The organism is Streptomyces sp. NPDC017529 (assembly GCF_044329785.1).
Lineage (GTDB): Bacteria > Actinomycetota > Actinomycetes > Streptomycetales > Streptomycetaceae > Streptomyces.
In genome coordinates, this window is sequence record NZ_JBIRJY010000001.1 from 621,097 (window position 1) to 675,797 (window position 54,701).

A 54,701-nucleotide genomic window follows, 5' to 3' on the forward strand; every position below is an offset into this window, starting at 1 on the left:
CGTGGGGGGGGGGGGGGGGGGGGGGGGGGGGGGGGGGGGGGGGGGGGGGGGGGGGGTGTGGGGGGGGGGGGGGGGGGGCGGGGGGGGGGGGGGGGGGGGGGGCCCCCCCCCCCCCCCCCGCCGTCACCGCTACCGGCCGTCGCGCGGTCCCGGAACGACCGCCGTGCCCTGCTCGCGTTCGGCCGCGATCCGGTTCACCCGGCCGCGTACCGCGAACCAGCCGACCCACAGCGCGGCGGCGATGACCGGTACCAGCATCACCGTCTGCCGTCCGACGCCCTCGCTGTCGAAGGCCATCAGGACGACGACACCGAGCAGGAAGACGATGGTCGCGATGTCGGTGACGGGCGTGCCCGGCAGCCGGAAGCGGGGGCGCTCGACCAGGCCCGCCTTGGAGCGCCGGACGAACACCATGTGGCAGACCATGATCGTGCACCAGGTGCTGATGATGCCGAGCGCCGCGATGTTCAGCACGATCTCGAACGCGTCCTCGGGCAGCAGGAAGTTGAGCCCCACGCCCAGTACGCACACCGCCGAGGTGAGCATGATGCCGCCGTACGGCACCTGGTTGCGGTTCATCAGGCCCGCGAACTTCGGCGCCGAGCCCGCCATCGACATCGAGCGCAGGATGCGGCCGGTCGAGTAGAGGCCGGAGTTGAGGCTGGACATGGCGGCGGTGAGCACGACGAGGTTCATCACGTCGCCGGCGGCCGGCACGCCGACGTTGGAGAGCACGGTCACGAAGGGGCTCTCGGAGCCGGTGTACTTGTTCCACGGCATCAGCAGCGCGAGGAGGACGACCGAGCCGACGTAGAAGATGCCCACCCGCCACATGATCGAGTTCACGGCCTTGGGGACGACCTTCTCCGGCTCGCTGGTCTCGCCGGCCGTGACACCGACCAGCTCGACGGCCGAGTAGGCGAAGACGACGCCCTGCAGCACGATCACCACGGGCAGCAGGCCGCTCGGGAAGAAGCCGCCGTGGTCGGTGATCAGGCTCAGGCCCGGGGTGTCGCCGCCCACCGGGTGCTGGGTGGCCAGCAGGAAGATCCCGATGAACATGAAGACGACCAGCGCCACGACCTTGATGATCGCGAACCAGAACTCCATCTCACCGAAGATCTTCACCGAGATGAGGTTGATCGACAGCACCACCGCGAGCGCGATCAGCGCCATCACCCACTGCGGGATGGCGGTGAACAGGCTCCAGTAGTGGGTGTAGAGCGCGATGGCGGTGATGTCGGCGATGCCGGTCGTCGACCAGTTGACGACGTACATCCAGCCCGCGACGTACGCGCCCTTCTCCCCCAGGAACTCCCGCGCGTAGGAGACGAAGGAGCCCGACGACGGGCGGTGCAGCACCAGTTCGCCCAGGGCCCGGACGACGAAGAACGCGAACAGGCCGCAGACCGCGTACGCGACGGCGAGCGCGGGCCCGGCGGAGGCGAGCCGGCCGCCGGCGCCCAGGAACAGGCCGGTGCCGATCGCCCCGCCGATCGCGATCATGTTGATGTGCCGGCCCTTGAGGCCCTTGCTGTATCCGGCGTCCCCCGCGTCCTGGGCGGTCGGCGCCTTCCCCCCGCCCGGTGGCCTGTTGGCTTCTTCCTGGACGGTTTCCGTGCTCACAGCTGGTTCATCTCGCTTTCGGGCAGGCGATGGAGCCGTCACCGGCCCCACGGGTCACGCGAGTCCGGCCGACGGCACACCTTCCCCCAGAGCCGCCCCCGCGTCTGTGTTCTGGATCACAGCGTGTATGAGCCATCAATAATCGGTCCGCATATGTCCCGAATGACCTGTCGACGGGGTGCGCGCATGCCTTGCAATTCGCCACGCTCCGGTCATCACCGCTCACGCAGAAGAGCGGAAGCGGGAGAGGATTCCGGCCGGGCGTGGCCGGAAACCGACAGGACGGTGAAGCACGGGTGTCCTGTCGGGAGGTTTCACAAGGCTGGTGAGACAGCAATACTGTTGAACACGGACCGCGCCTCAGGGAGCGCGGCGGGCACCGGGGGCGCGGCGGACGCGCGGACGCGGCGAGGGAAGTGAGGCGCGGCATGGCCACCGAGACCGGGGAAGAGACGCTCACCGTCGACGAGTTGGCCGCCCGCGCGGGCGTGACCGTGCGCACCGTCCGCTTCTACAGCACCCGCGGCCTGCTGCCCCCGCCCGCGATCGGCCCGCGACGCGTCGGCCGGTACGGCGCCGCCCACCTCTCCCGGCTCGCGCTGATCGAGGAGCTCCAGCACCACGGCATGACGCTGGCCGCCATCGAGCGCTACCTCGCCCAGCTCCCCGCCGACCTCAGCGAACACGACCTCGCCCTGCACCGGGCGCTGGTCGCCTCCTGGTCGCCGGACTCCTCCCAGGAGGCGACCCTGGCCCAGCTGGAGCGCCGCGCGGGCCGGGCGCTGAGCGAGGACGACATCGACCGGCTGGCCGCCATGGACGTCCTGGAGCGCACCGGCGTCCCCGGCGCGTTCCGGGTCGATCCGGCCGTCCTCCACCTGGGCGTCCGGCTGCTGGACGTGCCGATCTCGCTGGAGACGCTGCTCGCCGCCCGCCGTGTCGTCCTGGACCACACGCGGTCGGCGGCGCGCGAGCTGACCCGGCTCTTCCACGACGAGGTGTGGGGCCCTTACCGGGCGCGCGAGTCGGACCCGGAACAGGTGGAGTCGATGAAGTCGCTCTCCGCCCATATGCAGCCGATGGTGGTGCAGGCGCTGGTGACGGCCTTCCAGCGGTCGATGCGGGAAGAGTTGCGGGCGACGTACACCGAGGAGTGAGCGCGCCCCGGGCGGGCATGACCTGGGTGCCGGTCCCCCGTATGCGGCCGGCGGTGCGGGAACAGCCCTACGAGCGAGACGAGGCCGCGGGTGGAGGGGCGGAGCATCTCCCGGGCCGAGGCGGCGGACATCCTCGGCCGGCAGGAGGACCACTTCTGGGAGTTCAAGAGCGCCCGCAGCGGCGGCGCGGTCGTCCAGGTGATCGCCGCCGCGCTGGCCAACGCCGAGGGCGGCGAGTTCATCGTCGGCATCGAGGACCCGCGCAGCGGGCGGGGCCTGGCGCGGTGGCGGGGCTTCGCCTCCCTGGAGGACGCCAACTTCGTGCAGCAGGCCATGGTCGACCAGGTCGAGCCGCCGGTGCCGTACGACATCGAGTTCCTGCGCGTCGAGGGGCGTGCGGAGCTGGGCTGGGCCTGCCTGGTCACGGTCCACAAGAGCCCGGACGTGCACAAGACGGCCAGGGGCGAGGTGCCGCAGCGCCGCGGCGCGCAGTCGCGGCGGCTGAAGGGGACGCAGATCACCGACCTCTCGCTGTCCAAGGGCGCCCGTTCCTACGAGGACCAGCTGCTGCGCGACTACGGCTCCGAGGAGCTGCGCGACGAGGACGAGCTGCACGTCTTCCTCGGCCGGTACAGCCCGCGGTCCTCCCCCGAGCGGTTCGTGCGCCGGCAGCGCCTGGTGGACCGCGGCGGCGCGCTGGCCACCGTCGCGGGCGCCGTCCTGTTCGCCGCCGAGCCGCCCGCCGTGGTCCCGAAGAAGTGCTCGGTGAAGATCGCCCGGTACGAGACCGGGGAGCAGGTCCCCGACCGCCGGCACCTGAAGTCGGCGCCGACGACGGTCGACGGCCCGGCCAGGGTGCTGATCGACCGGACGCTGGCGGCGGCCACCCGGATCATCCAGTCGGTGCCGGTGCTCGGCGCGGACGGCTCCCTTTCGCCGATGGCCTATCCCCCGGAGGCGCTGAAGGAGATCATCGTCAACGCGGTGATCCACCGGGACTACAACCTCTCCGACGACATCCTCATCTCGATCTTCGACAACCGGGTGGAGGTGCGCAGTCCGGGCCGGCTGCCCGGCCACATGACGCCGGACAACCTGCTCACGGACCGCTTCGCGCGCAACCCCACGATCGTGCGGCTGCTGAACAAGTACCCGGACCCGCCCAACAAGGACATCGGCGAGGGCCTGGACACCGTACTGAGCACGATGAAGGCCGCGAAGCTCAAGGAGCCGCGGTTCTACGTGGAGGCGAACGCGTTCGTCGTGGTCCTGGAGCACACCCCGCTCGCCCGCCCGGAGGAGCTGGTCCTGCGGTACCTGCGGTCGAATCCGGAGATACCCAACCGGATCGCCCGCCGGATCACCGGTATCGCCTCCGAGAACCGGATGAAGCGGGTCTTCCACCGGCTGCGGGACGCCGGGAAGATCGAGCCCGTGCCGGACCGGGCCGGTTCGCGGGCGGCGTGGCGCCTCAAGCAGGAGTGACCGGCCGACAGGAGTGACCGGCAGGCAGGAGTGATCTGCGGTGTGCGGACCGGCCGCGGCGGGCCGGTCCGCGTCACCCGTGCGTCACGCGTCGCCGAACGTCTCTCCCCGTTCTGCCTTGTCCACCAGCAGCGCCGGGGGCGCGAACCGGTCGCCGTACGCGGCCTGGAGTTCGCGGGCGCGGGCCACGAAGCCGGGCAGCCCGCCTTCGTAGCCGTTGATGTACTGGATGACCCCGCCGGTCCAGCCGGGGAAGCCGATGCCCAGGATGGAGCCGATGTTGGCGTCCGCGACGGAGGTCAGCACGCCCTCCTCGAAGCAGCGGACGGTGTCCAGGGCCTCGGCGAACAGCATCCGCTCCTGCATGTCCCGGAAGGGGATCGCGGCGTCGGCCTTCGTGAAGTGCTCGCGCAGGCCCGGCCACAGGCCGGTGCGCCCGCCGTCCTCGCCGTACTCGTAGAAGCCACCGCCGCCGCTGCGGCCCGGCCGCCCGAACTCGTCCACCATGCGGTCGACGACGGTGTCGGCCGGGTGCTCCGTCCAGGTGCCGCCGGCCGCCTCGACCGCCCGCCGCGTCTCGTCGCGGATCTTGCGCGGGAGGGTGAGGGTCAGCTCGTCCATCAGGGAGAGGACCTTGGCCGGGTAGCCGGCCTGGGCGGCGGCCTGTTCCACGGACGCGGGCTCGATGCCCTCGCCGACCATCGCCACGCCCTCGTTGATGAAGTGGCCGATGACGCGGGAGGTGAAGAAGCCGCGCGAGTCGTTGACGACGATGGGGGTCTTGCGGATCTGGCGTACCAGGTCGAAGGCGCGGGCCAGCGCCTCGTCGCCGGTCCGCTCCCCCTTGATGATCTCCACCAGCGGCATCTTGTCGACGGGCGAGAAGAAGTGCAGGCCGATGAAGTCGGTGTCGCGCTCGACGCCTTCGGCGAGGCCGGTGATGGGCAGGGTGGAGGTGTTGGAGCACAGCAGCGCGTCGGGGGCGACGATGTGCTGGATCTCCTGGAACACCTTGTGCTTGAGGGAGGTGTCCTCGAAGACCGCCTCGATGACGGCGTCGCAGCCGGCCAGGTCCCGCGGGTCGGCGGTGGGGGTGATGCGGGCGAGCAGTTCGTCCCGCTTGGCCTCGGTCGTCCGGCCGCGGCTCAGCGCCTTGGCGAGCAGCCCTTCGGAGTACGCCTTGCCCTTCTCGGCCGCCTCCCGGGAGACGTCCTTGAGGACGACCTCGATACCGGCCTTGGCACAGGCGTACGCGATGCCGGCGCCCATCATGCCGGCGCCGAGCACCGCGACCTTCTCGACGGTGCGCGGCGCGATGTCCTGGGGGCGGCTGGCACCGGAGTTGACCGCCTGGAGGTCGAAGAAGAACGCCTGGATCATGTTCTTGGAGGTCTGGCCGGTGACCAGCTCCACGAAGTAGCGCGCCTCGATGGCCTGCGCGGTCTCGAAGTCGACCTGGGAACCTTCGACGGCCGCCGCGAGGATGTTGCGCGGTGCCGGGTAGGGGGCGCCGTTCAGCTGCTTCTTCAGGTTGGCCGGGAAGGCCGGGAGGTTGGCGGCGAACTTCGGGTGCGCCGGCGTGCCGCCGGGGATCTTGTAGCCCTTGACGTCCCAGGGCTGCTGGGACTCGGGGTGTGCGTCGATGAACGCGCGTGCCTTTTCGAGCAGTTCCCCAGGGGTGGCCGCGACGTCGTGGATCAGGCCGTTGTCCTTGGCGCGCGTGGCGTTGTACTGGGTGCCCTGGAGCAGCACCTTCAGGAGCGCATCGGCGATGCCCAGCAGCCGGACCGTGCGGACCACGCCGCCGGCCGCCGGGAGCAGGCCGAGGGTGACCTCGGGCAGGCCGATCTTGGTGGCGGGGGTGTCGAGGGCGACGCGGTGGTGGCAGGCGAGCGCCAGCTCGTAACCGCCGCCGAGGGCCGCGCCGTTGATGGCGGCGACGACCGGCTTGCCGAGGGTCTCGATGCGGCGCAGGTCGCGCTTGATGCCCTGGCCGGTCTCGAACGCCCGGCCGGCGTGCTCGGGGGTGACGGCGATCAGGTCGCGCAGGTCGCCGCCGGCGAAGAAGGTCTTCTTGGCGGAGGTGAAGATGACGCCGCGTACGGTGTCCCGCTCGGCCTCCAGGCGGTCGGCGACGGCCGTCAGCGAGGTCTTGAATGCCGCGTTCATGGTGTTGGCCGACTGGTCCGGGTCGTCGAGGACGAGGGTGACGACGCCGGTCTCGTCCTGTTCCCAGCGGATGGTGGTGGACTCGGTCATGATGCGTGCTCCGTAGTGGGTGCGGACGAGGGTCAGACGCGCTCGATGACGGTGGCGATGCCCATGCCGCCGCCGACGCAGAGGGTGGCCAGGCCGTAGCGCTTGTCCTGGCGCTCCAGTTCGTCGACGAGGGTGCCCAGGATCATCGCGCCGGTGGCGCCGAGCGGGTGGCCCAGGGCGATGGCGCCACCGTTGACGTTGACCTTGTCCAGGCTCAGGCCCATGTCCTTGACGAAGCGCAGCACCACCGCGGCGAACGCCTCGTTGATCTCGACCAGGTCGATGTCGTCGATGGTCAGCCCCGCCTTGGCCAGCGCCTTGCGGGAGGCGGGCGCGGGACCGGTGAGCATGATCGTCGGTTCGGAGCCGGAGACCGCGGCGGAGACGATACGGGCGCGCGGGGTCAGACCGTAGCGCTCGCCGACCTCGCGGGAGCCGATGGCGACCAGCGCCGCGCCGTCCACGATGCCGGAGGCGTTGCCCGCGTGGTGGACGTGGTCGATCTTCTCGATCCAGTGGTACTTCTGCAGGGCCACCGCGTCGAAGCCGCCCATGTCGCCGATGGCGGCGAACGACGGCTTGAGGCCGGCCAGCGAGTCGGCGGTGGTGCCGGGCCGCATGTGCTCGTCGTGGTCGAGGACGACCAGGCCGTTGCGGTCGGTGACGGGCACGACGGAGCGCGCGAAGCGGCCGTCTTTCCAGGCCGCGGCGGCGCGCTCCTGGGACAGCGCGGCGTATTCGTCCACGTCACGGCGGGAGTAGCCCTCGACGGTGGCGATGAGGTCGGCGCCGATGCCCTGCGGGACGAAGCCGGTGTCGAAGTTGGTCATCGGGTCGGCGAACCAGGCGCCGCCGTCGGAGGCCATCGGGACCCGCGACATCGACTCGACGCCGCCCGCGAGCACCAGGTCCTCCCAGCCGGAACGGATCTTCGCCGCGGCCATGTTGACCGCTTCGAGCCCCGAGGCACAGAAGCGGTTCTCCTGGACGCCCGCGACGGTGTCCGGCAGCCCGGCGGCGATGGCCGCGATGCGGGCGATGTCCGAGCCCTGGTCGCCGACCGGTCCGACGACGCCGAGCACGATGTCGTCGACGGCGGCCGGGTCGAGGCCGGGGAAGCGGCGGCGCACCTCGTGGACGAGGCCGACGACGAGGTCGATCGGCTTGGTGCCGTGCAGCGCGCCGTTGGCCTTGCCGCGGCCGCGCGGGGTGCGGATCGCATCGTATACGTACGCTTCGGAAGTCAAGGGGAGCAGCCTTTCCAGCTCTTGGTTCGGTGCGGCGGGGGTGGGAGTACGGGAGGTACGGGACGCCACGGGCCCGTGGGCCGGCCGGTCAGCCGAGCAGGGAGCGGCCGATGATCTCCTTCATGATCTCGGTGGTGCCTCCGTAGATGGTCTGGATGCGGCCGTCGGTGAAGGCCCTGGCGACCGGGTACTCGCTCATGTAGCCGTAGCCGCCGTGCAGTTGCAGGCAGCGGTCGGCGACGCGCTTTTGCAGTTCGGTGGCCCACCACTTGGCCATCGAAGCATGCACGGCGGCCAGCTGCCCGTCCGAGTGGTCCACGATGCAGCGGTCGAGGAACTCCCGCGTCACGGCGCACTCGGTGGCCATCTCGGCTATCTCGAAACGGACGTGCTGGAGCTTGGCGAGCGGCCGGCCGAACGCCTCGCGCTCCTTCACGTACCGCGTGGTGATCTCCACGAGGTGCTCGGCGGCGGCGATGCCGGCGACCGCGATGCCCATCCGTTCCTGCGCGAGGTTGGTCATCAGGTGGACGAACGCGCCGTTCAGCTCGCCGAGCAGGTTCTCCTTGGGCACCCGTACGCCGGTGAAGAACAGCTCGGCGGTGTCCTGCGCCTTCTGGCCGATCTTGTCCAGGTTGCGGCCGCGTTCGAAGCCCGCCGCCCCGCGCTCGACGACCAGCAGGCTCAGGCCGTGGGCGCCGCCCTCGGGCGTGGTCCTGGCGACGACGATCACCAGGTCGGCGAGGATGCCGTTGGAGATGAAGGTCTTGGAGCCGTTCAGGATCCAGTGGTCGCCGTGGTCCTCCGCCGTGGTGCGGATGCCCTGGAGGTCGGAGCCCGCGCCGGGCTCGGTCATGGCGATGGCGGTGATGGTCTCGCCGCTGCAGAATCCGGGCAGCCAGCGGCGCTTCTGCTCCTCGGTGGCGAGCTGGGTCAGGTACGGGCCGACGATGTCGTTGTGCAGGCCGACGGCGAGCCCGGCGGCGCCGGCCCGGGTGAACTCCTCGGCCAGCACGGCGGCGTACCGGAAGTCGGTGTTGCCGCCGCCTCCGTACTCCTCGGGCACGGCCAGGCCCAGCAGGCCCTGCTTGCCCGCCGCGCGCCAGGCGTCGCGGCTGACGATGCCGTCCTTCTCCCACTGTGCGTAGTGCGGGGTCACCTCCCTGTCCAGGAAGGTCCGTACGGTCCGGCGGAACGCTTCGTGGTCCTCGGTGAAGATCTGGCGCTTGAGCTGCGCGGTCATCGTTACGGGCCTCCTCGGGACGGCGGTGGGTCGGCGGCGGGTCGGTGGCCGTCAGCCGGCCGTAGGCCCCGGTCCGGCGCGGCCGTCCGACGCACGGGTGCCGTCGCGCCAGGCCGTGCCGGCGGACGCGCCGCGGGCCGGTTCCCTGCGGTCGGTCAGTGCCGGGACGCCCCAGTCGCGGGCGACGTCCGCCGTGTCGGCGCCGGGCCGGGCCGGCGGTCTGCGGACCGCGCCGGGGGTGGCGGAGAAGCGCGGGGCGGGGGCGGGCTGGGTGATGCCGCCGTGGTCGACGAAGGTGCCGCGGGCGGCGAGGTGCGGGTGGTCCGGTGCCTCGCGCAGCGAGAGCACGGGCGCCACGCAGGCGTCGGACGCCGCGAAGACGGCGGTCCACTCCTCGCGCGTACGGGTCCTGAAACGGGCGGCGATGGCGGCCCGCAGCTCCTCCCAGGCGGCCGGGTCGTCGCGCGGGGGCACCTCGTCCCCGATGCCGAGCAGCCTGCCGAACTCGCCGTAGAACCGCTGCTCCAGGGCGCCGACCGCCATGTGGCCGCCGTCGGCGGTCTCGTACGTACCGTAGAACGGCGCCGCCCCGTCGAGGAGGTTGGCGCCGCGCCGGTCCTGCCAGCCGCCGGCGGCCAGCATGCCGTGGATCATCGCGGTGAGGTGGGCCGTGCCGTCGACGATGGCCGCGTCCACGACCTGGCCCCGGCCGTCCTCGGTACGGGCGTGCTGGAGCGCGGCCAGGACGCCGACGACCAGGTAGAGGGAGCCGCCCGCGTAGTCGCCGAGGAGGTTGGCGGGGACGGCGGGCGGCCCGCCGGGCGGCCCGATCATGCCGAGCGCGCCGGTGACGGCGATATAGCCGATGTCGTGGCCCGCGGTGCCGGCCAGCGGCCCCTGCTGGCCCCAGCCGGTCATCCGCCCGTACACCAGCCGGGAGTTGCGGGCCAGGCAGGCGTCCGGGCCGACGCCGAGGCGCTCGGCGACGCCGGGGCGGTAGCCCTCGATCAGGATGTCGGCGCGCTCGGCCAGGTCCAGCACCTGCCCCGGCCCCTCGGCGGACTTCAGGTCCACGAGCACGGAGCGCTTGTTGCGGTTGGTGACGTCGTACGCCGGGTCGATGCCGAGGCCGGCCCCGCCCGGCCGGTCGACGCGTACGACGTCGGCGCCGAGGTCGGCCAGGAGCATCGCGGCGAACGGGCCGGGGCCGATCCCGGCCAGCTCCACCACGCGCACCCCGTCCAGCGGGCCGTTGCCTGTCCCTGCCATCGGGCCCCCTGAGCTCCGCAGCACTGTGACACATCTGATGTAACACTCGCGATGTTAAGAACGTGTTCCACTTTCCACAAGCCCCCACGGCGCGGGTCCGCCGGGAAAAGCCCCGTGGCGGCGGTGGTCAACTCCCACCGCCGCCAGGGGCCTTCACCCGTCACCTCACCGGCGGCGCGCTCGGCCGCGGGCAACGGCCCGCGCGGCGGCCGCGGAGGGACAATGGCCGAATGCCTCATACGCACCTCGCATCCCAGCTGTTCGACGTCAGCCACGGTCAGGGCCTCCGCCAGTTCGCCGAACTGGCCCTGGCACTGCTGCTCTCCTCCCTCATCGGGCTCGAACGGCAGGTGCAGCAGAAGAGCGCGGGGCTGCGCACCCACACCCTCGTCGGCGTGGGCAGCGCGCTGTTCATGGAGGTCTCGGTCCACGGCTTCTACGCGCTCCTGGGCACGGACGGCGTCGCGCTGGACCCGTCCCGGGTGGCCGCGCAGATCGTCTCGGGCATCGGCTTCATCGGCGGTGGCCTGATCTTCGTGAAGAAGGACGCCGTACGGGGGCTGACGACCGCCGCGACGATCTGGCTGACCTGCGCCATCGGCATGGCCTGCGGCGGCGGCCTGCCGCTGCTGGCCGTCGGCGCGACCCTGGTCCACTTCCTCGTCGTCCGCGGCTTTCCCAAGCTGTTCTCCGGCCGGAAGAGTTCGCCGTCCGTCGAACGCTTCGAACTGCGCCTGAGCTACCGTGCCCAGCACGGCCTGCTGGGGCGGATGCTGGAGATGTGCACCAGCAGCGGCTTCCTGGTGACCGACGTCCAGGTGGAGACGGCCTCGGACGACCGGGTGCCCGCCGAGGTGCTGCTGCGCCTGGAGGGCACGGCCTCGGCGCACCCGCTCGTGGAGCGGCTGTCCGAGCTGGACGGGGTGCGCGGGGTGTCGATGGGGCAGGAAACGGATCGTACGGAGTGACGGGTGGGGACGGAATGACGACTTCGCTGTGGCAGGACACCGGCACCGGCGTGCTGCGGCTGCCGTCCGGGCGGCTGGTCAGAGGCCGCGGGCTGCGCCACCCGCTGCCGCAGGGGCCGGCGCCCGGGTTCGCGGTGTACCTGCTCGGCAAGGAGCCGCCCGAGGTGCCCTGGGAGGCCCGCTGGCTGCGCTGGCCCGACTTCCGGCTGCCCGCCGACCGCGCCCTGGCCCGCGACGTCCTCGGCGAGGTCTGGGAACGCGCGGCGGCCGAACGCGTCGAGGTGGCCTGCGGCGGCGGCCGCGGCCGGACCGGCACGGCCCTGGCCTGCCTCGCCGTCCTGGACGGTGTGCCGGCCGCCGAGGCGGTGGACTTCGTACGCCGCGGCTACGACCGCCGGGCCGTCGAAACGCCCTGGCAGCGGCGCTATGTACGCCGCTTCGGACACTGACGGGCCGGGTACCCCGGCCCCGCTGCCACCAGGTGGTCGCCGACGGCCCCGCGGTCCAGCAGGCGGGCGAGCCGCACCGGGACGTCGCCGCCGACCAGGGCGGCGACCAGCAGCGTCAGCCCGAAGGTGAGCAGGGCCAGCGCCCGGCCCAGCGGCATGCTCTCGGCGAGCCGGGCGCCGAGCACCGGGGCGACGGCTCCGCCGAGCGCGCCGACGTTGTAGACGAAGCCCAGCGACGCCGCGCGGGTCGCGGTCGGGAAGTGCCCGGCGAGATACTTCGGCAGAATGCCCGAGATGCCCTGGCCGAGGGCGAGCAGGACGAAGAGCAGCATGCCCAGCGCGACCAGGCTGTCCCGGACGGCGAACACCGGGAAGACGAACGCCAGGGACGCCAGCAGGGCGCCCGCGTACGCGCGGCGGGTGCCGAACCGGTCGCCCGCGAAGCCGGCCAGCCAGCAGCCCGCCATGGTGCCGAACCCGGCGTAGAACATCACGTCGGCGACCTCGGCGGGCGCGTACCCCAGCTCGGTCTTGAGGTAGGTGGGCAGCAGCGCCTGGACGGGCCAGCTGTAGAGGAACGCGCAGAACACGGTGATCGTCAGGGACACGTACAGCACCCAGCCGCGCCGACCGCCGAGCTGTACGGCGAACGCCGTCAGGCAGAGCGCGGCGAGCGCCGCCAACCACGGCACGTGGCCGGTCCCGGCCGGGGTGAAAACGCAGGTGAGCGCGGCGAACGCGACGACTGCCAGCACGCAGTTGAGGCGGCGCCGCGCGCGCCCGGCGAACAGCGGCCGGAACGGATTGGGGCGCTCTTCGGCGGCCCCCACCTCGGCGCTCCAGTCGTCGGCCTCCGGCAGGGACCTGCGGACCCAGAGCGCGACCAGCACCGGCAGCACCCCGATCCAGAACATCCACCGCCAGCCCCAGTTGGGCACCACCCACTGGTACAGCTGGGCCGCGAGGATCGTGCCGCCCGCGTAGCCGGATATGAGGAAGCCGGAGGCCCGGTTGCGCAGGGGGGCCGGCCAGGTCTCCAGGACGTACGTGGCGCTGGCGCTGTACTCCCCCGCCATGCCCAGGCCGATGACCAGCCTGGCGGCGAACAGGCTGGTGTAATTCCAGGCGAAGCCGCTGGCGAAGGTGCCCAGCGAGTAGAGCAGGATGCTGGCGATCATCGCGGGCCTGCGCCCGTACCGGTCGCCCAGCGCGCCGAGGAGCGCCCCGCCGAGCCAGCGGGTGACGAACGCGCCGGAGACCAGGGAGGCCGCGCCGGCCGTGCTCAGGCCGAACGTGCCGGCGATCTCGGTCAGGACGAGGGTGATCAGGACGAAGTCGAAGCCGTCCAGGAGGTAGCCGACCCAGGCGGCGGCCATCGCCTTCCACTGGCGGGGCGTCACCTGCCGGTACCAGGGCGTCCGCCCACCGCCCTTCGAGGAGCGCCTCCTCATAGCAGCCCGGCTTCCTCCAGGCAGCGCCGGACCCGGCCGACCGCGGCCTCGTCCAGCGGCAGCTGCGGCGGCGCGGTGGCCGGGCAGTCGATGACGCCCTGGAGGTGCAGGGCCGCCTTGAAGGCGCCCAGCGCGGAGGAGTTGCGGCCCATCACCGCCGGGTCGCCCGCGTCGGTCAGCGCGAAGAGCGCGGCGAGCCGGTCCTGCTCGGCGGCGGCTTCGCGCCAGCGGCCCGCCGCCGCGTGCTCGTAGAGGCGTACGTAGCCGTCCGGATCGACGTTGCCCAGGCCGGGGACGACGCCGTGCGCGCCCGCCAGCAGGGCGCCGTCCACGGTGAGTTCCGACCCGGTGAGCACGGAGAAGCCCGGGTTGCGGGCGGGCATGCCGACGAGCAGGCGGCGCAGCGCGCCGTCCTCGCCGCTGCTGTCCTTCAGGCCGGCCAGCACGCCGTCGCCGGCGAGCGTGCGCACCGTGTCGAGGGGCAGCTTGGTGTGCACGGCCATCGGGATGTCGTACGCGAACAGCGGCAGGTCCGCTCCTTCGCGTACCCGGGTGAAATGGCCGGCGATCTCGGCGGGGTGGGTGCGGGTGTAGAAGGGGGCGGTGGCCACGATCGCGTCGGCGCCCAGATCCCGGGCCGTACGGGCGTGTTCCAGCACCCGGGCGGTCGTCATGTCGATGGCCCCGGCCAGTACGGGCAGCCGGCCGGCGGCCGCCTCGACCACCGTCTCGACGACGGTGCGGCGCTGCGCGTCGGTCAGGTAGGCGGCCTCCCCGCTGGAGCCGAGGACGAACAGCCCGCTCACCCCGGCGCCCGCGAGCCGGGCGGCGAGCGCGGCCAGCGAACGGGTGTCGACCCGCCCGTCGGGGGTGAACGGGGTACACAGCGGCGGGACGACACCGGTGAGCGGCGCGGGGAGGGACATCGGTGACCAGCTTTCTGCACACTCGCATTCCGGACATCAAACGTCCCATGTTGGCGGACCTGCGGGTGAATCTGGACCAGCCGCCCAGGCGTGTCAATACCGCGCACCACGCCCTCCGGCAGAGCGTTCGTTGACGGCGGATCGGCCCCTGCCTAGCGTTGCGCCCTACCGGCCGGTACGGCCGTGATCCCATGCGGAGGCGAACATGGCTCGACGGCAGGACACCGCAGAACGACCCCACGACCTGGTGCTGTTCGGCGCCACCGGCTTCGTGGGGCGGCTCACCGCCGCCTACCTGGCCCGGCACGCGCCCGCCGGCTGCCGCTGGGCGCTGGCCGGCCGTGACCGCGCGAAGCTGGAGCGGCTGCGGGAGGAACTGGCCGGCATCGACCCGGCCTGCGCGGAACTGCCCCTGCTGTGCGCCGACGCCGACCACCCCGGCTCGCTGCGCGCGCTCGCGGCGGGCACCCGCGTGCTCGCCACGACCGTCGGGCCGTACCTCGCCTACGGGGACCCGCTGGTCGCCGCCTGCGCGGAGGCCGGTACGGACTACGCCGACCTGACCGGCGAGGCCGAGTTCGTCGACCGGACGTACGTGCGCTACGACGCGGCGGCGCGCGACTCGGGCGCCCGGCTCGTGCACGCCTGCGGCTTCGACTGCATACCGGCGGACCTCGGCGCGCGGTTCACGGTCGGGCAGCTGCCGTCCGGTGTGCCGCTGCGCGTCGACGGCTTCGTGCACACCACCGGGGCCATGTCGGGCGGCACGCTGGCTTCCGCGCTGGCGGCGGTCTCGCGTCCGCTGGGCATGCTGCGCGCCGCCCGCGACCGGCAGCGCCTGGAACCGTGGCCCGCGGACCGTACGGTGCGGGCCCCGCTCGGCCGCCCGTACCGCAACGGCGCCGTGCGGGCGTGGGCCCTGCCGCTGCCGACGCTCGACCCGCAGATGGTCGCGCGCTCGGCGGCCGGACTGGCGGAGTACGGTCCCGACTTCCGCTACCGCCACTTCGCCGCCGTGAAACGGCTGCCGGTCGCGGTGGGCGGCGCGCTGGGCGCGGGCGCCGCCTGCGCGGTGGCGCAGCTGCCGCCCGCGCGCCGCTGGCTGTCCGCACGCCTGGAGCCGGGCACCGGGCCGAGCGACGAGCGGCGGGCCCGCAGCGCGTTCAGCGTGCGCTTCGTCGGCGAGGGCGGCGGGCGGCGCGTCCTGACGGAGGTCTCGGGCGGCGACCCGGGCTACGACGAGACGGCGAAGATGCTCGCCGAGTCGGCGCTGAGCCTGGCCTTCGACGACCTGCCGGAGACGTCCGGGCAGGTGACCCCGGCGGTGGCGATGGGGGACGCGCTGACCGGGCGGCTCCAGCGGGCGGGCATGACGTTCCGGGTGGCCGCCAAGGCGGCGTCCCGGACGGCCTGACCGGGCGGCCGCCGGCGGTAGGTCAATCGGCGCGCGCCTGCGACAGGGCGCGCCGGCACAGCGCGTCGGCGGCCCTGGTCGTCTCCGGGATGCGGTACTTGGGCGTGAGGTGGAGGGTGTGCGCGCAGGCCCGGTCGAGGTCGATGCGGTGGCCCACGGACACGAACACCGGCTTCACGCCCTTCTGCGTCCGCAGCACCCGCCCGACCACCTCCTCCTCGCCGGGGCCGCCGGCACCGCCGCCGGGATCGCGGCTGTCCCAGAGCGGCGAGGACGCGCCCCGCTCCACGCCGGGCAGCTCGTAGCAGGACGTGAAGGGGTTCTTGGCGACGCCGATGGCGGGCAGGCCGGTGAGCACGCCGAGGTGGCTGGCCAGGCCGAAGCGGCGCGGGTGCGCGAGCCCGTACCCGTCACAGACCACCAGGTCCGGCGTGCGGCCGAGGCGGCCGAGGGCGTCCAGCACGGTGGGGATCTCCCGGAAGGCCAGCAGCCCCGGCACGTACGGGAAGGCGACCCGGCCGACGGCGGTGGCCTCCTCGACGACCTCCAGTGTGACGGCGTCCAGGGCGACGGCCGCCGCGGCCACCAGGTCGCGTTCGTCGTCGTAGGCGACGTCCACGCCGACGAACGTTCCCGCGAAGCCGGGTTCCGGGCCGGACTGCTCGTGCCGTACGTGCGCGCGCAGCCGGTCCTGCACGGCGCGGGCCTCGGCTTCGCCGGTGGGCCAGTGGGCCAGCTCGTCTTCGGGGGAGATCGTGCCGTCGTTCGTCATGGTGGGATCACGGTACCGAACAGGCGGTAACGGCCGGTTGCCCGAGGTACACATGTGCGACGATGCGCCACGGTGCACGGAGCGAGGAACGGGGAGCGGGAATGTTTGCGATATCGCTGGGCGACGACGGTGCCGAACTGCGGCCCCTGGAGCCGTACCACGCCGAGGAGTACCTCGCGCACGTGGACCGCGGCCGGGAGCACATCGGCCGCTTCACCGGGCTGGCGGACGCCTGCTCCGACCTCGGCTCGGCGCGGGCCTTCCTGAAGTCGTACGCGGACAAGGCGGCGGCCGACAGCGGCCGGCTGTACGGCATCTGGGTGGACGGCAAGCTCGTCGGCGGCGTGCTGTTCCGCACCTTCGACGCCGCCGCGGGCACCTGCGAGGTCGGCTGCTGGCTGGAGGAGACCGCCGTCGGCCGCGGGCTGGTCACCCGCGCGATCCGGGTGATCGTCGACTGGGCGGTCGAGGAGCGCGGGATCCACCGCGTGGAGTGGGTGGCGGCCGCGGGCAACACCGCGAGCACCAAGCTCGCCGAGCGGCTGGGCCTGGTGCGCGACGGGGTCCTGCGGCAGAGCTACGCGCACGGCGGGGTACGCCACGACATGGAGGTCTGGTCGGTGCTCGCCCCGGAGTGGCGCGAACTGCGGGCGCGCTGAGGCGCTTACGCGGTGGGCGGCGCGGACGGCGGCAGGTCCTCCAGGAGGGTGCCGAGCGCGCCGGTGACCAGCGCGCACACGGTGTCCGGGTCGGCGTCGGCCAGCGGCTGCTTGCCGACGACCACCCGCATCAGGCCGATCCCGAGCATCCAGGAGAGGGCGAGGTCCGCGCGCAGCCCGCGGTCGTCGGCGGTGCTCAGTGTGGCGAGCACCCGCGCGTAGTCGTCGCCCATCTCGCGTACCGCGGTGGTGATCTCGTCGCTGTCGCCGATGGACCGGAGGAACGTCTCCAGGGCCCGGTCCCCCGGCTCCTCGCCGCGGTGGCCGAGCATGTCGCGCAGGGCCGCTTCGAACAGCCCCTCGGGCGGCGTGCTGTGCAGCTGTTCCTGGCCGCCGAGCGCCACCACCTCGCCGAAGAGCGCCTTCTTGGAGCCGAAGTAGCGGAAGAGCAGGGCTTGGTTCACCCCGGCCCGCTCGGCGATGTCGCGTACGGTCGCCCGCTCGTAGCCCCGCTCGGCGAACAGCGCGGCCGCCGCCTCTAGGAGCAGCAACCGGGTGCCCCGCGCCCCGCGGCGACGCGTTCCGCCCCCGGTTCCCGGCGGCTCCGCCGGTCCGGCCTCCGGCTCGTTCCCGGCCATGCGCGTACTCCTCTCCAGCGCTGGTGCAGGGCCGTTGACCGTACCAAGAACACCCCTCTACTTTGTAAGCAGCTGCTTACACGTAGGAGGCCCTGGTGACCACAGCCGGCACGACGCCCCTTTCCTACCCCTTCAACGAACCCGGCGGACTGACCCTGTCCGACGCCTACGAAGAGGCCCGCAACCAGCCGGGGTTACTCCGGGTACAGATGACATACGGCGAACCGGCCTGGCTCGCCACCCGTTACGCCGACGCCCGGCTGGTCCTCGGCGACCGGCGCTTCAGCCGCGCCGAGGGGCTCAACCGCGACGAGCCGCGGCAGTCCGAGGGGCGGCAGGACAGCGGCATCCTGAGCATGGACCCGCCGGACCACACCCGGCTGCGCACGCTCGTCGCCAAGGCGTTCACCGTCCACCAGGTGGAGAAACTCCGGCCGTGGGTACGCGAGCTGACGCACGGCCTGATCGACGAGCTGGAGGCCGCCGGGCCCCCCGTGGACCTCGTGGACCGCTACGCCCTGCCCATCCCGGTCGCGGTCATCTGCCGCATGCTCGGCGTGCCCGAGGAGGACCGGCCCAAGTTCCGCGAATGGAGCGACGCGGCGCTGTCCACCAGCTCGCTGACGGCCGAGGAGTTCGAGGCCAACCGCGAGGAACTGCGCGCCTACATGGCGAAGCTGATCGCCGAACACCGGGCGGAGCCCCGGGACGACATCATGACGGCGCTCATCGAGGCCCGGGACGTCAACGACCGGCTGTCCGAGCTGGAGCTGACCGACCTGTGCGTCGGCATCCTGGTCGCCGGCCACGAGACGACGGCCACCCAGATCCCCAACTTCGTGCTCTCCCTGCTGGACCACCCCGGCGAGCTGGCGCGGCTGCGCGCGGACCCCGCGCTCGTGAAAAGCGCCGTCGAGGAGCTGCTGCGCTTCGTCCCGCTGGGCAGCGGCGCCGGCTTCCCCCGCTACGCCACCGAGGACATCGAGGTGGGCGGCACGCTCGTACGCGCGGGGGAACCCGTACTGGTCGCCGTGGGCGCGGCCAACCGCGACGCGCTCCGCTTCGACGCGCCGGGCACCCTGAACATCGCCCGCGACGGCAACCAGCACCTCGGCTTCGGCCACGGAGTGCACCACTGCCTCGGCGCGCCGCTGGCCCGGCTGGAGCTCCAGGAGGCACTGATCGCCCTGATCACCCGCTTCCCCGGGCTGCACGTGGCGGGCGACGTGGTGTGGAAGGACCAGATGCTGGTCCGCGGCCCGCGCGTGCTGCCGGTGGGGTGGTGAGCCCGATGACCTGGAAGGCCGGCATCGACGGGCGGCAGTGCATGGCGTCCGGCATGTGCGCCGCCATCGCCCCCGACCTCTTCGTCCTGGACGGGCCGCACGCCCGGCCGCTGGACGAGGAGATCCCCGAGGACGAGCGCGCACTGGACGCGGCCGACTCCTGCCCGGCCGTGGCGATCCTCGTCCGGGACGGCGACACGGTCGTCGGGCCGCGTCCCTGAAGTGCGGTACGGGGGCCGGGCGGCGGCTCCCGTACCGTGCGGCGCGCGCCCGGCACCGAACGGCCTACCCGGCGCGGCCGCCCCTCACCCGTCTGCCCCCGCCGCACACGGACAGCTCGCCGGCCGCGGAGCGGCGCAGTGACCTGCCGCGACGCCGTCCGGCGGGGGGCGACACGCCGGGGGGGCGGCACCATACCTGACGCGTCCTCACCGGGCGGGGGCGGCGCGCCGAGGCTTATCTCGGATGCGTCAGCGCGGATCCCTCCGATCCTGCCGCGGCGCACCCGCGCCGCCTCCGCGCTGCCGGAGGATCAACCATGCGTTCCACTCGCGTCATCGCCGCTTCCGGCCTCACCGTCGCCGCCCTGGGCCTCTCGGCCGGCGCCGCGTTCGCCAAGCCCGTCGCCTCGGCCAGCCCGCACCTGGTGGGTCCCGGCGGCTCCGTCACGATCACCGTCACCTGCGACCCGTGCAAGGGCCGGAGCATCGCCGCCACCTCTCAGGGCTTCGCCAGCGGGACGATCCACCTCAAGCGGGTCGCGGGCCAGCACCCGGGGGCGCGCTCCACGTTCCGGGGCACCGCCCGGGTGGCGTCCCAGGTCTCCGGTGGCCCCCACCACGTCGGCCGCTACGCGACGTGGGGCGTGGACGGCAAGTGCCCCGACGGGAAGGCATGGCACACCAGCTTCAAGACCGACGCCAAGCTGCCGCACGGCAAGGTGCGCACGGGCGCCGGCGGCACCAGCGAGGACTCCAACACGACGGAGATCGTCGCGGGCGCCGCGGTACTGGCCACGGCCGCGATCGGCGGCACCTACTTCCTGCGCCGCCGCCAGAACAACGAGTCCTGACGGCCCTGCGGCCGCACCTACGAGGACGCCACGGGCCGCCGCCCCCTCGCCGGTTCCCCACCATCTCCCGGACCGGCCGGGGCGCGGCGGCCGCCGCCGGGCGGCACCGCGGACGCCGCATAACATGGCACGCATGTTCGTACTTGAGCTGACCTACACCGCCCCACTGGAGCGCGTCGACGCCGCCCTGCCCGACCACGTGGAGTGGCTGAAGCGGAACTACGCCGCCGGGCACTTCCTCGCCGCCGGGCGCAAGGTGCCGCGCGACGGCGGCCTCATCATCGCGTCCGTCGCGGACCGGGCGACCGTGGAGGCGATCGTCGCGGAGGACCCGTTCACGCTCGCGGGCGTGTGCGACTACCGGATCACCGAGTTCGTCGCGACGACCACGGCACCCGCGCTGGAGGCGTACAAGGAGCAGCTGCCTTCCTGAGGCGGCGGCAGTCGCCTTCCCGGGGCGGCGCCGGGCCGCTCAGCCGCGCTCCAGGAGCACTCCGATCTCCTCGTGCAGAGCGGCCGGCAGCCGGGTGCCCCAGCGTGCCGCCGCCTCGGTGGCCAGCTCCCGGCTCCACTGCCAGCTGCGCCGCGCCGCGGTCCGTACGGCCGGGAGGACGGCGGGAGCGGTGGTCGCGGTGTAGCGGTCGCGGTCGGCGGCCGGCAGGTCCTGTTCCAGGGCGCGGCTGGGAGTCAGCCAGTGTGTGGTGGAGCCGCGCAGCAACCGGCACAGCTGGAGCTGCTGCGGGGCGACGACCGTGTGCAGCAGTGCGTGTGCGCGGGCCGTCTCGCCGCGGCCCAGGACGTGGGCGAGCATCAACGTCCAGTTGGCGAGTTCGTCGGCGAGCTGCTGGGCGGTCGGGCCCGGCTCGGGCGGGCACGGGTCGGCGAGCCGGGCGGCCGCGGCGGTCAGCCGGCCACCGCGGTCGAGCAGGACGGCGGCGCCGGGGTCGGGCAGATGCACCGTGCCGCGCCAGGACGGGACCTCCTCGATGCCGGGCCCGGCGGCCACGAGGTGGAATTCGCCGCGCATCAGATCGTCGAAGACGACGGCCAGGATGCCGTACATGTTCGTGTACGCCAGCTTCAGCGGGGCCAGCCGGCCGAGGAACTCCCGGCCGTCGAAGTCCTCGGCGTGCGCGTCCCGTACGTACAGGTACGCCTCGATGTCCGAGTGGGCGTCGGCCTCGCCGAGGGTCCACGAGCCGTAGAGCAGTACGCCCTCCAGCCGGGGTTCGGCCTCGGCCAGCTCGCGCAGGCGGGCGATACGGCGGTCGAGGGCAGGGGAATGCGAAGCGGTGGAGCGCTGCATGGGCGGAATCTCCTGAACGGGTGAAAGGCATACGGACACAGGGCACGGGCCCGGCGGCAACACGCCGGGCGGCACCCGCGAACCACGTCCGTCTGCTCAGGAAACGCCCATGGGCGGCAGCGTACGCGACCGGCCCGGCCCTACGGGGCGGGGGTCGGCCAGCTGCCGCCGTTGAGCCAGTAGCCCTGGATCTCCTCCAGGTGGCGGCCCTTGGTCTCGGGGGCCGTGGCCGCGGCGAAGGCGAGCGCGCCGAGCGCGAGGAGGCCGAGGCACGCGAAGGTCGTGGCGGCGCCCGCCCAGGACATCAGGGACGGGAAGAACTGCGCGATCAGGAGGTTCGCGACCAGGTCGGCCGTCAGCATCGCCGACGCGCCGGTGGAGCGCAGCCGGGCGGGGAACGCCTCGCTGGCGTACACCCAGATCAGCGAGCCGAAGCCGAAGTTGAAGGCGGCGGTGAAGAGCAGGATGGCGCCGAAGCCGATCCAGATGGTGCTGCCTTCCGGGTCGCCGAAGCCGAACACGGCGGTCAGGACGGCGAGCATGGCCACCATCGTGGTGATGCCCGAGAGCAGCACGACGCGGCGGCCCAGCCGGTCGATGATGAGGATGGCGAGGACCGTCGCGGCCAGTGAGGCCAGCTGGACGAAGGACGGCAGCAGGAAGTTCTGCCCGTCGCCGGTGAAGCCCATCTCCTCGAAGATCTGCGGGCTGTAGTACGTCACGGCGTTGATGCCGGTGATCTGGCAGAAGAAACCGAGCCCGACGACGAAGAGCGCGGCGCGGGCGTACGGCTTGCGCAGCAGCGAGCGCACCGAGCCGCCGCTCTCGGCCGCGAGGGCGGCCCGTACCGCTTCGGTCTCGGCGCGCGGGTCGACGTCGGGGTCGGTCAGCTCCATGACCTCGACGGCCTTTTCCGTCCGGCCCTTGAGGACGTACCAGCGGGGCGTGTCCGGGAGCCGGAACAGCGGGATCAGCACGAGCGCTGCCGGGATCGCGGACAGGCCGAGCATCAGCCGCCAGTGGCCGCCCGCGGAGAGCCCCCAGTTCACGAAGTACGTGAGGGCGATGCCCGCGACCGTGGCGACCTGGTAGGCGGCCACGGACGCGCCGCGGATGCGCGCCGGGGTCGACTCGGCGATGTAGAGCGGGGCCGCGACGATGGAGATGCCGATGGCGACGCCGAGCAGGAACCGGACCGCGTCCAGGACGACGACGTTCGGCGCGAGGGCGGAGAGTACGACGAACACCGTGTACGAGCCCGCGACGATCAGCATGGCGGCCTTGCGGCCGAGCGCGTCGGCCAGCTTCCCGCCGATCAGCGCGCCCAGGATCGAGCCGAACACCAGGATGCTGTTGACCAGGCCCTTCTCGGTGTCGCTGAGGTGGAAGTCCTTGCTCAGGAACACCAGGGCGCCGGAGATGCTGCCGGTGTCGTAGCCGTAGATGACGCCGACGACGGCGCCGGTGAGGGCGAAGAGCCGGCCGGTGCGGCGGGGTGCCCGGGCGGGCGGCGGTGACTGCTTGGAGCGCGTTGCGATGGACATGGGCAGTCCTTTGTGACGACTGGCGGCGGAACGGCCTTGTGGTGCTACGCGCACTGCCCGGCGGCCGCCGCCTCGTTGCGGCTGCTTGAGTGATCCTGCGAGTATTCGACTCCTTTCACGCATGTGTCAACAGTCACCAGAGACGACCGCGTCTTCTGTATACCTCCTGCATACCCCCTGTAGAGAGCGCGCGTTGACGGCTCATCCCTTCCCACGCAAGGGACACTCCCACCCGTACGAGGGATGGATTACGCCGCAGGGCGTGCGTAGAGTTGCATGCAAGCGAGCAACTTATTGCAAGTTCACGCAGGAACTCTGGAGGCGTCGTGAGCGAGACCTCGTACATGGAGCAGGAGCTGCGCAGCCAGCCGGACACCTGGCGGGAGGCGGCGCGGATCGGCGGCGGCGCCGACGGGCCGCTGCCCCGTGCCGGACAGCGGGTCGCCGTGGTGGGCTGCGGCACCTCGTGGTTCATGGCGCAGGCGTACGCGGCGCTGCGCGAGGGCGCCGGGCGGGGGGTGACGGACGCCTTCGCGGCCTCCGAGGCGTTCCTCGGCGCCGGCCGCGCGTACGACGCCGTCGTGGCGATCACCCGCTCCGGGACCACGACCGAGGTGCTGCGCCTCCTGGAGCAGGTCAAGGGCCGCATCCCGACCGTGACGGTGCTCGGCGACCCCGGCACCCCGGCCACCGGCCTGTCGGACGCGACCGTCACGCTGCCGTTCGCCGACGAGAAGTCCGTGGTCCAGACGCGGTTCGCGACGACGGCGCTGGCCCTGCTGCGGGCCCACCTCGGCGAGGACCTGTCCGGCGCGGTGCGCGACGCGGAGGAGGCGCTGACCGCGCCGGTGGACAAGGAGTGGGTGGACGCCGAGCAGTTCTCGTTCCTCGGCACGGGCTGGACGTTCGGGCTGGCCAACGAGGCGGCGCTGAAGATGCGGGAGGCGTCGCAGAGCTGGACGGAGTCCTACCCGGCGATGGAGTACCGCCACGGCCCGATCTCGATAGCGACCCCCGGCCGCGTCACCTGGGTGTTCGGCCCGGTCCCCGAGGGGCTGGAGGCGGATGTCGCGCGGACCGGCGCGCAGTTCGTGCACCACGACCGCGACCCGCTGGCCGACCTGGTGCTGGTGCAGCGGATCGCACTGGAGCGGGCCCGCGCCCGCGGCCTGGACCCCGACAACCCGCGCAGCCTGACCCGCTCGGTCATGCTCGCGGCGCCGGAGCCCGCGGCGGGGTAGCGCGCCGGCCCCGCCGCCCCGCTCACCCACCGGCCGACGTGCACCCACCCGCCGACGTCCGGCAACTGCCGGCTTTCACCCACCCGCCGACGTCCAGCACCTGCCGGCTTTCACCCACCCGCCGGCGACCACCACGGCCCGCAAGGGAGTCAGGACCCCATGCCCCTCGTTCCCACCTCGTCGATCGTCACCGCCGCCCGTGAGGCGCGGGCCGGCGCCGCGGCGTTCAACGTCATCCACCTGGAGACCGCCGAAGCGCTCGTCGCGGCCGCCGAGCGCACCGGCTCCCCGGTCATCCTGGGCATCAGCGAGAACTGCGTCCGCTACCACGGCAGCCTGCTGCCCATCGCCCGCGCCACCCTCGCGCTCGCCGAGGCGTCCACCGCCCGGATCGCCGTGCACCTGGACCACATCACCGACGCGGAGCTGGTGCGCGAGGGCGTCGGCGCCGGAGTGAAGTCGGTGATGGTGGACGCCTCGGCCCTCCCCTACGAGGAGAACGTCGCGGCGACGGCGGAGCTGACCGCCTGGTGCCACGAGCGCGGGGCCTACGTGGAGGCCGAGCTCGGCGAGGTCGGCGGGAAGGACGGTGTGCACGCGCCGGGCGCCCGTACCGACCCCGACGAGGCGCTGGCGTTCGTCCGGGCGACCAAGGTGGACGCGCTGGCCGTCGCCGTCGGCTCGTCCCACGCGATGCACGAGCGCACAGCCGTACTGGACAAGCAGCTGATCGCGGCCTTGTACGAGAAGCTGCCGGTGCCGCTGGTGCTACACGGCTCCTCGGGGGTGCCCGACGACGAACTGCGCCGGGCCATCGCCGCCGGCATGACGAAGATCAATATCTCCACCCATCTGGTCTCCGTCTTCACCCGCACCGTCCGCGACACCCTCGGCGCGGACCCCGCCCTCGTCGACTCCCGCAAGTATGTGAAGCCGGCGCGGGAGGCGGTGGCCCGGGAAGCCGCGCGGCTCCTCGGCGTGCTGGGCGCCCCGACGACGGTCCCCGGCCAGCAGGCTGCCGCGGAGACGACCGTGCAAGGGTGAGGGCCGCGGGCGGCGGCGGGTCAGAGGGGGAGCTTGTACGCCTGCCAGAGCGTGGTGACCTCGGCGCCGGTGCCGGCGAGGGCCTCGGCGGTCGCCGGGTCGTCCAGCTCCTGGACGACGAGGCCGGTCACGGCAGGGTGCTCGGCCCGCAGGCAGGTGACCAGGTGGTCGAGCAGGGCGAGGAGGTGCCGCGGCCCGGAGCCGAGATGGACGGGTTCGTCGGCGTACGCCAGGTGTCCTTCGACGACCGCGCCGAGCTGGGCGGTCACCGTGCCGTCCGCGGTCTGCGCGTGGACGAGCAGGGTGTCGTCCCCGCTGCCCGCGAGGTGGTCCGCCAGCTCGTCGGCGACCCAGTACGCCTCCGGGTTGGTCGCGGTGTAGAGGCCGAGGTACCGCTCCACGACGTCGGCCGGCAGCGGGTGCGGGGCGCGGCGGACGTCCAGCGGCGGCAGGTCGCGCGGCGGCTGCCAGGAGTCGAGCGGCACGGTCCAGTACCGGCCGAGTACGGCGACCACCTCCGCGCCCACGGCGGCCGCGGCCCGGCCCGCCGTGCCGGTGTCCAGCCCGCTCCACTCCAGCGAGGTGAAGCCGAGCGCGCGGGCCTGCGGAGCGGCGGCGGACAGCAGCCGCGCCATCAACACGGCGTCTCCCGGCAAGCCGGGGCCGGTGAGGTCGGCCGGGTAGCGTCCGGTGGCCAGCCGGCGGCGTTCCAGCTCCACGAAGGTGGCGTCCAGGCAGGCGATCGGCTCGTCGTCGACGGGCTGTACGAGGTTGCCCAAGCCGACCAGTACGCCGTCCCGCCGGACGGCGACCGCGCCGACCGACTTCGGCCACTCCCCGTCCTCGTCGTCTGCCCCGTCCGCCTCCGGCGCCACGCCCTGCTCCGCCCCTCCCGGCCCTGCTACCTCTTCCGCCTCTTCCGCCTCTTCCGTTTCGGTGATTCCGAGGAGGGCGAGCATTTCGTCGGAGAGCCGGTCGGCGGCGTCGGGGCCCGCCTCGAACTCGGTCAGCAGTCCGTCGTGGGTGTCGTGCATGCGCGGTTCCTCGGTATCGGGGGCGGTATCGGGCTCGGTGGCGGACAGGGGCCGGGTTCCGGGGCCGTGCCGGTCCCGGCCGGGGCGCGGGCGGCCCCGGTGCGCGGTGGGTACGCGGTGTCGGCGTTCCGTACCGCCGGGGAGGAGGATGCACGGGCGCCGTACGAGGTTGCCTCGGTGCGGCACCTGGTGCGCAAACGTTTGCGCGCCATCCCCGGGCAGGATGTGCGCAGCACCCGGCCGATCGCGCTCCCGTGCGGTCCGGGGGCCCACCGGATATCACGTAAGCCGCCGGAAAGGACTTAGGCTCGCGCCATGAACCGCCATGAACGGATGAACGCCCTCTTGGAGCTGCTCGGCGAGCGCGGCCGGGTGGAGGTCGAGGAGGCCGCGACCAAGCTGGAGGTATCGGCCGCGACGATGCGGCGCGACATGGACGCCCTCGCCGACCAGCAGCTGCTGACCCGCACCCGGGGCGGGGCCGTGCTCAGCTCGGTGGCGTACGACCTGCCCATCCGTTACAAGCGGGCGCACCGCGCCGACGAGAAGGAAGCGGTGGCGCAGGCCGCCGCGAAGCTGGTCGAGCGCGGGGACGTGGTCGGGCTGAGCGGCGGCACCACGACCACGGAGATCGCGCGGGTGCTGGCCACCCGCCCGGAGTTCGCCGAGGCGGGCCCGCAGCCGCATCTGACCATCGTCACCAACTCCCTGAACATCGCCAACGAACTCGCGGTGCGGCCGCAGATCAAGATCGTGCTGACCGGCGGGGTGGCGCACTCCAGGTCGTTCGAACTGGTCGGCCCGTTCAGCGAGCTGGTGCTCCAGCAGATCTCCGTGGACATCGCCTTCATCGGCGCCAACGGGATAGACCCGGTGATGGGCGCCACCGTGCACGACGAGGCGGAGGCCCGGGTCAACCGGCTGATGGCCGAGCGGGCGCGGCGCGCGGTCGTCGTCGCCGACTCCTCGAAGATCGGCGAGCGCTGCTTCGCGCGGGTCGGCGACGCCGACGTGTTCGACACCCTCATCACGGACAGCGGCGCGAAGGAGGCCATGCGGCGGGAGTTCGGCGAACGGGGCCTGCGGGTGGTGGCCGCCCGGCCCGTCCCGCACGACTGAGCCGGGGCGGGAGGCGAAGGACGGCGGTACGCGCCCGCCCGCCCCCGTCCGCTCTCGGCGGACACCCCCGCGCGGCGTGGGGCGCTGCCTCACGATGGCCGGATGGCTATCGGGAACGCAGCACGGAGGACATCTGCCGCGGACGCTCCGGTGCGAGGGGTTCGCAGGCTCGATCTCGGCTACTTCGTACGTCCCCCGTCCGAGACGGGCGGTCCGGAGCCCCGGGTGGAACCGGTGCTCGCCTACCTGGTGCGGCACGACGCCGGGCTGCTGCTCTTCGACACGGGAATCGGCGCCGCCGACCCCGGTACCGAGGCGCACTACCGGCCGCGGCGCCGGTCACTGGAAGCGGCGCTGGCCGCGGCCGGGCACCGGCTCGCGGACATCTCCCTGGTGGCCAACTGCCACCTCCACTTCGACCACTGCGGCGGCAACCCGCTGCTGAGCGGCCGGACCGTCCTGGTGCAGGCGACGGAATTGGCCCTGGCCCGCCAGGGTGGCTACACCATCGACGCGCTCGTCGACTTTCCCGGTGCCGTCTACGAGGAGCTCCACGGCGAGGCCGAGGTGTGGCCCGGCGTCCGCGTCGTACCGACGCCGGGCCACACCGAGGGGCACCAGTCGCTCGTCGTCGAGCGGCCCGACGGCACCGTCGTCCTCGCCGGGCAGGCCCACGACCGAGCCTCGGACTTCGCGTCGGACCACCTGGCCCGCCAGGCCGCCCTGGACGGCGTGGCCGCCCCGCTCCCCTCCTACCGGCCGTGGCTGGAGCGGCTGGCCGCCTTCGGTCCGCGCCGGGTGCTGTTCGCCCACGACTGTTCGGTGTGGGAACCGTCCGGGTGCCGGTAGCGGCCGCGCGGCTACCAGGTGCCGTCGCCGCGCAGGACGGCGTCGGCGCCGCCGTCGATGAAGACGATCTGGCCGGTGACGTGCGAGTTCTCGGGCGACGCCAGCCATGTCAACAGCGGGGCGGTCTGTTCGGGACGGGCATGGCCGTGCAGCGGCATCGGGACGCCGGCGTCGACGATCCGGCGCGTCTCGGGGTCGGCGAGCATGGGCGCGGTCATGGGCGTGACGACGGTGCCCGGCGCGACGCCGTTGAGCGGGATGCCGGCGCCCGCCCAGCCGCCGGTGGGCGCGGTGCGGCGGACCCACCGCGCGAGGGCGGCCTTCGAGGAACCGTAGACGAGGTACCCCTCGCCGCGGTCGACGGCGGCCTGGGCCGCGGCGACCGCCGCCGGCTCGTCCCCGGCCAGCGCGGCGTCGACGATGGCGGGGTCGCACGGGTGCACGGAGGCCACCGAGGAGACGACGACCGCGCGCGGGTCGGTACCCGCGGCGAGCAGCGGGCGCAGACCCTCCAGGGTGGCCACCGCGCCGAAGTGGTTGACCTTGACGGTGAGCGGTTCGAAGGCGGCGGTCCCGGCGCAGGCGATCACCGCGTCGAGCCGGCCGCCCGTCAGCTCCCCGGCCCGTGCGACCAGTTCGGCGCGGCCCTCGGCGGTGGCGAGGTCGGCGCGGATGTCGGCGTCCTCCAGGTCGGCGCCGAGCACGGTGTGCCCGGCCGAGCGCAGGCGGGCGGCGGTGGCCCGGCCTATGCCGGAGGCCGCTCCGGTGACGAGGCAGGTACGGGGCATGGTCGGCTCCTCGGCGTGGTCTGTCGATCGGTACGGGGCGCGGGCCGCGTGCAGTGCGTGGCCCGGGCCTCGTCCGGTACGGACGCGGGCCTGGTCAACCTACCTCTGTGCTCCGTACACCGGTTCGGGCGGAGTGGCCGCCGAGAGGAGTTCGCGGGCGGTTTCGCCTGCTTCGGCCGGGGTCCGGCGGGTTCGCTGGTCGTCGGTGGGGCCCGGGCGCCAGCCGTCCATGACGGTGATGCGTCCCCCTTCGGCTTCGAAGACGCGGCCGGTGACGCCGTGTGAGGCGGCGGAGCCGAGCCAGACGACGAGCGGGGAGACGTTGTCCGGGGCCATCGCGTCGAAGGAGCCGTCCGCCGGCGCCGCCATGCTCTCGGCGAAGGCCTGCTCGGTCATGCGGGTACGGGCGGCCGGCGCGACGGCGTTGACCTGGATTGCGTACCGGCCCAGTTCGGCGGCGGCCACGAGGGTGAGGCCGAGGATGCCCGCCTTGGCGGCGGAGTAGTTGCCCTGGCCGACGCTGCCCAGCAGGCCCGCTCCGGAAGTGGTGTTGACGACGCGGGCGCGCGGCGGGCGGCCCGCCTTCGCCTCCGCGCGCCAGTGCGCCGCGGCGTGCCGGAGCGGCAGGAAGTGGCCCTTGAGGTGGACGCGTACGACGGCGTCCCACTCGTCCTCCGTCAGGTTCACCAGCATCCGGTCGCGTACGAAGCCCGCGTTGTTGACCAGGGTGTCCAGGCGTCCGTACGTGTCGAGGGCGGTGGTGACGAGCGAGGCGGCGCCGGGTGCCGTGGCGATGTCCCCGCCGTCGGCGACCGCCTCGCCGCCCGCCGCGCGGATCTCCGCGACGACCTCGTCGGCGGGGCCGCCCGCCGCTTCGCCCGCGGTACCGTCCGGCCGGACGCCGAGGTCGTTGACGACGACGCGGGCGCCCTCGGCCGCGAAGGCCAGGGCGTGCGCCCGGCCCAGGCCGCGGCCGGCGCCGGTGACGGCGACCACGCGCCCGGCGCAGAGGCCGGCGGAGGTGCCCGCGGTCGGGTGGTCAGCGTTCATCTGCGTCCTCCGGGTCGGCTGTTCGGGGTGGGACCTGGGCATCGGGTGGCGGCCCTGCCGCCTCCAGGAAGGCCGGGCGTTCGCCGCCGCCGTGCACCGCGAGGCTCGCGCCGCTCACGTAGGCGCACCGGTCGCTCGCCAGGAAGGCGCACAGCTCGCCGACTTCGCCGGGCGTGGCGAGCCGGCCGAGCGGGACGGTGCGGCCGACGGCGGCGAGTCCGTCCGCGTCGCCGTAGTGCAGGTGGGAGAGTTCGGTGCGGACCATGCCGAGGACGAGGGTGTTGACGCGGATGCGCGGGGCCCATTCGACGGCCATGGTGCGGGCGAGGTTCTCCAGGCCCGCCTTCGCGGCTCCGTAGGCGGCGGTGCCGGGCGAGGGGCGGGTGCCGCTGACGCTGCCGATCATGATGATCGAACCGCCGGTCTCCTGCCGCGCCATGACGGCACGCGCCGCGAGGGAGACGGTCAGCGGCGCGGTCAGGTTGAGTTCCAGGACTCTGGCGGCCTGCCGGGGCGACGAGTCGCCGAGCAGGCGGTACGGCGTGCCGCCCGCGTTGTTGACGAGGACGTCGAGGCGTCCGTGGCGGGTCCGTACGCGATCGAGGCAGGCGGTGACCGCGTCCGGGTCGCGGACGTCCACCGGTTCGAAGGCGGCGGTGCGCCCGTCCGCCGCCGCGATCGGCCGTTCCGGCGGGCGGCGGGCGCAGGCGACGACCCGCGCGCCGGCCGCGAGCAGGGCCCGGGTGATGCCCGCGCCGACGCCTCGCGTGCCGCCGGTGACGACGGCGACGCGCCCCGACAGGTCGATGCTGAGCGCCAATCGACACCTCCGGCCTCCCGCGGGGCCCGCCGCGCTGCTACCTTCTCAGGCAGCCGGCACCTAACAAACGTTTGGTGGAAAGGTAGCTGATCCGCCCATGGGTGTCTCCACCGCACGCCCCGAAGACGGCATCGCACTCGTCACCGTCGACCGGCCGCCGGTCAACGCCCTGCCCGTACAGGAGTGGTTCGACCTCGCCGACGCGCTACGGGCGGCCGGCCGCGACCCCGGCATCCGGTGCGTGGTGCTCGCCGCCGCCGGGCGGGGGTTCAACGCGGGCGTGGACCTCAAGGAGATGCAGCGGACGCCGGGCCACAGCGCGCTGATCGGCGCCAACCGCGGCTGCTACGAGGCGTTCGCGGCCGTCTACGACTGCGAGGTCCCGGTCGTCGCCGCCGTGCAGGGCTACTGCCTGGGCGGCGGTATCGGGCTGGTCGGCAACGCGGACGCGATCGTGGCGAGCGACGACGCGACGTTCGGGCTGCCCGAGCTGGACCGCGGCGCGCTCGGCGCGGCCACCCACCTCGCCCGCCTCGTCCCGCCGCACCTGATGCGCACCCTCTACTTCACCTCGCGCACCGTGACCGCCCGCGAGCTCCGGCGGCACGGCGCGGTGTGGGACGTGGTGCCGCGCGGCCAGGTCCTGGCCGCGGCGCTCGCACTGGCCGGTGAGATCGCCGCGAAGGACGGCTACCTGCTGCGGCTGGCCAAGGCCGCCCTCAACGGCATCGACCCGGTCGACGTACGCCGCAGCTACCGCTTCGAGCAGGGCTTCACCTTCGAGGCCAACCTCAGCGGCGTCGCCGACCGGCACCGCGACGCCTTCACGTCCGGAGGTGAACCCGGTTGAGCGACAAGACGATGACCGCCGACGACGTGGCGGACCGGCTGGCGAGCGGCATGACGGTCGGCATCGGCGGCTGGGGCTCGCGCCGCAAGCCGATGGCGCTCGTGCGGGCCCTGCTCCGCTCCGGTCTGACCGACCTCACGGTCGTCTCGTGCGGCGGCCCCGACGTGGGCCTGCTGGCGGCCGCCGGGAAGATCCGCCGCCTGGTCACGCCCTTCGTCACGCTGGACTCGGTCCCCCTGGAGCCCCACTACCGCGCCGCACGGCAGCGCGGCGCCTTCGAACTGACCGAACTGGACGAGGCGATGTTCATGTGGGGACTGGTGGCGGCGGGCCAGCGGCTGCCCTTCATGCCGGTGCGGGCCGGGCTGGGGTCCGACGTGCTGCGGGTCAACCCCCACCTCCGTACGGTCACGTCGCCGTACCCGGACGGGGAGGAGCTGGCCGCCGTACCGGCGCTGCGGCTGGACGCGGCGCTGGTGCACCTCAACCGTGCCGACGCGCGGGGCAACGGGCAGTACCTGGGGCCCGACCCGTACTTCGACGACCTGTTCTGCGAGGCGGCGGACGCGGCGTACGTGTCGTGCGAGCGCGTCGTGGCGGACGGGGAGCTGGCCCGGGCGGGCGGCCCGCAGACGCTGCTGGTCAGCCGGATGTTCGTCAGCGGCGTCGTCGAGGCGCCGTGCGGTGCGCACTTCACCTCGTGCGCGCCGGACTACGGCCGGGACGAGGCGTTCCAGCGGGCGTACGTCCGGGCGGCAGCGGATCCGGACGCCTGGGCCGCGTTCGCCGAACGCTTCCTGTCCGGCGACGAGGACGGCTACCGGGCCGCGGTCGCGGCCTTCGCCGGCGAGACCGCGGAGGAGCGCCCGTGAACGCCGGTACCGGGCCGGGAGCCGTCACCCGCGCCGAATACTGCGTGCTCGCGTGCGCCGAGGCGTGGCGCGGCGCCGGCGAGGTCCTCGCCGCGCCCATGGGCACCGTACCCACCATCGGCGCGCGGCTGGCCAGGCTCACCTTCTCCCCCGACCTCCTGCTGACCGACGGCGAGGCGCTGCTCGTCGGCGACGTGCCGGCGGCCGGTGCGCGGCCGGCGGTGACGGAGGGCTGGCTGCCCTACCGCAGGCATCTGGCGCTGGTCGCCACCGGGCGCCGGCACGTCATGATGGGCGCGAGCCAGATCGACCGGTACGGCAACCAGAACATCTCCTGCATCGGGGACTGGGCGCGCCCCGACCGGCAGCTGCTCGGCGTGCGCGGCGCTCCCGTCAACACGCTCAACAACCCGGTCAGTTACTGGGTGCCGAAGCACTCGCCGCGGACGTTCGTCGCGCGGGTCGACATGGTGTGCGGCGTCGGGTACGACCGGGCCGCCGCGGCCGGCCCGTCCGCCACCCGCTACCACCGCGTCCCGGAGGTCGTCAGCGACCTCGGCGTGTTCGACTTCGAGACGCCGGACCGCACCATGCGCATCCGGTCGCTGCACCCCGGCGTCAGGATCGGCGACGTGCGGGCGGCCACCGGGTTCACACTGCGCGAGCCGGACGGCGGCGTGCCGTACACCCGCGAACCCACCGCCGCCGAGCTGCGGCTGATCCGCGAGACCGTGGACCCGGACGGGCTGCGCGACCGCGAGGTGCCGCCGTGCCGCCCCTGACCACCGCGCTCACCGGCCTCGTCGGCGTCCGGTACCCGGTCGTCCAGACGGGCATGGGGTGGGTGGCGGGACCGCGGCTGGTCTCGGCCACCGCCGAGGCGGGCGCGCTGGGCATCCTGGCGTCGGCCACCATGTCCCCGGGGCAGCTGCGCGCCGCGGTCCGCGAGGTCGCCGCCCGTACGGACCGGCCCTTCGGCGTCAACCTGCGCGCGGACGCCGCGGACGCCGCGGAACGCGTGCGGATCATCGTCGAGGAGGGCGTACGGGTCGCCTCGTTCGCGCTGGCGCCCTCGCGGGAGCTGATCGGCCGGCTCAAGGACGCCGGGGTCGTCGTCATGCCGACGGTGGGCGCGCGGCGGCACGCGGAGAAGGTCGCCGCGTGGGGCGCCGACGCGGTGGTCGTCCAGGGCGGCGAGGGCGGCGGGCACACCGGCGACGTGGCCACCACCGTCCTGCTGCCGCAGGTCGTGGACGCGGTGGACATCCCGGTCGTCGCGGCCGGCGGGTTCTGCGACGGGCGCGGCCTGGTCGCGGCCCTCGCCTACGGCGCGGCGGGCGTGGCCATGGGCACCCGCTTCCTGCTCACGTCCGACAGCACGGTCCCCGCCGCGGTCAAGGCGCGCTACCTGGCGGCGTCGGTCCGGGACGTCACCGTGACGCGGGCGGTGGACGGGCTGCCGCACCGGATGCTGCGCACGGACCTGGTCGACGCGCTCGAACGCTCCGGGCGCCCGGCGGCGCTGCTGCGGGCCGTGCGGCACGCGGCGGCGTTCCGTAGGCAGACCGGTACGGGCTGGGCCCGGCTGGTGCGCGACGGCCTGGCCGCCAAGCGCGGCCGGGACCTGACCTGGAGCCAGGTGCTGCTGGCCGCGAACACGCCGATGATGCTGCGGGCCGCCATGGTGGAAGGCCGTACGGATGCCGGGGTGATGGCGTCGGGGCAGGTGGCCGGCCTCATCGACGACCTGCCGACGTGCGCGGAACTGGTCGGCCGGATCATGGCCGAGGCGGCGGCGACGCTGGACCGGCTGGGACCACAGGGGCCGGGCCGACCGGGCCGGCCGGCCGGACATCCGACCCGAACACCGGTCTGGATTCCGCCGGACTACGGTGGAGAATGACCACTGAAAGCCGCCTGTGGACCTGCCGCGGGCGGAGGTTTCCAACGGGGGAGATCAGATGCGCAAGTTTCTCGCCACGGCCGTCGCGGTGACGACGCTCGGCACCACGCTCGGTCTGGCGACGGCGTCGCAGGCGGCGGCCGCGCCGCGGGCACCGCAGTGCGCCAAGGTCATGAAGTACTTCACCAAGGACCACCAGCGGTTCGTCCGCCTGAAGAACCTGTGCGCGCAGCGCACGGCCTGCTACACGATCGTCGTACCGGCCAGGCCCGCCGTGAACGGCCGCCTCCCCAAGGCCGCGACGAAGGACGTCCGGTACGGCACGGACCGGGGCCCGCGCGCCCTGTACGTGAAGAACCGGGCCTGCTGACCCGCGGCCGGCCGGACGGTCACAGCCGTTCGATCACGGTCACGTTCGCCTGGCCGCCGCCCTCGCACATCGTCTGGAGACCGTACCGCCCGCCGGTGCGCTCCAGCTCGTGCAGCAGCGTCGCCATGAGCCTGCAGCCGGTCGCGCCGAGCGGGTGGCCGAGCGCGATGGCGCCGCCGTTGACGTTGACCCGGGCGGGGTCGGCGCCGGTCTCCTCCAGCCAGGCCAGCACCACCGGCGCGAACGCCTCGTTGATCTCCACCACGTCGATGGCGTCGATGCCCAGCCCGGTCTTCCGCAACGCGTGCGCGGTGGCCGGGACGGGCGCGGAGAGCATCCGGATCGGATCTTCACCGCGTACGGACAGGTGGTGGACGCGGGCGCGCGGGGTGAGCCCGTGGTCCTGTACCGCCTGCTCGCTCGCCAGCAGCAAGGCTGCGGCGCCGTCGGAGACCTGGGAGGAGACGGCGGCCGTGAGCCGCCCGCCGGGCACCACCGGCGCGAGGGCCGCCATCCTCGCCGCCGACGTGTCGCGCCGCGGGCCCTCGTCGGCCGTCACGTCCCCGTACGGGACCAGCTCGCGCGCGAAGCGCCCCTCGTCGGCGGCGCGTACGGCCCGCCGGTGCGAGCGCAGCGCGTACGCCTCCATGTCCGCGCGGGAGATGCCCCACTTGTCCGCGATCAGTTCGGCGCCGTGGAACTGGTCGACCGGCCGGTCGCCGTAGCGAGCGCGCCAGCCCGCGCTGCCCGCGAACGGGCCTTCGGTGAGCCCGAGCGGTTCGGCGGCCCAGCGGCTCGCGAAGGCGATGGGGATCATCGACATGTTCTGGGTGCCGCCCGCGACGACCAGGTCCTGGGTGCCGGAGAGCACGCCCTGCGCGGCGAAGTGGACGGCCTGCTGCGAGGAGCCGCACTGCCGGTCGACGGTGACGCCCGGCACCTCCTCGGGCAGCCCGGCCGCCAGCCAGCTGGTGCGGGCGATGTCGCCGGCCTGCGGGCCGACGGCGTCCAGGCAGCCGAAGACCACGTCGTCGACGGCGGCCGGGTCCACGCCCGTGCGGTCCATCAGCGCCTTCAGCACGTGCGCGCCGAGGTCGGCCGGGTGCGCGGCGGCGAGTCCGCCGCCGCGCCGGCCGACGGGGGTGCGCAGCGCGTCGATGATGTAGGCCTCGGCCATGCCGGCTCCTCGATCGTGGGGGCGTGCGCGGTGTGGTCAGTCCCGTACGGCGATGCCGTCCAGCACCATCGAGAGGTACTGGCGGGCGATCTCCTCCGGGCCGTGGTGGCCGCCCGGCCGGTACCAGCTCGCGGCGACCCAGACGGTGTCGCGGACGAACCGGTAGGTGAGCCGGACGTCGAGGTCGGTGCGGAAGACGCCGTCGGCGACGCCGCGTTCCAGCGTGCCGAGCCATGCCTTTTCGAACCTCTGCCGGGAGTCGGCGAGATAGCCGAAGCGGGGGCGGCCGGCGAGCTGCTTGGACTCGTTCTGGTAGATGGCGACGGCGGCGCGGTGCCGGTCGATCTCCCGGAAGGACTCGGTGACCAGGGCCTCGATGGTCTGCCTGGGGCCGAGCCCGGCGGCGAGCACGGCGTCGTAGCCGGCCCACAGCTCGTCCAGGAAGGTGCGCAGGATCTCGTCCAGCATCGCTTCCTTGGAGTCGAAGTGGTAGTAGAGGCTGCCCGCGAGCAGGCCGGCCTCGTCGGCGATCCGGCGTACGGTCGTGGCGTTGTAGCCGTGCTCGGCGAACACCTCGGCGGCGGTGGCGAGGAGTTCGCGGCGGCGGGCGGGCGACGGCGGGTTCACGGCGGCCGGTTTCCCGGGCTTCTTTGCGGTGGGCACCGGCCCATTGTCGCCTCCCCGCTCACGCGTGCTGGCTGCTGACCGGCACCACCTCGCCGGTCATGTACGAGGCGTAGTCGCTGGCCAGGAAGACGATGACGTTGGCGACCTCCCAGGGCTCGGCGGAGCGCCCGAACGCCTCCCGGGCCGTCAGCCCGGTCAGCAGTTCCTCGCCGGCGACCTTCGCCAGGTGCGGGTGGACGGCCAGGCTGGGCGAGACGGCGTTGACCCGGACCCCGTACGCGGCGGCCTCGGCGGCGGCGCAGCGGGTCAGCGCCATCACGCCGGCCTTGGCGGCGGCGTAGTGCGCCTGGCCGCGCTGGGCCCGCCAGCCGACGACCGAGGCGTTGTTGACGACGACGCCGCCCGTGCCGGCGGCCCGCATCCGGCGCAGGGCGGCGCGGGTGCAGCGGAAGGTCCCGTTCAGGGTGACGTCCAGGACGGCGGCCCACTGCTCGTCGGTCATCTCCACCAGGTCGGCGGTGCCGCCGAGTCCGGCGTTGTTGACGACGACGTCCAGCCGCCGGTGCCGCTGTTCGGCGTAGTCGAAGAGGGCGGTGACCTGTGCCTCGTCCGTGACGTCGCAGGGCCGCGCGGCGACCCGACGGACGCCGAACTCCGCGGCGAGCGCCGTCTCGGCCTCCTTCAGGCGCCGGGCGTGCGCGTCGGAGAGGACCACGTCCGCGCCCTCCTCCAGCAGCCTGCGGGCGGTGGCGCCGCCGATGCCCGTGCCCGCGGCGGCGGTGACGACGGCCGTCCGGCCGGCGAGCAGGCCGTGCCCGGGGACGTACGGGGGTGGCGGGTGCGCCGCCGGAGGCTTCTCGGGCGTCATGGCCGTACGCTAACCTACCAAACACTTGTTAGGGAACGGTCCCGGAGGAGCCCGCCGCCACCGCAGGGAGGCCGCTCGATGGATCTCGAACTCACCGCGGAGGACGAGGAGTTCCGGCGGGAAGCGCGGGACTGGCTGGCCGCCCACGTGCCCGCCGTACCACTGCCCTCCCTGGAGACGGCGGAGGGATTCGCCGCCCACCGGGAGTGGGAGCGCGAACTCCACTCAGGACGCTGGTCGGTGGTGTCCTGGCCGGAGGCGTACGGCGGGCGCGGCGCGTCACTGATCCGCCGGCTCCTCTTCGAGGAGGAGTACTACGCGGCGCAGGCCCCGGGCCGCGTCTCGCAGAACGGCATCAGCCTGCTCGCCCCCACGCTCTTCGAGCACGGCACGGCCGGCCAACTGGAGCGCGTACTGCCGGACATGGCGGACGGGCGCACCGTATGGGCGCAGGCATGGTCCGAGCCCGGCGCCGGTTCCGACCTCGCCGCGCTGCGGTCGTCCGCCGTACGGACCGAGGGCGGCTGGCTGCTGCGCGGGCACAAGACGTGGTCTTCCAGGGCGGCCTTCGCGGACCGCGCCTTCGGGCTGTTCCGCAGCCACCCCGGCGCGGACCGGCCGCACCGCGGCCTCACGTACCTGATGTTCGACCTGGCGGCGCCGGAGGTGACGGTGCGGCCGATCGGCCGCCTCGACGGCAAGCCGGCCTTCGCCGAACTCGTCCTCGACGACGTCTTCGTGCCGGACGAGGACGTGATCGGCGAGCCGGGACAGGGCTGGCGGGTCGCCATGAGCACGGCGGGCAACGAGCGCGGACTGACGCTGCGCGGCCCCGGCCGCTTCACGGCCGCCGCCGACCGGCTCGCCGCCCTGTGGCGGGACACCGCCGACCCGGCGGACACCGCGCTGCGCGACCGCGTGGCCGACGCGCTCATCGGCGCCCGCGCCTACCGACTGTCCGCCTACGCCGCGGCCGCGCGGCTCGCGGCGGGCGGCGCACCGGGCGCCGAGGCCAGCCTCACCAAGGTCTTCTGGTCGGAACTCGACATCGCCCTGCACGAGACCGCGCTCGACCTCCTCGGCCCGCGCGGCGAACTCGCCGACCGCGCCGGCGAGGCACCGGCCCACGGCAGCTGGGCCGACGGCTGGCTCTTCGCGCTGGCCGGCCCGGTCTACGCGGGCACGAACGAGATCCAGCGCGACATCATCGCCGAGCGGCTGCTGGGCCTGCCGAAGGGCCGGCGCTGAGGCGGCGCGGACCCGTGAGGGAGTTGAGGGATGCGGTTCCTGCTGGACGCGGAGCAGGCGGAGTTCGGGCGGACGCTCGGCCGGACGCTGGCAGCGGCGGACACCCCGGCCGCCATACGGGCCTGGAGCACCGGGGACGGCGGCCCCGGGCGCGCGGTGTGGCGCCGGCTCGCGGAGGCCGGGGTGTTCGGGCTGGCCGTGCCGGAGAGGTACGGCGGTGCCGGGTTCCTGCCGGTCGAGCTGGTCGTGGGCCTGGTGGAGTCGGGGCGGCACGCCGTACCGGGCCCGGTGGTGGAGACCGCCGCCGCGGCCGTACTGCTGGACCGGCTCGGCGACGCGGACCTGGCCGCGACCTGGCTGCCCGCCGTCGCGGCCGGGAGCGCGGTGGTGTCGTACGCGGACCTGGCGCGCGGGCCGTACGCGCTCGACGCGGCGGCCGCCGACGCCACCTTCGTCGCCGACGGCGGCGCGCTGCGGCGCCCCGGCGGGCACGGGCCGGTCCAGCCTTCGGTCGATCCGGCCCGGCGACTGGTCCGGTGCGCGGAAGACGGAGGGGCCGTCCTGGCGAGCGGCCCGGCCGTGCGGGCCGCCGCCGCGTACGCCGCGGACGTCGCGCGGCTGCTCACCGCGGCACAGGCGCTCGGGCTCGGCCGCCGGCTGCTGGACGACACCGTGGCGTACGTGAAACAGCGCACCCAGTTCGGTGTCGCCATCGGCTCGTTCCAGGCGGTGAAACACCGGCTGGCGGACGTGCTGCTGGGGCTGGAGTTCGCCGAGCCGCTGGTGTACGGCGCCGCGGTGGAACTCGCGGGCGGCCGGGAGGCGGGTGTCGGCATCGCGATGGCGAAGGCGGCGGCAGGCGAGGCCGCCTATGCGGCGGCGCGGGCCGCACTCCAGTTGCACGGCGCCCTGGGCTACACCGACGAGCTGGACCTCTCCCTGTGGATCCGTAAGGCGCGCGCACTGCGCGGCGCCTGGGGCACCCCGGCGGAGTGCCGGGCCCGGGTGCTCCCCTGCCCCACGCAGGACGGGTGACCACACGAGCGCAAATCTTTTACCAGTAAAACACCTGTTAAGGTTTTGGGTATGGGGAAACACGCCAGACCTACGGGAAAGAGAGCGGCGGCCACGACCGGGAGCACGAGCGCGGTACGCGCCCGCCCCCTGCCCGTCCGGAGCACGGTGCTGCTGCGCCGCCCCGTCGACATCTGGCACAAGCCCGCGCTGAGCGCGGTCGTCGCCCTCGGCATCCCCGAATTCCTGCTGCTCGCACTGGGACGCCTGGACCTGGTCCTCTACACCTCGGCCGGAGCGATGTGCGCCCTGTACGCGCACGGCCTGCCGTACGCCGCCCGCGCCCGCACCCTGGCGTGGGTCGTGCTCGGCATGGTCGCGAGCCTGGGCGCCGCCCTGACCGCGGCGTCCCTGACCACCTCGGTGCCCCTGCTCGTCCTCCTCGCCTCGCTGGTCGCCGCCGTACACAAGACGGCCTGCGACGCGACGCGCATCGGACCGCCGGGAAACCTGATCTTCACGTTCATCTCGGCGTCCGCGTTCTTCGTGCCGCAGCGGATCGGCCAGGTGCCCTTCCACCTGTCCCTGGCACTCGGCGCCGGGGCACTGGCCTGGCTGGTGTGCATGGCGCCCGCGCTGGTCCGGCCGCGCGGGCCGGAGCGGATCGCCACGGCGCGCGCGCTGGAGGCGGCAGCCGCTCTGCTGCGCAGCGACCCGGTGGACGAGGCCACCGGCGCCCGGCACGCCGCCGCGGCCGCGGTGCACGCCGCCTGGCAGACACTGTTCCAGGTCCCGGCCCGGACACCCGCCGCACTGGCCGCGCGCTCGGGGCTGGAGCGGCTGCTCGTACGCGCCGAGTCGGCTCTCGCGGCCCCTGAGACGGACACGGCGGAGGCCGAGCGATACGCGGTGTGGGCCCGTGACCTGCGCCGGGGCAGGCCGCTGCCGGACGTCGCGCTGACCGGCGCGCAAGCCGGCGAGCTGGCCGGGATCGCCGCCGACCACGCGGCGCAGGCCGCGCGCCCGCACGGGCACGCCGGCCCGGAACCGCGCCGGCCGGCGCCCGGCCGTCCGCGCGGCCTGCGCGCCGTCCTCCGCCGCCTCGCTCCCGGCTCACCGCTGCTGCCCATCGGCGCGCGGGTCGCCGCGGGCTGCACGCTGGCGGGCTGGGCGTCGATGGCGGTCGGCGTCGGCCACCCGTACTGGGCCGTGGTGACCGCTGCCTCGATCTTCCAGGCGAACACCACCCTGTCGTGGCAGCGGGCCCTTCAGCGCACCATCGGCAACCTCCTCGGGCTGCTGCTCTTCACGGCCCTGCTGCCGCTGATCCACACCGGCCACCTGGCGATGGTCCTGCTGGCGCTGACCTTCCAGTTCTGCGCGGAGGCGAGCATCACCCGCAACTACTGGCTCGGGTCGGTCTGGGTCACCCCGATGGCCCTGCTGCTCACCGAGTTCGGCCGGCAGCTGCCCGCGCACACACTGGTCACCGACCGCTGGACCGACACCGTCGTGGGCGCGGCCGTGGGACTGGCCTGCTGCGTCCTGGTCACCAACCGCCGCGCCGCCGACCGCATCGAGGCGGCACTCGACCGGGTGGCCGCGGCCGAGGCCGCGGCGCTGCGGCTGCTGGACGCCGACGACGCGCGCGAGGCGGGCTGGGCCCGCGACCGGCTCGCCGCGAGCCTGGTCGAGCTGCGGGAGGCGGTGGAGGTGTCGGCCGGCGAGTGGTGGCAGCGCGCCGTACCCGAAGAGCGCGTCGTGCCCGCCGAGCAGCGGGGGCACCGCACCCTGGCCCGGGTCGTGCGCCGGCTGTCCGCTCCCGCGCCGGCCGCGTGAGCCCGTGCCCCGGCCCCGGCCGGACGCCTGCCGTCCGGCACGCCCCGCGCCGTGCCCGTACCGCCCCGGTCGGCTCCCGCGCCCGGCACCAGGCAGAATTGTCGGGCGCGACGCGGCGCGGGGCCCGTACGGCCGCCCGGGGAACCGCCGTGCGCGACACGACGACGCCGACGGGGGCCGGGAGAGCCCGGAAAGATGAGGTGCGTGTGACCGAGGACATCGTCGCGGGGGTGCTGCGCCAGTGGCAGCGGGTCAACCCGGGGCTCGACACCGGTCCGATGGCGGTGATCGGACGGCTCAACCGCTGTTCCGCGCTGTTGCAGCAGGCCGCCGACGCGCCGCTGCGCCGGGAGGGCCTGACCCGCCCCGAGTTCGACATCCTCGGGACGCTGCGGCGGATGGACCGCGAGCTGACGCCCGGCCGGATCGCCCGCGAGACCTTCGCGTCGGGGGCCGCGGTCACCAAGCGGGTACGGCAGTTGGAGACGCGCGGGCTGGTCGCGCGGCGCCCCGACGAGCGGGACCGGCGGGTCTCGCACCTCTCGCTCACCGACGAGGGCCTCGCGGTCATCGACCGGCTGCTGCCGGAGCAACTGCGTTACGAAGCCGGCCTGCTGGAGGGCATCGACGCGCGCCGGCAGGACGAACTGGCCGATGGGCTGAGCGAGTTGCTGGTCCTCCTGGAGGGGCGGCTCGGGAGCCTGCTGGACTGAGGTACGGCCCGCCCCGTACGCCGGACGGGCTACGCCGCCGGCCCGGCAGCCGACGCGCGCGAGCGCCCCTTGAGACGGTGGCGCCTGGGCAGGGCGAGTGGCGCACCGGCCGTTCGGCCGGCACCTCCCGGAGACCGCGAGCGGACTGCGGAATGATGCGTTCCGCAACCGGCTCCGCGGGTGGGTGCCCGCCCACCGGCCGGGGGCACGGCCGACCCTCCGCCCACGCACTGCCCGCCCACCGTCCTCCCCGTCGCCCGGCGACCCGTCTCCCGAGGCAGCCCCATGACTTCCCAATTCGACGGATTGGCCGCACTGCACGAGCACAGCATCGACGAGCTGCCCTTCAGACGGCACATCGAGATGCCGTCCGTCCTCGCCGCGGCGGGCGGCGTCGACCGCCGCCGGGTCCTGGACCTCGGCTGCGGCTCGGGGCACTACGCCCGCTTCTTCGCCCGCAGCGGCGCGGGCAGCGTGCTCGGCGTCGACCGGTCCCCCGGGATGATCGCGCACGCCCGGCACCGCGAGGAGGTCGAGCCCCTCGGCGTGCGCTACCTCGTCCAGGACGCGGACACCACGGCTGCCCTCTCCGGGGCGTTCGACCTGGCCGTGGCCGTCTACGCGCTGTCGTACGCCGCCACCCCGAAAGCACTCACCCGGCTGTGCGCCGCCGCCCGCGACACCCTCGCCCCCGGCGGCCGCTTCGTCGCCGCCACGCTCAACCCGGACTTCGCGACGGTGCCCCACTACTACCGGCCCTACGGATTCGACCTCACCGTGGCGGACCCGCACCTGCGGGACGGCGACCCCGTCGGCGTGCACAGCAGGGCGGGCGAGGAGAACTTCCAGGTGACCGCCTACTACTGGTCGCGCGAGGCGTACGAGCGCGCGCTCGTCGAGGCCGGATTCACCGATGTCTCCTGGCAGCAGCCGCGTACCGCGGCCGACGGCAGCGCGTCACTGTTCGCACGGTACCTGGCGGCGCCGCACGCCCTGGCGCTGTCCGCGCGGGCCCGCTGACGGAGCGGGCCCGCGAACCCCGCATCACGGCTCCAGTCTGGCGATGCGCCCGTCCTCCCCCGCCGCCCAGCAGCCGGAGTCCGCCGAGCAGTCCACGGTGTCGTACGAACCGCCGTCGAAGCCGTACCAGGTGCGGCCGCCGTCGAGGGTGACGTCGCTGCCGGTCGGGCCGACGGCGAGGGCGACGCGCGTGGTGCGCGGGAACCAGGCCACGCCCGACCGGTAGCGCTTCGGGGGCCTGGCGGAGGCCTGCCAGGTCGCGCCGCCGTCGGCGCTCACCGCCGCGGCCTGAGGGGACGGCTTGCCGGTACGGTGATCGCCGCCGACCGCCAGACCGTGCTCGCGGTCGCGGAAGGCCAGACCGAAGACCCCGCGCGCCGGGTCGCCGGCCGGGACCGGCGTCTCGGCGACGGTCCAGCTGCGGCCGCGGTCCGGGGAGTACAGGACGCGGCTCTTCGCCGCGCCGCCGGTGGCGAACCACGCGTCGTACGCGCCGGAGCTGACCAGGCACTGGCCGCTCGCGGCGAACGACGCCTCGCCCGGCTGGGCCGCGGGCATGCCGCGTGTGGGCAGCACCCGCCAGTTCCGGCCGCCGTCGACGGTGGACAGGATGCGGTACGTGCCGTCGACCGGGTCGGCGAGCGCGATGCCGTGACTGCTGTCGAAGAACGTCATGCAGTCGTAGAAGGCGCGCGGGTCGGTGTTGCGGAAGCTCTCGGTCCAGGTGGCGCCGCCGTCGTCCGTACGGAAGACGCGGGACGCCTCGCCCTCGCCGACCGCCAGGACCACGGCGTGCCGCGCGTCGAACGCCTCCACGTCGCGGAACTCCAGGGCCCCGGCGCCCGGCGGGGAGACGTCGCGCCAGTGGTCGCCGCCGTCGCTGGTGCGCAGCACGGTGCCGCCGGTGCCCGCGACCCAGGCGGTGCTGCGGCTGACGGCGGCCAGGCCGCGGAAACGGGCGTCGGTGCCGCTGTCCTTGAGGTCCCAGCCGCCGCGCAGGGCGACCGCGGCCGGTCGCGCGGCGGCCTGCGCGGCAGCTGCCGCCTGTGCCGCGGTGCGCTGCGGCTGTGCGGAGACGGGAGCGGTGCTCGCGGCACCGAGCGCCACGGCACAGGCCACCGCCCACAGCACGCGCCTATGTCTCGTCCGCCCCGGCTGTCCTGACTGTCCCGACTTCCCCTTGGCCCTCATGAAGCTGGAAGCTAACCCAGCCCGGGCGCCTCGTCCAGAGACACCAGGCAACGGCTGCCCGAACTCTCGCCTCGCGTGCTCCGCCCGGCCCTCCTACTGTTCTGCACAGGGGGTGCGGAACGCCCGCGGGCGACGTACGAGGAGGTCGCGATGGACCGGCAGGAGACGCCCTCATGAACGCGCCGGCTCCGGTGACGGTGACCGACGACCGCGACGCCCACCGCTACGAGGCCCGGCTCGGCGGGGAGCTGGCGGGTGTGGCGGCCTATCTGCGCGCGGCCGGGCTCATCGCCCTCGTCCACACCGAGGTCGACCCGGTGTACGAGGGCAACGGCGTCGGTTCGGCGCTGACCCGGCACGCGCTGGACGCGGCACGGGCGGAGGGGCTGCGGGTGCTGGCCGTGTGCCCGTTCGTGGCGGGCTGGATGGACCGGCACCCCGAGTACCGGGACCTGGTCTACGAGAACCGCAGCCAGGTCACGGACTGACCGCCCGCGCCCCGGCCCGCGGATCAGCCAACGGACCAGCCGGTGTGGCAGGTCCAGACCGGGACCGGCCCCCACCAGACCCAGCCGCAGTGTGCGGGCGGGGACGGGGACGGGGAAGTGGTCGGCGTGGGCGTGGGGACGGGGGTCGGGGTGGGCCGTGCCGTGGGGCTGCCGGTCGGCGCGGGCGTCGGTACGGCGGTGGGCCGTGTCGGTGCGGCGGTCGGAGCGGCGGTCGGTCCGGATTCCGTCGGTGCCGGGCCGGCGGTCGGCCGGCCGGACGCGGACGGCACGGGCGCCCCCGGGGCGGACGGCGTCGCAGCCGGTGCCCTCGACCGGCTCGAAGGAGACGCGGGCGGCACGTCCGGGGAGCGGGGCAGGGCGGGCGGGGAGGACGGCGAGCGCTCCGCCGTGGGACTCGGCGCCGCCCGCCCGGCCCCGCTCCCCGGCTTCGCGGCACCGCCACCGGGCGGCTCCCCCGGCGCGGCGACGGCCCGGTTCCCCGCCGCTGCCGGTGCGTCGTGGCCGGTCAGCGCGATGCCCGCGGCGACCGCCGCACCGGCGACCGCCGCCACGCCGACCCCCGCCACGGTCGCCGCCACCGGCCCGGCCTGGCCGATCTGCCCGCGCAGCAGATGCCCCACGGATTTCTGCACGGACGCGAGAGCCTTCTGTACGGACGTGAGCGCCCCGGTCCCCGCCGGGTGCCCGCCGGCGGCCGCCGCGGCCCCGGCGCCCGCCAGTGGCAGCAGGAACTTCGCCGAACCGCCCGCGAGGAGCACCAGCAGCGCGGGCCCGGTGAGCGCGGGCAGCCGGTGGTTGGCCCGGGTCAGCAGCGCCATCCGGGCGCGGCAGTCGGCGCAGCCCGCGGCGTGGTCCGTGACCCCGTCGGCCTGCTTCGCGGTGGCCTCGCCCCGTACGAACGCGGGCATCCGGTCCCAGTGCCGCTCGCAGGCCGGGTTGTCCGGCGTGCCCGGCACCGCGCTCAGGAACGCCTGCCGCATGCCTTCCCTGGCGCGGTGCAGCAGGACGGCCGTCGCGCCCTTGCCCGCCCCGATGGCCTTGCCGACCGCGTCCAGCGGCTGGTCCTCGACCTCCGCCAGCCACAGGGCCGTGACCCAGCGCTGCGGGAGCTGCCCCATGATGCGGGACAGAAGATCGGTGTAGGCGACACGCTGCGCCGGGTCCGCGCTCTCGGCCGCCGGGCCGGCCTCCGGCCACGCCTGGCCGCCCGCCGGGTCCCGCGGTATCTCGCGGGCGGCGGCCGCGCCGACGGCCGAGGCCAGGTGCCGGATGGTGGTGCGCAGGTAGGCGGGGACGTTGTCGATGCGGTGACCGGCCCGGATGCGGCGCCAGACGCGGAAGTGCGCCTCGGCGACGAGGTCCTCCGCGAGCCAGGAGTTCGTCGTCAGGGAGCGCGCGTACCCGACCAGCCGGGGGTGCTCGCGCTCGTACAGCCTGGCGTACGCGTCCGCCGCCGACGCCTCGGATACCGCGGATGCATCGGACATGAACGAACAACCCCTGACGGCATTGGGTGGAATTCGTAAGCGTAAGGAGCACATATCCCCGCAATCAAAAGTTCGTGACACACGTCACGCGGCAATTCGGTGCACTGCCGTAATGCACCACGCGTCTTACGGGTCGTAGAGGCAGAGACCCGCACACGAGCAAGAGGGAGCCGGCGATGCCCCACGTCATCGACCAAGCCGTCCAGGCCCGTCTCATCGGGACCGCGCCCCGGTCCCGGGAGGTCCCCGCGCGGCTGCGCTACGACAGCGGCGACCCGCTCGCCGTGCGGGTCGTCTTCCCGCCGGCCGCGTCGCTGGACGGGGCGGAGGTGGCCTGGACGTTCGCCCGCGACCTGCTGGCGGCGGGCCTGCGGGAGCCGTCCGGCAAGGGTGACGTGCACATCTGGCCGTGCGGCCCGGACAGCACGATGCTGGAGTTCCACACCGCCGACGGCCTGGCCATGGTGCGGTTCGAGGCCCGTGACCTGCGCAGGTTCCTGATGCGGTCGTACGGCGTGGTGGCACTGGGCCACGAGGCCCGCTACCTGGACATCGAGGGCGACCTCGCGGCCCTGCTACGGGAGGCGTAGGCCGCGGGGCGCGCGACTCCCGGCACGAAGATCCCGTCCGCTCCTGCCTCTCCACAGACGGACGCCCGCTCCAGCGCTTGACTTCGAGTGCGCTCCAACAGGAAGAGTGAACGCCGTACCCGAACACGGCACTCTCTTCGAGGAGCATCAGCATGCGTACCACCACGCTCGGCAGCCAGGGCCCCCAGGTCGGCGTCATCGGCCTCGGCTGCATGGGCATGACCCACGCCTACGACCCGGAAGGCCGGGACGACGCCACCTCCGTGGCGGTGATCCGGCAGGCGGTCGACCTCGGTGCGACGCTGATCGACACGGCCGACGTCTACGGCCCGTACACCAACGAGGAGTTGGTGGGCCGCGCGCTGGCGGGCGGCCACCGGGACCGGGTCGTCCTGGCGACGAAGGTCGGGCTGGAGTCCGCCGCGGACAAGCCGGGCGACCACACCGCACTGGTACGCAACGGTCGGCCCGAGCACATCCGCCGCTCCATCGACGCGAGCCTGCGGCGCCTGGGCACCGACCACGTGGACCTCTACCAGCTGCACCGGGTGGACCCCGAGGTGCCGGTCGAGGAGAGCTGGGGCGCGCTGGCCGAGGCCGTCCAGGCGGGCAAGGCGCGGCAGATCGGCCTGTCGGAGCCGACCGTCGAGGAGATCCGGCGTGCGCAGGCCGTGCACCCGGTCGCCTCCGTGCAGTCCGAACTGTCGCTGTGGACCCGCGAGGCGCTCGGCGGGGTGCTGCCGTACTGCGAGGAGCAGGGCATCGCCTTCCTGCCGTTCTCGCCGCTCGGCCGCGGCTTCCTGACCGGCAGCATCGCCTCCTTCGACGAACTGCCGGAAGACGACTTCCGCCGCCGGCTGCCGCGCTTCCAGCAGGACGCCCTGAAGGCCAACCTGGCGATGGTGGGCAAGGTCCGTGCCATCGCGGAGCAGTACGGCGCCTCGCCCGCGCAGGTCGCCCTCGCCTGGGTGCTCGCGCAGGGGCAGTACGTCATTCCGATCCCCGGCACCAAGACCCCCAAGTACCTGGTGGACAACACCGGCGCGGCGGACCTCACCCTGCCGCCCGCCGCCCTGGCCGAACTCGACGCCCTGCCCGCGGCCGAGGGCGGCCGCTACTGATCCGACGGGGTGCTCTTATCCGCTGGTGGCGCCGATCACCCGGGCGCTAGCCTGCGCCGGGATCACCGAGCGGAGAAGGCGCTGGAACTGGGCTGCGGGGACGGTGACCCGCTGCTCGCCTTGCGCCGGCAGGGCCTGGACGTCGAAGGCGTCGACTCCTCGGCGGACATGCTGGAGCGCTGCCGCCGCCGGGCCGCAGCGGCGGGCATCGACGTGACGGTCCACCACCAGCGGAGGGAAGCGCTCCGCCTGCCACGCCGGTACCAGGCGGTCTTCCTGGCCGGGCCGGCCTTCAACCTGCTGCCGGACGACAGCACCGCCGGCGCCGAACTGCGGTTCTCCCTGGTGTCCGAGGAACGCGACGAGACGCTGCGGCCCCGGACCTCCTTGCTGCGCTACGAACGGCACGGCACGGCCCGCCCTTCGCCGTCGAAGAGGTTGGCCAGGTGCATGTCCAGGAGCTGGACGGCCTTCTCGGGAGTGAGGACGTCCAGCAGGATGTACGTCGAGAGCCCGTCGGCGAGGCTGATCAGCACCATCGCCTCGCCGCCCAGGTCCCGCCCGGGCCGTACCTCGCCCCGTTCCGCCGCCTGCCGCAGCTGGTCGGCGAAGAAGTCCCGCAGTTCGGGGATGCCGTCGCGGGCGCCGGTGCGCAGTGACGGGTCGTGCACGGCCCGGTGGAAGTGGGCCACGCCCACCAGGAAGCCGGTGCGGCTCTGCTCGTCCAGGGGCAGCATCCCCATCAGGCACGCGCGGAGCACGATGCGGGGCGTGGGTTCCTCGTCCAGCGCCTCGATGCGTTCGCGGATGCGCTGCTGGGCCAGGGACTCGATGCGGCGCAGCGCGAAGGCGAGCATCTCGTCCTTGGTGCGGAAGTAGTGCTGGAGCCGGCCCAGGGAGATGCCGGCCTCGGCGGCGATGTCGCGCAGGCTCGCGCCTTCCAGGCCCCGGTCACTGGCGATACGCCACAGCGCTTCGGAGATCTCCCGGCGTCGCGCCTCGTGGTCCACCTTCTTCGGCACGTAACCGCAGCCTCGCCTTCTTTTTTACAAGTCGCTCGTACCGTTATAACGTACCGCTACTCAATACGATTGACTTGCAAAGAACGGGGCTCCCCATGTCCGTACCCGCCGCACCCGTCCTGCGGCCACCCCGCAACCGGGTCGACCCGCGCGCCCGCCGCTGGTGGACCGTGCAGGCCCTGCTGACCCTCAGCGGGCCGATGCTGCTCACCGCGCTCGCGCTGGCGGTCTGCTCGGTGCTCTTCTTCCCCGGCACACTCCCCTGGCTCGGCCCGCTCCTGCTGGTCGCGCTCGTCCTGCCGGCGCTCGGCTACCTGCTGGTGATGCCGCGGTGGCGGTACTCCGTGCACGCCTGGGAGCTGGGCGACCGCGCGGTGTACGCGGCGGGCGGCTGGTTCTGGCAGAAGCGGCGGATCGCGCCGCTGTCCCGCGTGCAGACGGTGGACACCGTGCGCGGCCCGCTCCAGCAGCGCTTCGGGCTGGCGACCCTCACCGTCACCACCGCTTCCACCGCGGGGGACGTGAAGATAGCCGGGCTGTCCGACGCGGACGCCGAGGAGCTGTCGCGGCGGATCGGCGAGGCTGCGCAGGCGGTGCCGGGTGATGCCGCGTGACCACCGCACCGCTCGCGCCGGGCGCAGACCGGCACTGGCGCAAGCTCGACCGGCGCACCCTCGTGGTGCACTGCGGCTGGATGGCCGCGCCCCTCGGCTCGTGGGGGCTGACCGCGCTGGCCACCGGCGGCCGGATCACGGCCGGCGCCTGGATCACGCTGGCGGTCATCGCGGGCAGCTTCGCGGTCCTCACCGCGATCGGCCTGATCCGCTGGGCCCGTACGGACTACCGGCTCACGCCCGACGCGTTCGAGGTCCGCAGCGGGGTGCTGACCCGGCGGCTGCGGTCCGTACCGCTGCACCGCATCCGCACGGTGGACCTGACGGCCTCGCCGCTGCACCGGCTGCTCGGCGTCACCGTGCTGCGGGCCGGCACCGCGGGCTCCTCGGAAGGCGGCGGTGAACTCTCGCTGGAGGCGCTGGCGACGGCCGACGCGGAGCGGCTGCGAAGCGCGCTGCTCGCCCGCGCCGACGCCCGGACGGCGGACGAGGACCCGGTGGTCTCCCGCATCAACTGGCGCTGGCTGCGCTACGCGCCGCTCACCTTCTGGGTGATCGGCGGTGTCTTCGCCGCCGCCGGGGGCGTGTACCGCGTGCTGGACGGCGCCGGTATCGAGCCGTGGAAACTGGGCGTCGTCCGCGGCGCGTTCGACGAGTTCGGCGCCCGCGCGCTCTGGGTGACGGTCCCGCTCGCGCTGCTGGCCGTCGTCGCCCTCGGCACGATCGGCGCTCTCGCGCTCTACGTCGAGGGGTGGTGGGACTTCCGCCTCGAATGGACCGACGCTCGTACGCTGCGGGTGCGCCGCGGCCTGTTCACCACCCGCTCGGTGACCATCGAGCGAGGCCGCCTGCGCGGCGTGACACTGCGGGAGCCGCTGCTGCTGCGGGCGGGTGGCGGTGCCACGGTGCGCGCGGTGGCGGGCGGTCTGGGCAACCGGGAGGAGAACCGCAAGCGCAGCGTCCTGCTGCCGCCCGCGCCGCGGACGGAGGCGGTACGCACGGCGGCCGGGACGCTCCGCGACGCCTTCCCGGCGGCCGGGCTGCGCGCCCACCCGAAGGCGGCCCTGCGCCGGCGCCGTACGCGTGGCCTGCTCTTCGTCACACTCCCCGGCACCCTCGCCCTCGCGGTCCTCGGCGTCCTCCTGACTCCCGTACTGCTCCACTGCGCCTGGGCGTTCGCGCTGCTGTCGGTGCCGGTCGTGCTGTGGCTGGCCGGGGACGCGTACCGCAATCTGGGGCACGGGCTCCAAGGGCGGTATCTCGTCACGCGTTCCGGCACGTTCAGCCGGGACACCGTGGTGCTCCATCGCGAGGCGGTGGCGGCCTGGACGTTCTCCACCACGCCGTTCAGCCGGCGGAACGGGCTGGTCACCCTCACCGCGGCGGTCGCCGCCGGCGAGGACGGCTATCACGTCCGCGATCTGCCGGCGGCCGGCGCACCGGCGCTGGCGGCGGCCGCGGCGCCCGGAATCCTGGAGGAGTTCCTGGAATACGGTCCGGCGGACGGCCGGAAAGACCCGGGTCACGGGCGCCACCGCAAAAACCTGTCAACCCACGCGTTGCACGCGAACCAGGGCGACCTGGACATGACATAGATCACACCCCTGTCACGTGCACGGTGAGTGCGGGCACACCGTCCTACATGGCGAAAGCCAGGTGTCCCCGACCCGACAGCCGTAAGGGAGCAGCCGCGGTGCCCAGTGCCATCGACCAAGCCGTACAGGTACGTCTCATCGCGACCGCGCCCGGCTCGCATGCCGTGCCCGCGGTCCTGCACTACCACCCAGCCGACCCGCTCGCGGTGCGGATCTCCTTTCCTCCGGAGATCTCCCTGGACGGGGCCGCGGTCGACTGGGCCTTCGCCCGCGAACTGCTCGCCGACGGCCTCCGGTCACCGGCGGGCACCGGCGACGTACGGGTGCGCCCGCTCGGTCGGGACCGGACGGTGCTGGAGTTCCACGTGGAGGACGGCGTGGCCATGGTCCAGGTGGTCACCGCGGACCTGCGCCGGTTCCTCGACCGTACGTACCAGGCCGTGCCCGCCGGGCGCGAGCAGCAGCACCTCGATGTGGACGGCGGTCTCGCGGAGCTGCTCGGCGGCGCGTGAGGCCGGTGCCGACCCCGGTCCCCCGGGGCCCCGGCACCGGCCGGAGTGGTGACACGGGGTCTCAGCGCTTCGGGAACCTGAAGCCGTAGCCCTGCTGCTTCATCCACGGCAGCAGCCGGTCCAGCGCCTCGACCGTCTGGGCGCGGTTCCCGCCGCCGTCGTGGAACAGGACGGTCGGGCCGTTGTGCAGTTCGCGGCGCACGGTCCGGACGATGGCGTCGGCGCCCGGCCGCTCGAAGTCCTTGCTGTCCACGTTCCAGCCCAGCGGGCGCATGCCGTGGTCCGCCGCCGTCTTCCTGCTGTACGGGGTGAACGCGCCGCCCGGTGCGCGGTAGTACTCGACCTTGGGGCCGTCCGCCGCCTTCTCGATCATCTGCTGCGCGTCGAGTATCTGCTTCGACTGGTAGGTCTCCGGCCGGTGGTCCATGCCGGTGTTGTGGCTGATGGTGTGGTCGCAGAGCTTGTGGCCCGCCGCCGCCACCTTCTTGACCAGGTCCGGGTGGGCCTTCGCCTGCGGGCCGATCATGCAGAAGGTGGCCTTGACGTCGTTCTTCTTCAGTACGTTGAGCACCTTCGGCGTCCAGACCGGGTCGGGCCCGTCGTCGATGGTGATGTTCAGGCTCTTGCCGGGGCGGTCGGAGGCGTGCTCGATGCTCGGATCGATGGTGGGCGCGGCCTGTTCACCGGTGCCGGCATGCGCCTCGGAGGTGGCGCCGGACTGCCCGAAGGTCAGATAGCCCGCGATCCCCAGCGAGGCCACCGCCACCGCGGTCACTCCAATGATCCCGCTCCGCCTGCCGTGCCGTGCCATGCGTATCCCGTCCCTACTGCCGTGCGCGCCACCGCGGACACGCGTACGGGCGCCACTGCCGGCGCCGTACGATTCCCCCTGCGGTGCACTCGCGCGTCTACTGCCTTGCATTACGACAGATGCGAAGAATTGCTGGCAGGATCCGCCTGTTACCGATCCATCATGAAACTTATTGATACTGGTGCCATGCCCCGAGTACTTCTGATCGAGGACGACGCCGCCGTGCGCGACGGAGTCACCCTCGCGCTCCGCCGGCGCGGCCACGAGGTGGCGGCCGCCGCCAGCGGCGAGGACGGCCTCGACGTCCTGCCCTCCTTCCGCCCCGACATCGTGCTGCTGGACCTGATGCTCCCGGGCAAGGACGGCTTCGAGGTCTGCCGGCGCATCCGCGCCGACCGCCAGCTGCCGATCATCATGCTCACCGCCCGCGGCGACGACCTGGACGTGGTGCTCGGGCTGGAGGCCGGGGCCGACGACTACATCGTCAAACCCGCGCGGGGCGAGGTGCTGGAGGCGCGCATCCGCGCGGTGCTGCGGCGTACCGCGCTGCCCGCCGACGGGGACGCCGCCGGACCCGCCGAGCCGGGCCCGGCGCCCGTGGAGACGTACGGGGAACTGGCCGTCGACCGCGCCGGGCTGGTCGTCACCAAGGCCGGCGCCGACCTGCCGCTGGCCCCCTCGGAGATGAAGCTCCTGCTGTTCCTGTCCGCGACGCCCGGACAGGTCTTCAGCCGCCAGCAGCTCCTGGAGCACGTGTGGGAGCACAGCTACCACGGGGACGCGCGGCTGGTGGACGCGTGCGTCATGCGGCTGCGCACGAAGATCGAGGACACTCCTCGCAGCCCCCGGTACGTGCAGACCGTACGCGGCTTCGGCTACCGCTTCGGCCCCCTGTGAAGCGCCCACGGCCCGCCGGCCGGCCGCGGCGCTCCGTACTGCCCCGCTCGCTGCCGCGCGGCCTGCGGGCCCGGCTCGTCGTCGCGTTCCTGCTGGTCGCCGCGGTCAGCGCGCTGACCACCGCGGCGCTGACCTACCGCGAGGCCCGCAACGCCATCCTCCAGCGCTCCCAGGACACCGCGATCAAGGATCTCAGGGGGCAGGTCAACTCGCTCGCCCCCGACCTGGCGGTGCCGCCGACCCGCGCGGACGTGGACGACTTCGCCCGGCAGCTGGACCGCTCCGGCAAGGCCAGGGACTGGGACGTCTACGTCCAGTACAAGGGCGTCGCCGAGAAGGACAGGAACACCCTGCGCAACCCGGTCGTCGTCCCCGGCGAGCTGCGCGAATCGGTCGAGAAGCGGCATGTGACGGCGTTCCAGCGGGTGGACAGGGACGGCGCCCCGTGGCTGCTGATCGGCATGCCGGTGATGCAGTCGCAGACCGAGAACCGCGTGGCGTCCCCGCTCTCCGTCTACGCCCAGCTCCCGCTGTACGCCGAGGAGGCCAACGTCGAGGCGCTGGTGAGCGCGGCGCAGCGCGGTGCCCTGCCGGTGCTCGGCCTGGCCGTCGTCCCGGCCCTGCTCGCGGCCCGCGGCGTACTGCGCCCGGTGCGCGGGCTGCGGCAGGCCGCCGGGCGGATCGCCGAGGGCAAACTGGAGACCCGGCTGGAGGTCAAGGGCGCCGACGAACTCGCCGACCTGTCACGGACGTTCAACGACATGGCCGCCAAGCTGGAGGAGAGCGTCGCGGACCTGCGCCGCATGGAGGCCAACTCCCGGCGCTTCGCGGCCGACGTCTCGCACGAGCTGCGCACACCGCTCGCCGCGATGACCGCCGTCACCGACGTGCTCGACGAGGACGCCGACTCCCTCGACCCGGACACCGCCTCCGCCGTCCGCCTGATCAGCCAGGAGACCGGCAAGCTGGCGCGGATGGTCGAGGACCTGATGGAGGTCTCGCGCTTCGACGCCGGGGCCGCCGCGCTGCACCTGGACGAGGTGGACGTCGCCGAGACCATCCGCAAGACGCTCCAGGCCAGGGCCTGGCAGGGCCGGGTGGGCACCGAACTGCCGGACGGCGTGCGGGCGCGGCT

55 protein-coding genes and 1 pseudogene (2 of these 56 only partly in view) are annotated in these 54,701 nt (G+C 73.8%); 34 read left to right on the plus strand and 22 right to left on the minus strand.

Annotated features, from left to right (window positions below; translation table 11 throughout):
- Positions 1-245, plus strand: the final stretch of a protein-coding gene (locus tag ACH4K4_RS02320) for an MFS transporter (RefSeq protein ID WP_398164156.1). It extends 1,666 nt beyond the left edge of the window; 245 of the gene's 1,911 nt are visible here — the last part of the coding sequence; its start codon lies off the left edge, out of view; its stop codon occupies positions 243-245.
- Here ACH4K4_RS02320 and ACH4K4_RS02325 read toward each other — a convergent pair.
- Positions 130-1,626, minus strand: coding sequence for an amino acid permease (locus ACH4K4_RS02325; RefSeq protein WP_398164157.1), 1,497 nt, complete (start codon positions 1,624-1,626; stop codon positions 130-132). The genes ACH4K4_RS02320 and ACH4K4_RS02325 overlap by 116 nt on opposite strands.
- A gap of 428 nt (positions 1,627-2,054) precedes the next feature.
- Here ACH4K4_RS02325 and ACH4K4_RS02330 point away from each other — a divergent pair, with 428 nt between their 5' ends.
- Both ACH4K4_RS02330 and ACH4K4_RS02335 read left to right on the plus strand, forming a co-directional pair.
- Entirely contained in the window at positions 2,055-2,783 is a 729-nt protein-coding gene (locus ACH4K4_RS02330; protein ID WP_398164159.1) for a MerR family transcriptional regulator, read from the plus strand.
- 90 nt (positions 2,784-2,873) lie between these two features.
- Positions 2,874-4,268, plus strand: coding sequence for an ATP-binding protein (locus ACH4K4_RS02335; RefSeq protein WP_398164160.1), 1,395 nt, complete (start codon positions 2,874-2,876; stop codon positions 4,266-4,268).
- Between the two features lie 84 nt (positions 4,269-4,352).
- On the opposite strand, the gene ACH4K4_RS02340 is transcribed toward ACH4K4_RS02335, so the two are convergent.
- From ACH4K4_RS02340 to ACH4K4_RS02355, 4 genes are all read right to left on the minus strand, one after another.
- The gene (locus tag ACH4K4_RS02340; protein WP_398164162.1) at positions 4,353-6,527 is read right to left on the minus strand and encodes a 3-hydroxyacyl-CoA dehydrogenase NAD-binding domain-containing protein; all 2,175 of its coding nucleotides are present in this window, start codon (positions 6,525-6,527) and stop codon (positions 4,353-4,355) included.
- A gap of 32 nt (positions 6,528-6,559) precedes the next feature.
- On the minus strand, positions 6,560-7,774 hold the full coding sequence (locus ACH4K4_RS02345; RefSeq protein ID WP_398164163.1) for an acetyl-CoA C-acetyltransferase: 1,215 nt from the start codon (positions 7,772-7,774) through the stop codon (positions 6,560-6,562).
- A gap of 88 nt (positions 7,775-7,862) precedes the next feature.
- On the minus strand, positions 7,863-9,017 hold the full coding sequence (locus ACH4K4_RS02350; RefSeq protein ID WP_398164164.1) for an acyl-CoA dehydrogenase family protein: 1,155 nt from the start codon (positions 9,015-9,017) through the stop codon (positions 7,863-7,865).
- Between the two features lie 51 nt (positions 9,018-9,068).
- Positions 9,069-10,286, minus strand: coding sequence for a CaiB/BaiF CoA transferase family protein (locus ACH4K4_RS02355; protein WP_398164166.1), 1,218 nt, complete (start codon positions 10,284-10,286; stop codon positions 9,069-9,071).
- A 230-nt stretch (positions 10,287-10,516) separates the two neighbouring features.
- Here ACH4K4_RS02355 and ACH4K4_RS02360 point away from each other — a divergent pair, with 230 nt between their 5' ends.
- Positions 10,517-11,254: an MgtC/SapB family protein gene (locus ACH4K4_RS02360; protein ID WP_398164167.1), complete on the plus strand. Its 738-nt coding sequence runs from the start codon at positions 10,517-10,519 to the stop codon at positions 11,252-11,254.
- Between the two features lie 14 nt (positions 11,255-11,268).
- Positions 11,269-11,703 carry a protein-tyrosine phosphatase family protein gene (locus tag ACH4K4_RS02365; RefSeq protein WP_398164169.1) on the plus strand — a complete coding sequence of 145 codons (435 nt, stop codon included), beginning with the start codon at positions 11,269-11,271 and terminating at the stop codon, positions 11,701-11,703.
- On the opposite strand, the gene ACH4K4_RS02370 is transcribed toward ACH4K4_RS02365, so the two are convergent.
- Complete coding sequence (locus ACH4K4_RS02370) at positions 11,679-13,154, minus strand: sialate:H+ symport family MFS transporter (RefSeq protein WP_398164171.1); 1,476 nt, start codon at positions 13,152-13,154, stop codon at positions 11,679-11,681. The two genes, ACH4K4_RS02365 and ACH4K4_RS02370, sit on opposite strands and share 25 nt — an antisense overlap.
- Entirely contained in the window at positions 13,151-14,080 is a 930-nt protein-coding gene (locus ACH4K4_RS02375; RefSeq protein WP_398164172.1) for a dihydrodipicolinate synthase family protein, read from the minus strand. The genes ACH4K4_RS02370 and ACH4K4_RS02375 overlap by 4 nt, the downstream gene beginning before the upstream one ends.
- A 205-nt stretch (positions 14,081-14,285) precedes the next feature.
- Here ACH4K4_RS02375 and ACH4K4_RS02380 point away from each other — a divergent pair, with 205 nt between their 5' ends.
- Positions 14,286-15,494: a saccharopine dehydrogenase family protein gene (locus tag ACH4K4_RS02380; protein ID WP_398164173.1), complete on the plus strand. Its 1,209-nt coding sequence runs from the start codon at positions 14,286-14,288 to the stop codon at positions 15,492-15,494.
- 22 nt (positions 15,495-15,516) lie between these two features.
- Here ACH4K4_RS02380 and ACH4K4_RS02385 read toward each other — a convergent pair whose 3' ends face one another.
- The gene (locus tag ACH4K4_RS02385) at positions 15,517-16,266 is read right to left on the minus strand and encodes an endonuclease V (RefSeq protein WP_398164174.1); all 750 of its coding nucleotides are present in this window, start codon (positions 16,264-16,266) and stop codon (positions 15,517-15,519) included.
- A 101-nt stretch (positions 16,267-16,367) separates the two neighbouring features.
- Here ACH4K4_RS02385 and ACH4K4_RS02390 point away from each other — a divergent pair, with 101 nt between their 5' ends.
- Positions 16,368-16,925 (plus strand): GNAT family N-acetyltransferase, encoded by a 558-nt coding sequence (locus ACH4K4_RS02390; protein WP_398164176.1) that lies wholly within the window; start codon positions 16,368-16,370, stop codon positions 16,923-16,925.
- Positions 16,926-16,930: 5 nt separating this feature from the next.
- On the opposite strand, the gene ACH4K4_RS02395 is transcribed toward ACH4K4_RS02390, so the two are convergent.
- A complete protein-coding gene (locus ACH4K4_RS02395; protein ID WP_398164177.1) occupies positions 16,931-17,563 on the minus strand; it encodes a TetR family transcriptional regulator in 633 nt (210 codons plus the stop codon).
- 95 nt (positions 17,564-17,658) lie between these two features.
- On the opposite strand from ACH4K4_RS02395, the gene ACH4K4_RS02400 reads away from it, so the two are divergent.
- The 4 genes from ACH4K4_RS02400 (at position 17,659) to ACH4K4_RS02415 (ending at position 20,354) form a co-directional block, all read left to right on the plus strand.
- The gene (locus tag ACH4K4_RS02400; protein WP_398164178.1) at positions 17,659-18,849 is read left to right on the plus strand and encodes a cytochrome P450; all 1,191 of its coding nucleotides are present in this window, start codon (positions 17,659-17,661) and stop codon (positions 18,847-18,849) included.
- Positions 18,850-18,854: 5 nt separating this feature from the next.
- The gene (locus tag ACH4K4_RS02405; protein WP_398164179.1) at positions 18,855-19,070 is read left to right on the plus strand and encodes a ferredoxin; all 216 of its coding nucleotides are present in this window, start codon (positions 18,855-18,857) and stop codon (positions 19,068-19,070) included.
- A 317-nt stretch (positions 19,071-19,387) separates the two neighbouring features.
- Positions 19,388-19,921, plus strand: coding sequence for a hypothetical protein (locus ACH4K4_RS02410; protein WP_398164180.1), 534 nt, complete (start codon positions 19,388-19,390; stop codon positions 19,919-19,921).
- A 133-nt stretch (positions 19,922-20,054) separates the two neighbouring features.
- Complete coding sequence (locus tag ACH4K4_RS02415; RefSeq protein ID WP_398164182.1) at positions 20,055-20,354, plus strand: YciI family protein; 300 nt, start codon at positions 20,055-20,057, stop codon at positions 20,352-20,354.
- 39 nt (positions 20,355-20,393) lie between these two features.
- Here ACH4K4_RS02415 and ACH4K4_RS02420 read toward each other — a convergent pair whose 3' ends face one another.
- Together ACH4K4_RS02420 and ACH4K4_RS02425 are read right to left on the minus strand one after the other, a co-directional pair.
- Positions 20,394-21,227 (minus strand): nucleotidyltransferase domain-containing protein, encoded by an 834-nt coding sequence (locus ACH4K4_RS02420; RefSeq protein WP_398164183.1) that lies wholly within the window; start codon positions 21,225-21,227, stop codon positions 20,394-20,396.
- A gap of 140 nt (positions 21,228-21,367) precedes the next feature.
- Positions 21,368-22,771, minus strand: a complete 1,404-nt coding sequence (locus ACH4K4_RS02425; protein ID WP_398164184.1) for a sugar porter family MFS transporter — start codon at positions 22,769-22,771, stop codon at positions 21,368-21,370.
- A gap of 326 nt (positions 22,772-23,097) precedes the next feature.
- On the opposite strand from ACH4K4_RS02425, the gene ACH4K4_RS02430 reads away from it, so the two are divergent.
- Together ACH4K4_RS02430 and ACH4K4_RS02435 are read left to right on the plus strand one after the other, a co-directional pair.
- Positions 23,098-24,012 carry an SIS domain-containing protein gene (locus ACH4K4_RS02430; protein WP_398164186.1) on the plus strand — a complete coding sequence of 305 codons (915 nt, stop codon included), beginning with the start codon at positions 23,098-23,100 and terminating at the stop codon, positions 24,010-24,012.
- Positions 24,013-24,171: 159 nt separating this feature from the next.
- The gene (locus ACH4K4_RS02435) at positions 24,172-25,056 is read left to right on the plus strand and encodes a class II fructose-bisphosphate aldolase (protein ID WP_398164188.1); all 885 of its coding nucleotides are present in this window, start codon (positions 24,172-24,174) and stop codon (positions 25,054-25,056) included.
- A gap of 20 nt (positions 25,057-25,076) precedes the next feature.
- Here ACH4K4_RS02435 and ACH4K4_RS02440 read toward each other — a convergent pair whose 3' ends face one another.
- Positions 25,077-26,090, minus strand: a complete 1,014-nt coding sequence (locus tag ACH4K4_RS02440) for a hypothetical protein (protein ID WP_398164189.1) — start codon at positions 26,088-26,090, stop codon at positions 25,077-25,079.
- Between the two features lie 315 nt (positions 26,091-26,405).
- On the opposite strand from ACH4K4_RS02440, the gene ACH4K4_RS02445 reads away from it, so the two are divergent.
- Both ACH4K4_RS02445 and ACH4K4_RS02450 read left to right on the plus strand, forming a co-directional pair.
- A complete protein-coding gene (locus tag ACH4K4_RS02445; RefSeq protein ID WP_398164190.1) occupies positions 26,406-27,209 on the plus strand; it encodes a DeoR/GlpR family DNA-binding transcription regulator in 804 nt (267 codons plus the stop codon).
- 102 nt (positions 27,210-27,311) lie between these two features.
- Positions 27,312-28,058, plus strand: coding sequence for an N-acyl homoserine lactonase family protein (locus ACH4K4_RS02450; RefSeq protein ID WP_398164191.1), 747 nt, complete (start codon positions 27,312-27,314; stop codon positions 28,056-28,058).
- Positions 28,059-28,069: 11 nt separating this feature from the next.
- On the opposite strand, the gene ACH4K4_RS02455 is transcribed toward ACH4K4_RS02450, so the two are convergent.
- The 3 genes from ACH4K4_RS02455 to ACH4K4_RS02465 form a co-directional block, all read right to left on the minus strand.
- Positions 28,070-28,846 carry an SDR family oxidoreductase gene (locus ACH4K4_RS02455; RefSeq protein WP_398164192.1) on the minus strand — a complete coding sequence of 259 codons (777 nt, stop codon included), beginning with the start codon at positions 28,844-28,846 and terminating at the stop codon, positions 28,070-28,072.
- Between the two features lie 99 nt (positions 28,847-28,945).
- Positions 28,946-29,896 carry an SDR family oxidoreductase gene (locus ACH4K4_RS02460; RefSeq protein ID WP_398164193.1) on the minus strand — a complete coding sequence of 317 codons (951 nt, stop codon included), beginning with the start codon at positions 29,894-29,896 and terminating at the stop codon, positions 28,946-28,948.
- Positions 29,886-30,716 carry an SDR family oxidoreductase gene (locus ACH4K4_RS02465; protein WP_398164195.1) on the minus strand — a complete coding sequence of 277 codons (831 nt, stop codon included), beginning with the start codon at positions 30,714-30,716 and terminating at the stop codon, positions 29,886-29,888. Before ACH4K4_RS02465 ends, ACH4K4_RS02460 begins: the two co-directional genes overlap by 11 nt.
- A 97-nt stretch (positions 30,717-30,813) precedes the next feature.
- On the opposite strand from ACH4K4_RS02465, the gene ACH4K4_RS02470 reads away from it, so the two are divergent.
- The 5 genes from ACH4K4_RS02470 to ACH4K4_RS02490 are packed head-to-tail and all read left to right on the plus strand — an operon-like array spanning position 30,814 to position 34,711.
- Positions 30,814-31,566: an enoyl-CoA hydratase family protein gene (locus ACH4K4_RS02470; protein ID WP_398164196.1), complete on the plus strand. Its 753-nt coding sequence runs from the start codon at positions 30,814-30,816 to the stop codon at positions 31,564-31,566.
- 11 nt (positions 31,567-31,577) lie between these two features.
- A complete protein-coding gene (locus ACH4K4_RS02475; protein WP_398164515.1) occupies positions 31,578-32,438 on the plus strand; it encodes a CoA transferase subunit A in 861 nt (286 codons plus the stop codon).
- The gene (locus ACH4K4_RS02480) at positions 32,435-33,220 is read left to right on the plus strand and encodes a CoA-transferase subunit beta (protein WP_398164198.1); all 786 of its coding nucleotides are present in this window, start codon (positions 32,435-32,437) and stop codon (positions 33,218-33,220) included. Before ACH4K4_RS02475 ends, ACH4K4_RS02480 begins: the two co-directional genes overlap by 4 nt.
- Positions 33,217-34,341 (plus strand): NAD(P)H-dependent flavin oxidoreductase, encoded by a 1,125-nt coding sequence (locus tag ACH4K4_RS02485; RefSeq protein WP_398164516.1) that lies wholly within the window; start codon positions 33,217-33,219, stop codon positions 34,339-34,341. Before ACH4K4_RS02480 ends, ACH4K4_RS02485 begins: the two co-directional genes overlap by 4 nt.
- A gap of 58 nt (positions 34,342-34,399) precedes the next feature.
- A complete protein-coding gene (locus ACH4K4_RS02490) occupies positions 34,400-34,711 on the plus strand; it encodes a hypothetical protein (RefSeq protein ID WP_398164199.1) in 312 nt (103 codons plus the stop codon).
- 19 nt (positions 34,712-34,730) lie between these two features.
- Here the strand turns inward: ACH4K4_RS02490 and ACH4K4_RS02495 are convergent, their stop codons facing one another.
- From ACH4K4_RS02495 to ACH4K4_RS02505, 3 genes are read right to left on the minus strand one after another with little or no spacing between them, the layout of a single operon-like run.
- Positions 34,731-35,888, minus strand: coding sequence for an acetyl-CoA C-acetyltransferase (locus tag ACH4K4_RS02495; protein ID WP_398164200.1), 1,158 nt, complete (start codon positions 35,886-35,888; stop codon positions 34,731-34,733).
- A gap of 36 nt (positions 35,889-35,924) precedes the next feature.
- Positions 35,925-36,551, minus strand: coding sequence for a TetR/AcrR family transcriptional regulator (locus ACH4K4_RS02500; RefSeq protein ID WP_398164202.1), 627 nt, complete (start codon positions 36,549-36,551; stop codon positions 35,925-35,927).
- Between the two features lie 22 nt (positions 36,552-36,573).
- Positions 36,574-37,383 carry an SDR family oxidoreductase gene (locus tag ACH4K4_RS02505; RefSeq protein ID WP_398164204.1) on the minus strand — a complete coding sequence of 270 codons (810 nt, stop codon included), beginning with the start codon at positions 37,381-37,383 and terminating at the stop codon, positions 36,574-36,576.
- Positions 37,384-37,461: 78 nt separating this feature from the next.
- On the opposite strand from ACH4K4_RS02505, the gene ACH4K4_RS02510 reads away from it, so the two are divergent.
- From ACH4K4_RS02510 to ACH4K4_RS02530, 5 genes are all read left to right on the plus strand, one after another.
- Entirely contained in the window at positions 37,462-38,631 is a 1,170-nt protein-coding gene (locus tag ACH4K4_RS02510; RefSeq protein ID WP_398164205.1) for an acyl-CoA dehydrogenase family protein, read from the plus strand.
- A 30-nt stretch (positions 38,632-38,661) separates the two neighbouring features.
- On the plus strand, positions 38,662-39,666 hold the full coding sequence (locus tag ACH4K4_RS02515) for an acyl-CoA dehydrogenase family protein (RefSeq protein WP_398164207.1): 1,005 nt from the start codon (positions 38,662-38,664) through the stop codon (positions 39,664-39,666).
- 51 nt (positions 39,667-39,717) lie between these two features.
- A complete protein-coding gene (locus tag ACH4K4_RS02520; RefSeq protein ID WP_398164208.1) occupies positions 39,718-41,484 on the plus strand; it encodes an FUSC family protein in 1,767 nt (588 codons plus the stop codon).
- Between the two features lie 206 nt (positions 41,485-41,690).
- Positions 41,691-42,197: a MarR family transcriptional regulator gene (locus ACH4K4_RS02525; protein WP_360123535.1), complete on the plus strand. Its 507-nt coding sequence runs from the start codon at positions 41,691-41,693 to the stop codon at positions 42,195-42,197.
- 285 nt (positions 42,198-42,482) lie between these two features.
- A complete protein-coding gene (locus tag ACH4K4_RS02530) occupies positions 42,483-43,217 on the plus strand; it encodes a class I SAM-dependent methyltransferase (RefSeq protein WP_398164209.1) in 735 nt (244 codons plus the stop codon).
- A 24-nt stretch (positions 43,218-43,241) separates the two neighbouring features.
- Here the strand turns inward: ACH4K4_RS02530 and ACH4K4_RS02535 are convergent, their stop codons facing one another.
- Positions 43,242-44,348, minus strand: a complete 1,107-nt coding sequence (locus ACH4K4_RS02535; RefSeq protein WP_398164210.1) for an oxidoreductase — start codon at positions 44,346-44,348, stop codon at positions 43,242-43,244.
- 233 nt (positions 44,349-44,581) lie between these two features.
- Here ACH4K4_RS02535 and ACH4K4_RS02540 point away from each other — a divergent pair, with 233 nt between their 5' ends.
- The gene (locus tag ACH4K4_RS02540) at positions 44,582-44,896 is read left to right on the plus strand and encodes a GNAT family N-acetyltransferase (protein ID WP_360123544.1); all 315 of its coding nucleotides are present in this window, start codon (positions 44,582-44,584) and stop codon (positions 44,894-44,896) included.
- A 23-nt stretch (positions 44,897-44,919) separates the two neighbouring features.
- On the opposite strand, the gene ACH4K4_RS02545 is transcribed toward ACH4K4_RS02540, so the two are convergent.
- Positions 44,920-46,404 carry a sigma factor gene (locus ACH4K4_RS02545; RefSeq protein ID WP_398164212.1) on the minus strand — a complete coding sequence of 495 codons (1,485 nt, stop codon included), beginning with the start codon at positions 46,402-46,404 and terminating at the stop codon, positions 44,920-44,922.
- Between the two features lie 176 nt (positions 46,405-46,580).
- On the opposite strand from ACH4K4_RS02545, the gene ACH4K4_RS02550 reads away from it, so the two are divergent.
- From ACH4K4_RS02550 to ACH4K4_RS02560, 3 genes and pseudogenes are all read left to right on the plus strand, one after another.
- Entirely contained in the window at positions 46,581-46,994 is a 414-nt protein-coding gene (locus ACH4K4_RS02550; protein WP_398164213.1) for an SsgA family sporulation/cell division regulator, read from the plus strand.
- Between the two features lie 152 nt (positions 46,995-47,146).
- Complete coding sequence (locus ACH4K4_RS02555; protein WP_398164214.1) at positions 47,147-48,115, plus strand: aldo/keto reductase; 969 nt, start codon at positions 47,147-47,149, stop codon at positions 48,113-48,115.
- A 9-nt stretch (positions 48,116-48,124) separates the two neighbouring features.
- Positions 48,125-48,388: pseudogene (locus ACH4K4_RS02560) on the plus strand (class I SAM-dependent methyltransferase); the annotation flags it as partial.
- Between the two features lie 122 nt (positions 48,389-48,510).
- Here ACH4K4_RS02560 and ACH4K4_RS02565 read toward each other — a convergent pair.
- Positions 48,511-49,137, minus strand: coding sequence for a TetR/AcrR family transcriptional regulator (locus ACH4K4_RS02565; RefSeq protein WP_398164215.1), 627 nt, complete (start codon positions 49,135-49,137; stop codon positions 48,511-48,513).
- 95 nt (positions 49,138-49,232) lie between these two features.
- Here ACH4K4_RS02565 and ACH4K4_RS02570 point away from each other — a divergent pair, with 95 nt between their 5' ends.
- The 3 genes from ACH4K4_RS02570 to ACH4K4_RS02580 all read left to right on the plus strand — a co-directional run bounded on the left by ACH4K4_RS02570 (position 49,233) and on the right by ACH4K4_RS02580 (position 51,858).
- Complete coding sequence (locus ACH4K4_RS02570) at positions 49,233-49,751, plus strand: PH domain-containing protein (protein ID WP_398164216.1); 519 nt, start codon at positions 49,233-49,235, stop codon at positions 49,749-49,751.
- Positions 49,748-51,346, plus strand: a complete 1,599-nt coding sequence (locus ACH4K4_RS02575) for a PH domain-containing protein (protein WP_398164217.1) — start codon at positions 49,748-49,750, stop codon at positions 51,344-51,346. The genes ACH4K4_RS02570 and ACH4K4_RS02575 overlap by 4 nt, the downstream gene beginning before the upstream one ends.
- 98 nt (positions 51,347-51,444) lie before the next feature.
- Complete coding sequence (locus ACH4K4_RS02580; protein ID WP_398164219.1) at positions 51,445-51,858, plus strand: SsgA family sporulation/cell division regulator; 414 nt, start codon at positions 51,445-51,447, stop codon at positions 51,856-51,858.
- A 61-nt stretch (positions 51,859-51,919) separates the two neighbouring features.
- Here ACH4K4_RS02580 and ACH4K4_RS02585 read toward each other — a convergent pair whose 3' ends face one another.
- A complete protein-coding gene (locus ACH4K4_RS02585) occupies positions 51,920-52,669 on the minus strand; it encodes a polysaccharide deacetylase family protein (RefSeq protein WP_398164220.1) in 750 nt (249 codons plus the stop codon).
- A 186-nt stretch (positions 52,670-52,855) separates the two neighbouring features.
- On the opposite strand from ACH4K4_RS02585, the gene ACH4K4_RS02590 reads away from it, so the two are divergent.
- Both ACH4K4_RS02590 and ACH4K4_RS02595 read left to right on the plus strand, forming a co-directional pair.
- Positions 52,856-53,566, plus strand: coding sequence for a response regulator (locus tag ACH4K4_RS02590; protein WP_398164221.1), 711 nt, complete (start codon positions 52,856-52,858; stop codon positions 53,564-53,566).
- Positions 53,563-54,701, plus strand: the 5' portion of a protein-coding gene (locus tag ACH4K4_RS02595; RefSeq protein ID WP_398164222.1) for an ATP-binding protein. The gene runs 511 nt beyond the window's last position; 1,139 of the gene's 1,650 nt are visible here — the first part of the coding sequence; its start codon is at positions 53,563-53,565; its stop codon lies off the right edge, out of view. Before ACH4K4_RS02590 ends, ACH4K4_RS02595 begins: the two co-directional genes overlap by 4 nt.

Bases quoted from the DNA above. Each gene is read 5' to 3' on its own strand.
- ACH4K4_RS02330 (WP_398164159.1), top strand. From the start codon at position 2,055: ATGGCCACCGAGACCGGGGAAGAGACGCTCACCGTCGACGAGTTGGCC.
- ACH4K4_RS02340 (WP_398164162.1), bottom strand. From the start codon at position 6,527: ATGACCGAGTCCACCACCATCCGCTGGGAACAGGACGAGACCGGCGTC.
- ACH4K4_RS02350 (WP_398164164.1), bottom strand. From the start codon at position 9,017: ATGACCGCGCAGCTCAAGCGCCAGATCTTCACCGAGGACCACGAAGCG.
- ACH4K4_RS02355 (WP_398164166.1), bottom strand. From the start codon at position 10,286: ATGGCAGGGACAGGCAACGGCCCGCTGGACGGGGTGCGCGTGGTGGAG.
- ACH4K4_RS02360 (WP_398164167.1), top strand. From the start codon at position 10,517: ATGCCTCATACGCACCTCGCATCCCAGCTGTTCGACGTCAGCCACGGT.
- ACH4K4_RS02365 (WP_398164169.1), top strand. From the start codon at position 11,269: ATGACGACTTCGCTGTGGCAGGACACCGGCACCGGCGTGCTGCGGCTG.
- ACH4K4_RS02370 (WP_398164171.1), bottom strand. From the start codon at position 13,154: ATGAGGAGGCGCTCCTCGAAGGGCGGTGGGCGGACGCCCTGGTACCGG.
- ACH4K4_RS02375 (WP_398164172.1), bottom strand. From the start codon at position 14,080: ATGTCCCTCCCCGCGCCGCTCACCGGTGTCGTCCCGCCGCTGTGTACC.
- ACH4K4_RS02380 (WP_398164173.1), top strand. From the start codon at position 14,286: ATGGCTCGACGGCAGGACACCGCAGAACGACCCCACGACCTGGTGCTG.
- ACH4K4_RS02385 (WP_398164174.1), bottom strand. From the start codon at position 16,266: ATGACGAACGACGGCACGATCTCCCCCGAAGACGAGCTGGCCCACTGG.
- ACH4K4_RS02390 (WP_398164176.1), top strand. From the start codon at position 16,368: ATGTTTGCGATATCGCTGGGCGACGACGGTGCCGAACTGCGGCCCCTG.
- ACH4K4_RS02395 (WP_398164177.1), bottom strand. From the start codon at position 17,563: ATGGCCGGGAACGAGCCGGAGGCCGGACCGGCGGAGCCGCCGGGAACC.
- ACH4K4_RS02405 (WP_398164179.1), top strand. From the start codon at position 18,855: ATGACCTGGAAGGCCGGCATCGACGGGCGGCAGTGCATGGCGTCCGGC.
- ACH4K4_RS02410 (WP_398164180.1), top strand. From the start codon at position 19,388: ATGCGTTCCACTCGCGTCATCGCCGCTTCCGGCCTCACCGTCGCCGCC.
- ACH4K4_RS02415 (WP_398164182.1), top strand. From the start codon at position 20,055: ATGTTCGTACTTGAGCTGACCTACACCGCCCCACTGGAGCGCGTCGAC.
- ACH4K4_RS02420 (WP_398164183.1), bottom strand. From the start codon at position 21,227: ATGCAGCGCTCCACCGCTTCGCATTCCCCTGCCCTCGACCGCCGTATC.
- ACH4K4_RS02425 (WP_398164184.1), bottom strand. From the start codon at position 22,771: ATGTCCATCGCAACGCGCTCCAAGCAGTCACCGCCGCCCGCCCGGGCA.
- ACH4K4_RS02435 (WP_398164188.1), top strand. From the start codon at position 24,172: ATGCCCCTCGTTCCCACCTCGTCGATCGTCACCGCCGCCCGTGAGGCG.
- ACH4K4_RS02440 (WP_398164189.1), bottom strand. From the start codon at position 26,090: ATGCACGACACCCACGACGGACTGCTGACCGAGTTCGAGGCGGGCCCC.
- ACH4K4_RS02445 (WP_398164190.1), top strand. From the start codon at position 26,406: ATGAACCGCCATGAACGGATGAACGCCCTCTTGGAGCTGCTCGGCGAG.
- ACH4K4_RS02450 (WP_398164191.1), top strand. From the start codon at position 27,312: ATGGCTATCGGGAACGCAGCACGGAGGACATCTGCCGCGGACGCTCCG.
- ACH4K4_RS02455 (WP_398164192.1), bottom strand. From the start codon at position 28,846: ATGCCCCGTACCTGCCTCGTCACCGGAGCGGCCTCCGGCATAGGCCGG.
- ACH4K4_RS02460 (WP_398164193.1), bottom strand. From the start codon at position 29,896: ATGAACGCTGACCACCCGACCGCGGGCACCTCCGCCGGCCTCTGCGCC.
- ACH4K4_RS02470 (WP_398164196.1), top strand. From the start codon at position 30,814: ATGGGTGTCTCCACCGCACGCCCCGAAGACGGCATCGCACTCGTCACC.
- ACH4K4_RS02475 (WP_398164515.1), top strand. From the start codon at position 31,578: ATGACCGCCGACGACGTGGCGGACCGGCTGGCGAGCGGCATGACGGTC.
- ACH4K4_RS02490 (WP_398164199.1), top strand. From the start codon at position 34,400: ATGCGCAAGTTTCTCGCCACGGCCGTCGCGGTGACGACGCTCGGCACC.
- ACH4K4_RS02495 (WP_398164200.1), bottom strand. From the start codon at position 35,888: ATGGCCGAGGCCTACATCATCGACGCGCTGCGCACCCCCGTCGGCCGG.
- ACH4K4_RS02505 (WP_398164204.1), bottom strand. From the start codon at position 37,383: ATGACGCCCGAGAAGCCTCCGGCGGCGCACCCGCCACCCCCGTACGTC.
- ACH4K4_RS02510 (WP_398164205.1), top strand. From the start codon at position 37,462: ATGGATCTCGAACTCACCGCGGAGGACGAGGAGTTCCGGCGGGAAGCG.
- ACH4K4_RS02515 (WP_398164207.1), top strand. From the start codon at position 38,662: ATGCGGTTCCTGCTGGACGCGGAGCAGGCGGAGTTCGGGCGGACGCTC.
- ACH4K4_RS02520 (WP_398164208.1), top strand. From the start codon at position 39,718: ATGGGGAAACACGCCAGACCTACGGGAAAGAGAGCGGCGGCCACGACC.
- ACH4K4_RS02530 (WP_398164209.1), top strand. From the start codon at position 42,483: ATGACTTCCCAATTCGACGGATTGGCCGCACTGCACGAGCACAGCATC.
- ACH4K4_RS02540 (WP_360123544.1), top strand. From the start codon at position 44,582: ATGAACGCGCCGGCTCCGGTGACGGTGACCGACGACCGCGACGCCCAC.
- ACH4K4_RS02545 (WP_398164212.1), bottom strand. From the start codon at position 46,404: ATGTCCGATGCATCCGCGGTATCCGAGGCGTCGGCGGCGGACGCGTAC.
- ACH4K4_RS02550 (WP_398164213.1), top strand. From the start codon at position 46,581: ATGCCCCACGTCATCGACCAAGCCGTCCAGGCCCGTCTCATCGGGACC.
- ACH4K4_RS02555 (WP_398164214.1), top strand. From the start codon at position 47,147: ATGCGTACCACCACGCTCGGCAGCCAGGGCCCCCAGGTCGGCGTCATC.
- ACH4K4_RS02570 (WP_398164216.1), top strand. From the start codon at position 49,233: ATGTCCGTACCCGCCGCACCCGTCCTGCGGCCACCCCGCAACCGGGTC.
- ACH4K4_RS02585 (WP_398164220.1), bottom strand. From the start codon at position 52,669: ATGGCACGGCACGGCAGGCGGAGCGGGATCATTGGAGTGACCGCGGTG.
- ACH4K4_RS02590 (WP_398164221.1), top strand. From the start codon at position 52,856: ATGCCCCGAGTACTTCTGATCGAGGACGACGCCGCCGTGCGCGACGGA.